At 67.6% G+C, this 56,732-nt stretch carries 52 protein-coding genes, 1 tRNA gene, 3 pseudogenes and 1 riboswitch (2 of these 57 cut by a window edge); of the genes and pseudogenes, 26 read left to right on the top strand and 30 right to left on the bottom strand.

Annotation, left to right across the window (positions count from 1 at the left end; translation table 11 throughout):
* The 3 genes from QSJ19_RS07645 to QSJ19_RS07635 form a co-directional block, all read left to right on the top strand.
* Positions 1-460, top strand: partial view of a GMC family oxidoreductase gene (locus tag QSJ19_RS07645; protein WP_286319472.1) — the 3' end only. The gene continues 1,109 nt to the left of window position 1, outside the view; 460 of the gene's 1,569 nt are visible here — the last part of the coding sequence; its start codon lies off the left edge, out of view; the stop codon is at positions 458-460.
* Positions 457-1,377, top strand: a complete 921-nt coding sequence (locus QSJ19_RS07640; protein ID WP_502876112.1) for a DUF5996 family protein — start codon at positions 457-459, stop codon at positions 1,375-1,377. The genes QSJ19_RS07645 and QSJ19_RS07640 overlap by 4 nt, the downstream gene beginning before the upstream one ends.
* A 9-nt stretch (positions 1,378-1,386) precedes the next feature.
* A riboswitch (cobalamin riboswitch) is annotated at positions 1,387-1,517 on the top strand.
* 55 nt (positions 1,518-1,572) lie between these two features.
* Complete coding sequence (locus tag QSJ19_RS07635) at positions 1,573-2,631, top strand: ABC transporter substrate-binding protein (protein ID WP_286319470.1); 1,059 nt, start codon at positions 1,573-1,575, stop codon at positions 2,629-2,631.
* Here the strand turns inward: QSJ19_RS07635 and QSJ19_RS07630 are convergent.
* From QSJ19_RS07630 to QSJ19_RS07615, 4 genes and pseudogenes are all read right to left on the bottom strand, one after another.
* Positions 2,625-3,419 (bottom strand): ABC transporter ATP-binding protein, encoded by a 795-nt coding sequence (locus QSJ19_RS07630; protein ID WP_286319469.1) that lies wholly within the window; start codon positions 3,417-3,419, stop codon positions 2,625-2,627. The genes QSJ19_RS07635 and QSJ19_RS07630 overlap by 7 nt on opposite strands.
* Before the next feature lie 25 nt (positions 3,420-3,444).
* Entirely contained in the window at positions 3,445-4,422 is a 978-nt protein-coding gene (locus tag QSJ19_RS07625) for a FecCD family ABC transporter permease (RefSeq protein WP_286319665.1), read from the bottom strand.
* A 110-nt stretch (positions 4,423-4,532) separates the two neighbouring features.
* Positions 4,533-5,587 (bottom strand): annotated as a pseudogene (locus QSJ19_RS07620) (ABC transporter substrate-binding protein).
* Positions 5,588-5,833: 246 nt separating this feature from the next.
* On the bottom strand, positions 5,834-6,436 hold the full coding sequence (locus QSJ19_RS07615) for a TetR/AcrR family transcriptional regulator (RefSeq protein ID WP_286319468.1): 603 nt from the start codon (positions 6,434-6,436) through the stop codon (positions 5,834-5,836).
* A 72-nt stretch (positions 6,437-6,508) separates the two neighbouring features.
* Between QSJ19_RS07615 and QSJ19_RS07610 the strand changes: the two genes are divergently transcribed.
* The 3 genes from QSJ19_RS07610 (at position 6,509) to QSJ19_RS07600 (ending at position 9,348) form a co-directional block, all read left to right on the top strand.
* Positions 6,509-7,363, top strand: coding sequence for an alpha/beta fold hydrolase (locus tag QSJ19_RS07610; RefSeq protein WP_286319467.1), 855 nt, complete (start codon positions 6,509-6,511; stop codon positions 7,361-7,363).
* 93 nt (positions 7,364-7,456) lie between these two features.
* Entirely contained in the window at positions 7,457-8,008 is a 552-nt protein-coding gene (locus QSJ19_RS07605) for an RNA polymerase sigma factor (RefSeq protein ID WP_286319464.1), read from the top strand.
* Positions 8,005-9,348: a VOC family protein gene (locus QSJ19_RS07600; RefSeq protein ID WP_286319463.1), complete on the top strand. Its 1,344-nt coding sequence runs from the start codon at positions 8,005-8,007 to the stop codon at positions 9,346-9,348. The genes QSJ19_RS07605 and QSJ19_RS07600 overlap by 4 nt, the downstream gene beginning before the upstream one ends.
* Here QSJ19_RS07600 and QSJ19_RS07595 read toward each other — a convergent pair.
* Positions 9,336-9,785, bottom strand: coding sequence for a winged helix-turn-helix transcriptional regulator (locus QSJ19_RS07595; protein WP_286319462.1), 450 nt, complete (start codon positions 9,783-9,785; stop codon positions 9,336-9,338). The genes QSJ19_RS07600 and QSJ19_RS07595 overlap by 13 nt on opposite strands.
* Before the next feature lie 124 nt (positions 9,786-9,909).
* On the opposite strand from QSJ19_RS07595, the gene QSJ19_RS07590 reads away from it, so the two are divergent.
* Entirely contained in the window at positions 9,910-10,776 is an 867-nt protein-coding gene (locus QSJ19_RS07590) for an SDR family oxidoreductase (protein ID WP_286319461.1), read from the top strand.
* Positions 10,777-10,866: 90 nt separating this feature from the next.
* Here QSJ19_RS07590 and QSJ19_RS07585 read toward each other — a convergent pair whose 3' ends face one another.
* Positions 10,867-11,346, bottom strand: a complete 480-nt coding sequence (locus QSJ19_RS07585; RefSeq protein WP_286319460.1) for an anthrone oxygenase family protein — start codon at positions 11,344-11,346, stop codon at positions 10,867-10,869.
* Positions 11,346-12,233 carry a Rossmann-fold NAD(P)-binding domain-containing protein gene (locus QSJ19_RS07580; protein ID WP_286319459.1) on the bottom strand — a complete coding sequence of 296 codons (888 nt, stop codon included), beginning with the start codon at positions 12,231-12,233 and terminating at the stop codon, positions 11,346-11,348. Before QSJ19_RS07580 ends, QSJ19_RS07585 begins: the two co-directional genes overlap by 1 nt.
* A 91-nt stretch (positions 12,234-12,324) precedes the next feature.
* Here QSJ19_RS07580 and QSJ19_RS07575 point away from each other — a divergent pair, with 91 nt between their 5' ends.
* Together QSJ19_RS07575 and QSJ19_RS07570 are read left to right on the top strand one after the other, a co-directional pair.
* Positions 12,325-13,275 (top strand): AraC family transcriptional regulator, encoded by a 951-nt coding sequence (locus QSJ19_RS07575; protein WP_286319458.1) that lies wholly within the window; start codon positions 12,325-12,327, stop codon positions 13,273-13,275.
* A gap of 5 nt (positions 13,276-13,280) precedes the next feature.
* Entirely contained in the window at positions 13,281-14,594 is a 1,314-nt protein-coding gene (locus tag QSJ19_RS07570) for a hypothetical protein (protein WP_286319456.1), read from the top strand.
* Positions 14,595-14,675: 81 nt separating this feature from the next.
* Here the strand turns inward: QSJ19_RS07570 and QSJ19_RS07565 are convergent, their stop codons facing one another.
* The 5 genes from QSJ19_RS07565 to QSJ19_RS07545 all read right to left on the bottom strand — a co-directional run bounded on the left by QSJ19_RS07565 (position 14,676) and on the right by QSJ19_RS07545 (position 18,204).
* A complete protein-coding gene (locus QSJ19_RS07565) occupies positions 14,676-15,938 on the bottom strand; it encodes a M18 family aminopeptidase (protein ID WP_286319455.1) in 1,263 nt (420 codons plus the stop codon).
* A 28-nt stretch (positions 15,939-15,966) separates the two neighbouring features.
* Positions 15,967-16,638: a hypothetical protein gene (locus tag QSJ19_RS07560; RefSeq protein ID WP_286319454.1), complete on the bottom strand. Its 672-nt coding sequence runs from the start codon at positions 16,636-16,638 to the stop codon at positions 15,967-15,969.
* Complete coding sequence (gene purQ / locus QSJ19_RS07555) at positions 16,638-17,318, bottom strand: phosphoribosylformylglycinamidine synthase subunit PurQ (RefSeq protein ID WP_286319453.1); 681 nt, start codon at positions 17,316-17,318, stop codon at positions 16,638-16,640. Before purQ ends, QSJ19_RS07560 begins: the two co-directional genes overlap by 1 nt.
* Positions 17,319-17,329: 11 nt before the next feature.
* A complete protein-coding gene (purS, locus tag QSJ19_RS07550; RefSeq protein WP_286319452.1) occupies positions 17,330-17,569 on the bottom strand; it encodes a phosphoribosylformylglycinamidine synthase subunit PurS in 240 nt (79 codons plus the stop codon).
* A 152-nt stretch (positions 17,570-17,721) separates the two neighbouring features.
* A complete protein-coding gene (locus tag QSJ19_RS07545; protein ID WP_286319451.1) occupies positions 17,722-18,204 on the bottom strand; it encodes a glutathione peroxidase in 483 nt (160 codons plus the stop codon).
* 153 nt (positions 18,205-18,357) lie between these two features.
* Here QSJ19_RS07545 and QSJ19_RS07540 point away from each other — a divergent pair, with 153 nt between their 5' ends.
* A complete protein-coding gene (locus tag QSJ19_RS07540) occupies positions 18,358-18,927 on the top strand; it encodes a MarR family winged helix-turn-helix transcriptional regulator (protein WP_286319664.1) in 570 nt (189 codons plus the stop codon).
* The gene (locus QSJ19_RS07535) at positions 18,924-20,480 is read left to right on the top strand and encodes a DHA2 family efflux MFS transporter permease subunit (RefSeq protein WP_286319450.1); all 1,557 of its coding nucleotides are present in this window, start codon (positions 18,924-18,926) and stop codon (positions 20,478-20,480) included. The genes QSJ19_RS07540 and QSJ19_RS07535 overlap by 4 nt, the downstream gene beginning before the upstream one ends.
* A gap of 147 nt (positions 20,481-20,627) precedes the next feature.
* Here the strand turns inward: QSJ19_RS07535 and QSJ19_RS07530 are convergent, their stop codons facing one another.
* Positions 20,628-22,784: a S9 family peptidase gene (locus QSJ19_RS07530; protein ID WP_286319448.1), complete on the bottom strand. Its 2,157-nt coding sequence runs from the start codon at positions 22,782-22,784 to the stop codon at positions 20,628-20,630.
* Between the two features lie 3 nt (positions 22,785-22,787).
* Positions 22,788-23,678 carry a phosphoribosylaminoimidazolesuccinocarboxamide synthase gene (locus tag QSJ19_RS07525; protein WP_286319447.1) on the bottom strand — a complete coding sequence of 297 codons (891 nt, stop codon included), beginning with the start codon at positions 23,676-23,678 and terminating at the stop codon, positions 22,788-22,790.
* A 35-nt stretch (positions 23,679-23,713) separates the two neighbouring features.
* On the opposite strand from QSJ19_RS07525, the gene QSJ19_RS07520 reads away from it, so the two are divergent.
* Positions 23,714-24,004, top strand: a complete 291-nt coding sequence (locus QSJ19_RS07520; RefSeq protein WP_286319446.1) for an Rdx family protein — start codon at positions 23,714-23,716, stop codon at positions 24,002-24,004.
* Positions 24,005-24,157: 153 nt separating this feature from the next.
* On the opposite strand, the gene purB is transcribed toward QSJ19_RS07520, so the two are convergent.
* The 3 genes from purB to QSJ19_RS07505 are packed head-to-tail and all read right to left on the bottom strand — an operon-like array spanning position 24,158 to position 26,697.
* On the bottom strand, positions 24,158-25,585 hold the full coding sequence (purB, locus tag QSJ19_RS07515; protein ID WP_286319445.1) for an adenylosuccinate lyase: 1,428 nt from the start codon (positions 25,583-25,585) through the stop codon (positions 24,158-24,160).
* Between the two features lie 55 nt (positions 25,586-25,640).
* On the bottom strand, positions 25,641-26,069 hold the full coding sequence (locus QSJ19_RS07510; RefSeq protein WP_286319444.1) for a hypothetical protein: 429 nt from the start codon (positions 26,067-26,069) through the stop codon (positions 25,641-25,643).
* A gap of 34 nt (positions 26,070-26,103) precedes the next feature.
* Complete coding sequence (locus QSJ19_RS07505; RefSeq protein ID WP_286319443.1) at positions 26,104-26,697, bottom strand: TetR/AcrR family transcriptional regulator; 594 nt, start codon at positions 26,695-26,697, stop codon at positions 26,104-26,106.
* Positions 26,698-26,831: 134 nt separating this feature from the next.
* Here QSJ19_RS07505 and QSJ19_RS07500 point away from each other — a divergent pair, with 134 nt between their 5' ends.
* From QSJ19_RS07500 to QSJ19_RS07490, 3 genes and pseudogenes are all read left to right on the top strand, one after another.
* Complete coding sequence (locus QSJ19_RS07500) at positions 26,832-27,302, top strand: nucleoside deaminase (protein WP_286319442.1); 471 nt, start codon at positions 26,832-26,834, stop codon at positions 27,300-27,302.
* A 140-nt stretch (positions 27,303-27,442) separates the two neighbouring features.
* Positions 27,443-27,693 (top strand): annotated as a pseudogene (locus tag QSJ19_RS07495) (metal-sensitive transcriptional regulator).
* Between the two features lie 30 nt (positions 27,694-27,723).
* Positions 27,724-28,130: pseudogene (locus tag QSJ19_RS07490) on the top strand (DUF302 domain-containing protein).
* A gap of 32 nt (positions 28,131-28,162) precedes the next feature.
* On the opposite strand, the gene QSJ19_RS07485 reads toward QSJ19_RS07490, so the two are convergent.
* Positions 28,163-29,068: an SDR family oxidoreductase gene (locus QSJ19_RS07485; protein WP_286319439.1), complete on the bottom strand. Its 906-nt coding sequence runs from the start codon at positions 29,066-29,068 to the stop codon at positions 28,163-28,165.
* A gap of 90 nt (positions 29,069-29,158) precedes the next feature.
* Here QSJ19_RS07485 and QSJ19_RS07480 point away from each other — a divergent pair, with 90 nt between their 5' ends.
* Both QSJ19_RS07480 and QSJ19_RS07475 read left to right on the top strand, forming a co-directional pair.
* Entirely contained in the window at positions 29,159-29,734 is a 576-nt protein-coding gene (locus QSJ19_RS07480; protein ID WP_286319437.1) for a TetR/AcrR family transcriptional regulator, read from the top strand.
* A gap of 230 nt (positions 29,735-29,964) precedes the next feature.
* The gene (locus QSJ19_RS07475; protein ID WP_286319436.1) at positions 29,965-30,921 is read left to right on the top strand and encodes an alpha/beta hydrolase; all 957 of its coding nucleotides are present in this window, start codon (positions 29,965-29,967) and stop codon (positions 30,919-30,921) included.
* A 24-nt stretch (positions 30,922-30,945) separates the two neighbouring features.
* Here the strand turns inward: QSJ19_RS07475 and purD are convergent, their stop codons facing one another.
* From purD to QSJ19_RS07460, 3 genes are all read right to left on the bottom strand, one after another.
* Complete coding sequence (purD, locus tag QSJ19_RS07470; RefSeq protein ID WP_286319434.1) at positions 30,946-32,199, bottom strand: phosphoribosylamine--glycine ligase; 1,254 nt, start codon at positions 32,197-32,199, stop codon at positions 30,946-30,948.
* A 257-nt stretch (positions 32,200-32,456) separates the two neighbouring features.
* Positions 32,457-34,550, bottom strand: a complete 2,094-nt coding sequence (locus QSJ19_RS07465; protein WP_286319432.1) for a glycosyltransferase family 39 protein — start codon at positions 34,548-34,550, stop codon at positions 32,457-32,459.
* Positions 34,547-35,848, bottom strand: coding sequence for a bifunctional glycosyltransferase family 2/GtrA family protein (locus tag QSJ19_RS07460; protein ID WP_286319430.1), 1,302 nt, complete (start codon positions 35,846-35,848; stop codon positions 34,547-34,549). Before QSJ19_RS07460 ends, QSJ19_RS07465 begins: the two co-directional genes overlap by 4 nt.
* A 144-nt stretch (positions 35,849-35,992) precedes the next feature.
* On the opposite strand from QSJ19_RS07460, the gene QSJ19_RS07455 reads away from it, so the two are divergent.
* Positions 35,993-38,239: a RecQ family ATP-dependent DNA helicase gene (locus QSJ19_RS07455; RefSeq protein WP_286319429.1), complete on the top strand. Its 2,247-nt coding sequence runs from the start codon at positions 35,993-35,995 to the stop codon at positions 38,237-38,239.
* 108 nt (positions 38,240-38,347) lie between these two features.
* Here the strand turns inward: QSJ19_RS07455 and QSJ19_RS07450 are convergent, their stop codons facing one another.
* Positions 38,348-38,776, bottom strand: a complete 429-nt coding sequence (locus QSJ19_RS07450; RefSeq protein ID WP_286319428.1) for an HIT family protein — start codon at positions 38,774-38,776, stop codon at positions 38,348-38,350.
* A 70-nt stretch (positions 38,777-38,846) separates the two neighbouring features.
* Between QSJ19_RS07450 and QSJ19_RS07445 the strand changes: the two genes are divergently transcribed.
* Positions 38,847-40,040 carry a DNA adenine methylase gene (locus tag QSJ19_RS07445; RefSeq protein ID WP_502876111.1) on the top strand — a complete coding sequence of 398 codons (1,194 nt, stop codon included), beginning with the start codon at positions 38,847-38,849 and terminating at the stop codon, positions 40,038-40,040.
* A gap of 4 nt (positions 40,041-40,044) precedes the next feature.
* The gene (locus tag QSJ19_RS07440) at positions 40,045-40,884 is read left to right on the top strand and encodes a hypothetical protein (RefSeq protein WP_286319427.1); all 840 of its coding nucleotides are present in this window, start codon (positions 40,045-40,047) and stop codon (positions 40,882-40,884) included.
* Between the two features lie 39 nt (positions 40,885-40,923).
* Here the strand turns inward: QSJ19_RS07440 and QSJ19_RS07435 are convergent, their stop codons facing one another.
* From QSJ19_RS07435 to QSJ19_RS07415, 5 genes are all read right to left on the bottom strand, one after another.
* Positions 40,924-41,601 (bottom strand): DUF899 domain-containing protein, encoded by a 678-nt coding sequence (locus tag QSJ19_RS07435; RefSeq protein WP_286319426.1) that lies wholly within the window; start codon positions 41,599-41,601, stop codon positions 40,924-40,926.
* A gap of 183 nt (positions 41,602-41,784) precedes the next feature.
* Positions 41,785-43,239 carry a sensor histidine kinase gene (locus QSJ19_RS07430; RefSeq protein ID WP_286319662.1) on the bottom strand — a complete coding sequence of 485 codons (1,455 nt, stop codon included), beginning with the start codon at positions 43,237-43,239 and terminating at the stop codon, positions 41,785-41,787.
* A 32-nt stretch (positions 43,240-43,271) separates the two neighbouring features.
* Complete coding sequence (locus tag QSJ19_RS07425) at positions 43,272-43,997, bottom strand: response regulator transcription factor (protein WP_286319424.1); 726 nt, start codon at positions 43,995-43,997, stop codon at positions 43,272-43,274.
* Between the two features lie 139 nt (positions 43,998-44,136).
* Positions 44,137-45,324, bottom strand: coding sequence for a winged helix DNA-binding domain-containing protein (locus QSJ19_RS07420; RefSeq protein ID WP_286319422.1), 1,188 nt, complete (start codon positions 45,322-45,324; stop codon positions 44,137-44,139).
* 37 nt (positions 45,325-45,361) lie between these two features.
* Positions 45,362-45,766 (bottom strand): RidA family protein, encoded by a 405-nt coding sequence (locus QSJ19_RS07415; protein WP_286319421.1) that lies wholly within the window; start codon positions 45,764-45,766, stop codon positions 45,362-45,364.
* Between the two features lie 394 nt (positions 45,767-46,160).
* Here QSJ19_RS07415 and QSJ19_RS07410 point away from each other — a divergent pair, with 394 nt between their 5' ends.
* Entirely contained in the window at positions 46,161-49,979 is a 3,819-nt protein-coding gene (locus tag QSJ19_RS07410; protein WP_286319420.1) for an nSTAND1 domain-containing NTPase, read from the top strand.
* Between the two features lie 136 nt (positions 49,980-50,115).
* Here the strand turns inward: QSJ19_RS07410 and QSJ19_RS07405 are convergent, their stop codons facing one another.
* Positions 50,116-50,394, bottom strand: coding sequence for a hypothetical protein (locus QSJ19_RS07405; protein WP_286319419.1), 279 nt, complete (start codon positions 50,392-50,394; stop codon positions 50,116-50,118).
* 176 nt (positions 50,395-50,570) lie between these two features.
* Positions 50,571-52,115 carry a carboxylesterase/lipase family protein gene (locus tag QSJ19_RS07400; protein WP_286319418.1) on the bottom strand — a complete coding sequence of 515 codons (1,545 nt, stop codon included), beginning with the start codon at positions 52,113-52,115 and terminating at the stop codon, positions 50,571-50,573.
* A gap of 141 nt (positions 52,116-52,256) precedes the next feature.
* Between QSJ19_RS07400 and QSJ19_RS07395 the strand changes: the two genes are divergently transcribed.
* On the top strand, positions 52,257-53,159 hold the full coding sequence (locus tag QSJ19_RS07395; protein WP_502876118.1) for a formylglycine-generating enzyme family protein: 903 nt from the start codon (positions 52,257-52,259) through the stop codon (positions 53,157-53,159).
* A gap of 42 nt (positions 53,160-53,201) precedes the next feature.
* On the opposite strand, the gene QSJ19_RS07390 is transcribed toward QSJ19_RS07395, so the two are convergent.
* A tRNA-Thr gene (locus tag QSJ19_RS07390) sits at positions 53,202-53,273 on the bottom strand.
* 4 nt (positions 53,274-53,277) lie between these two features.
* Between QSJ19_RS07390 and QSJ19_RS07385 the strand changes: the two genes are divergently transcribed.
* The 4 genes from QSJ19_RS07385 to otsB form a co-directional block, all read left to right on the top strand.
* On the top strand, positions 53,278-54,726 hold the full coding sequence (locus QSJ19_RS07385; protein WP_286319415.1) for a threonine/serine exporter family protein: 1,449 nt from the start codon (positions 53,278-53,280) through the stop codon (positions 54,724-54,726).
* A gap of 126 nt (positions 54,727-54,852) precedes the next feature.
* Positions 54,853-55,014, top strand: coding sequence for a hypothetical protein (locus QSJ19_RS07380; protein WP_286319413.1), 162 nt, complete (start codon positions 54,853-54,855; stop codon positions 55,012-55,014).
* Positions 55,015-55,017: 3 nt separating this feature from the next.
* Complete coding sequence (locus QSJ19_RS07375) at positions 55,018-56,559, top strand: alpha,alpha-trehalose-phosphate synthase (UDP-forming) (protein ID WP_286319412.1); 1,542 nt, start codon at positions 55,018-55,020, stop codon at positions 56,557-56,559.
* Positions 56,556-56,732 carry the start of a trehalose-phosphatase gene (gene otsB, locus QSJ19_RS07370; protein WP_286319411.1) on the top strand. The gene runs 615 nt beyond the window's last position, so the window shows 177 of its 792 coding nt (coding positions 1-177); it begins with the start codon at positions 56,556-56,558; its stop codon lies off the right edge, out of view. Before QSJ19_RS07375 ends, otsB begins: the two co-directional genes overlap by 4 nt.

The raw sequence follows: 56,732 nt of genomic DNA, 5'->3' as shown, positions 1-56,732 counted from the left end.
CACCCACGCCCGCTCGCGCGGGACGGTGCGACTGCGATCGCGCGATTTCCGCGACAAGCCGCGGGTCGATCCCCGCTACTTCACCGATCCGGACGGCCACGACATGCGCGTGATGATCGCGGGCATCCGCAAGGCCCGTGAGATCGCCGCGGCAGGTCCGCTCGCGGAATGGATTGCGCGCGAGCTGTATCCGGGTCCGAACGCCGCATCAGACGACGACCTCGCCGACTACATCCGCCGTACCCACAACACCGTCTACCACCCGGTCGGCACGGTCCGGATGGGTCCGGCGGACGACGCGATGTCGCCGCTCGATCCGGAACTCCGCGTGAAGGGCGTCGACGGACTGCGTGTCGCGGATGCCTCGGTGTTCCCGGCGCATACGACGGTGAACCCGAACATCACGGTCATGCTCGTCGGCGAGCGGTGCGCAGAACTCGTTGCGGCGGAAGGATCATGATGTCCCGGCCGGTATCGTCCACAGAGTCCGCGTGGCCGCGGATCCCCGTCGGCGACTGGTCGGCGACCCGCGACACGCTGCAGTTGATGACCCAGGTCGTCGGCAAGGTCCGGATGGCGAACACGCCCGTCATGAGTCACTGGTGGAACGTCGTCCTGTATGTGTCCAGCCGGGGTCTCACCACCGGCCTCGTCCCGTACGGCAGCCGGGGCTTCACCATGGAGTTCGACTTCATCAACCACCGCCTGGCCATCTCAACGACCACCGGCGAAGCTCGCTCGATCCCGTTGCGGGAACGTCCGATCGCCGAGTTCTATCGCGACGTGATGGACACGCTCGACGACCTGGATCTCCGCACGGACATCTGGACCATGCCGGTCGAGATACCCGACGCCATCCCGTTCGATGCCGACCGCGATCACACCGCCTACGACGCCGATGCCGCACATCGCTTCTGGCTCGCCCTGGTCCAGATGAACCGCGTCTTCGACGAGTTCCGATCCCGCTATGTCGGGAAGGTCAGTCCGTCCCACTTCTTCTGGGGCGCCTGCGATCTCGCCGTCACCCGTTTCTCGGGTCGATCCGCACCGAAGCATCCCGGTGGAGCGCCCAACTGCGGTCCGCACGTGATGTGGGAGGCGTACTCCCACGAGGTCAGCAGCGCCGGCTACTGGCCCGGCCCGGACGGTGAGGGCAGTTTCTACTCGTATGCGTATCCTGAACCCGACGGATTCCGTTCGGCCCGGGTCGGACCCGACGCTGCGTCGTTCGACGAGTCGCTCGGCGAATTCCTGCTGCCGTACACGGCGGTTCGTGAGGCCGCGGACCCCGATGCCCTGCTCCTCGAGTTCCTGCAGAGCACCTATGTGGCCGCCGCCGACGCCGGAGGCTGGGATCGGTCCGCGCTCGAGCGGTGAGGGCTGACGACGAAGCGGGCTTTGTCCGACTTGCTACAGTGAGCCGGTCTCTGGAGGGGAATCCGGTGAGAATCCGGAACTGACGCGCAACGGTGTGGGTATCCCCGAGTCCGAATGCCTCCGGGACGCGGCGTCTCGACGAGCCGAACCCTGTCCACGGGCCCCGCGCACGGGCCCCTGAAGAAGGCAACTGCCGTGCTCCGCTGGTCCAAGGTCGTCCCCGCCATCACCTGTTCGATGCTGTTGCTCCTGACCGGATGCGGCGCCTCGGACGACTCCACCGATACTTCGAACCCGTCCGAGATCGAGGCCTCCGGACCGACGACCTATCCGCTGACGATCGAGAACTGCGGAGAGAAGGTCACCTTCGACGGGCCGCCGCAACGGGCTGTGTCGCTGTATCAGAGTTCCACCGAGATTCTGTTGTCACTCGGCCTCCAGGACAGGATGGTCGGCACATCCACGTGGTTCGACCCGGTCCTTCCCTCGTTGGCTGCAGCCAACGCACAGGTGCCCAGGCTCGCCGACAATGACCCGTCACTGGAGTCGGTACTCGCCACCGATCCCGACCTCGTGACCTCGGCGAGTGCGCACACGTTCACCCCGGGTGTCGTCGCCGACCGTGCCCGCTTCGCTCAACTGGGCGTGCCGACGTATCAGTCGCCGTCAGTGTGTGTGGACGCCACAGTCGACGGGGAGACCGTCACCCGCACTGCGCCGCTGCGGATCGACACGCTGTATCGAGAGATCCGGGAGCTCGCCGCCATCTTCGATGTCCGTGATCGCGGTGCCGCATTGGTATCCGAATTGCAGGGTCGAATGGAGGCGGCGACAGCTCAGGCCGCAGCGGGGGTTCCCGATGGACAGTCGCCGACGATCGCGTTCTGGTTCTCGGGCATCGACACCCCGTACATGGCGGGTTGCTGTTCGGCGCCAAGGCTGTACGCCCACGAGACCGGTACCACCAATGTGTTCGCCGACGCCAAAGAGGACTGGCCCGAGGTGAACTGGGAATCGGTCGCCGACCGGAACCCGTATGTGCTCGTCCTCGGCGACCTCAGTCGCAAACGCATCGAGGGCGATTCGCTGGACACGAAAAAGGCGTTCCTGTCCTCGAATCCGTTGACCAGCCGACTCGACGCCGTCCGGAATCAGCGATACGTGGTGCTCACCGGTTCCGAACTCGACCCCGGTATCCGCGAGGTCGATGCCGTGGAGAAGCTCGCCGCAGGCCTGCAGTCGTTCCGTCAATGACGCGGTCGTGACCCGGCAATCCGCGTACTGACCGCACGTCGGTAGTTGATCTGCGGGATGCCATCGTCGACGGTGACCTGTGCCAGCACCTCATACACGTGTTCGACGAGCTCCTCGGTGATCACCTCGGCGGGAGTTCCCAGCGCGACAACCGATCCGCATGCCAATACGACCACGCGATCGCAGAACATCGCCGCGAGATTGAGATCGTGCAGTGCGACGTAACTGGTCATCGGCAACTCGGAGACCAGCGCCAGCAACTCGAGTTGATGAGAGATGTCGAGATGATTCGTCGGCTCGTCGAGAAGCAGTTCGTCGGGCTCCTGAGCCAGCGCGCGGGCGATCTGCACGCGTTGTCTCTCGCCGCCGGACAACGTGTGCCAGCGACGATGTCGATGCTCGAGCATGCCGGTGTGCCGCAGCGCCTGCTCGATGGCTGCGGCGTCGGCAGCGTCATCACCGCCGAATGTGCCCCGATGCGGAATCCGGCCCAGGCCGACGACATCGAAGACCGTGATGTCCACCTCGGTGTCGACCTGCTGCTCGACGGTCGCCACGCGACGAGCGATCTGACGCCGACGAAGTGAACCGATGTCGGTGTCATCCAAGAACACGCGGCCGGAATCCGGCCGGTGGACGCCGGCGAGGACACTGAGAAGCGAGGATTTTCCCGATCCGTTCGGACCGAGAAGCCCGATGGTCTCGCCGACACACGGCTCGACGGTCACCCCGTCGAGCACGAGGTGTCCGCCCCGGCTCCAGCCGATGTGCTTGGCATGCAGAGGCATCAGCGGAGCCTCCGACCACGGTCGATCACGGGGTACCCCGCATCCGAAACAGGATGAGGGCGAACGCTGGTACCCCGACCAGCGCTGTCACCACGCCGACCGGGATCTCCTGCGGGGCGAACAGCGTCCGGGCGACGGCGTCGACCCACACCATGAAGATCGCACCGATCAGTGCCGTCGCCGGCAGCAACCGCCCGTGTCGTGGGCCGACCAGAAATCGCGCGGCGTGCGGCAGGACCAGTCCGACGAATCCGATGGCGCCTGCCGCGCTCACCAGTGCAGCGGTGATCAGGGCGGTCACCGTCAGCAGGACGATCCGGATCTGACGAACCGACACACCCAGCGATGCCGCCGCGGAGTTGCCGAACGTGAACGCGTCCAGCGACGACGACACCGCCAGACACACCACGATCCCGAACAGGGTGACGGCCCCGCAGAGCACGACGTCGGACCAGTCGGCGCCGCTGAGTGAACCGAGCAACCAGAACAAGACACCGCGGGTCTGCTCGGCGTCGGCCGACGACATCACGATGAAGGAGGTGAGCGCGGAGAACAACTGTGTCCCCGCGACTCCCGCGAGGACGACCTTGGCGGTTCCGCCACCCGCGCCGGCGGCGAGCGCGACGACCGCGACGAAGGCGACCACCGCACCGATGAAGGCACCCGTGGACAACGACACCAGACCACCGCCGATACCGAGTACCGCCACCGACACCGCTCCGGTCGAGGCACCCGAGGAGATACCGAGGACGAAGGGATCTGCCAATGGATTGCGTAACAGAGACTGCATGATCGCACCACAGATGGCCAGTCCCGCACCGCACACGGCGGCCAGTAAGGTCCGAGGCAGTCGCAACTCCCAGACGATGCCGTCCTGCAGACGGGTCAGTCCGGAGTTCCCGATTCCCCAGTGCTCGAGGATCGCCGCATACACGTCGCGCACAGAGAGATTCGCGGGTCCGATCGTGACGGTCACCGCGATCGACAGCACGAGCACGACCATCCCGCCGGCGAGTGTCCCGGCGAACACCGTCGTCGACTCGCTCAGCGGCCTCCGACTGCGCGCCGGTCCCCCCGCTCCGGTCGAGGTATGGGCATCGGTCACCGGGGCATTCATGATTGCGGGGTGGCGAGATTCCACTTCTGCAGTGCGGCGGAGACCTTCTCCACGCCGTCGACGGTGCGGATGGTCGGGTTCATGTCCGCACCGTTGACGATGATGTAGCGCTTCTCGCGCACCGCCTGCATCTGGGAGGTGACCGGGTTGGACTCGAGGAAGGCGATCTTGCTCTCGAGTGCGTCTCCGTCGATGCTGCGCCGGCTGAGGTCGGCCAGCACAAGTGCCGTCGGATTGCGATCGGCGACCGTCTCCCACGTCACCTGCGGCCACTCATCGGTGGTGTCGGCGAAGACGTTCGTCGCGCCGACGGCCTTCGTGATCGCGCCGGACGAGCCGCAGCACCCGGCCATGTACGGGGTGTTGGTGTCGGCGAACCAGTACGCGAGCGATACACCCTGTGCATCCGTCGAGCCCGACGCCTTCGTGTACCGGTCCTGCAGTTCGCCGACGAACTGCTCGCCACGGTCGCGAACATCGAAGATCGCGGCGAGGTCGCGGATCTCCTGATAGACGCTGTCCATGCTGTAGGGCGTGGTGCGAGCGCCGTCGGCGTTGGACGCCGACGACACCTCGCCGGAGCATCCGTTGTCGGTGGGCGATAGGTAGGTCGGTAGACCGAGTTTCTCGTACTGATCACGCCCGGCGACTCCCCATCACCGATCGACGATCCGAACGATGCGGTGACGAAGTCCGGTTCGGCGTTGAGCACCGTCTCCAGCGACGGCTTCTTGTCGGCGAGGCGGGGCACCTTTTCATTGGCGGCGGCCAGATTCTCGCGGACCGGATCGGTCCAGGTCGCGGTCCCGACCATGCGGTCGGCGAGGCCGAGGGACAAGAGGATCTCGGTGGACGCCTGGTTGAGCGACACCACCCGCTTCGGCGGGCCATCGACCGTGACCGTCCGCCCACAGTTCTCGATACTCACCGGATAGCCGTCTGCCCGTTCATCGGACGACGAACCGTCACCGGAATCGGAACTGCCACAAGCCGAGAACACGAACGCAGAGGCGATGAGGACAACGGAACAGCGGATCGCTGACATACGCATGACTGCAGAACTTCCTGGTCATGAGCTCACTCGCGGAGCCCAGGTGAACCTGACCCGATCGATCCAGTCATCGGACTCGCGCCTACCCGGCGTCGGGCAGAACACTCACCGTTGCGCGTCAGTTCCGGATTCACACCGGATTCCCTCGACGATCGGTGCCGCAGAGCGGCCGGGGCCACCATACCGCGCGAACACCGCGTCCGGATTGTCCGGATGGCACCCGCCGTCCGGGCGTGGCCCACTCACTCAGCCGACGAACGAGTCGATGATGCGGTCGAGCACGACGAGCACCTCGGCGGTGGCAACGTCCTTGTCGTCCGCCGCCGACACATACAGTGCCGACTCGTCGAGCGCCCCGATGGCCACGTGTGCGATCGGGCGGACCGGCTGATTCTCGATCTGACCGACCGCGATCGCCGCCTGCAGAATGCCCTCGATGAGGGCGAATCCGAACTCCTCACCGCGTGCCCGCCACTCACTCCAACCGAGCACCGACGGTGCGTCGACCAACGAGATCTGGTGGACGGCCGGGTCGGTGACCCGTTCGAGAAAGACACGGACGCCGGCCTTCAGGGCCGCGACCGGATCGGCGAGTGCGAGCTCTCCGACCCGTTCGGCCACCTCGGCGGTGATGTCCTGCTCGACCTGGTCGTAGACAGCGGTGAAAAGGCCTTTCTTGTCATCGAATTGGTGATAGAGCGCGCCGCGCGTCACCCCGGCGGCGTCGACGATGGTCTGCGTCCCGACGGCGGCGTAGCCGTGCTCACCGAATAGGGTCCGGCCCGCACCGATGAGCGCGGAACGGGTCGCGGCGGTCCGTTCCGCCTGAGTACGACGATTGACTTTCATACAGGTTGCACGTAACTTTCATACCGAGTGCTCGTAAGTTCACGATGAGCCTAGTCGAAAGGCACCGAAACCATGACCGCGACGATCACGACCATCGACCTTCCCTCTGGAACCATCGAGTACGCGAGCTACGGACCGGAAGACTCCGCTCATCCACCGGTCGTGTTCGTCCACGGCGTCGCGGTCGACCATCGTTTGTGGCAACCGGTCGCCGAACTGTTGGCCGACGCCGGATTCCGTTGTCACGCACCGACACTGCCCTTGGGCTCACACCGGATCCCATGGGGGCCGCAGGCCGATCGCAGCCCGCGTGGCGCGGCGACACTCGTGCGAGAGTTCGTCGCGGAGCTGAACCTCTCGGACGCGACCCTGGTGACCAACGACACCGGCGGCGCCGTCACCCAGTTCGCCCTCGACGCCGACCCCGGGTTCGTCCGGGCGCTCGTCTTCACCAACTGCGACGCCTTCGACCTGTTCCCGCCGCAACCGTTCCGGCTCCTGTTCGCCCTGCTACGTCAGCGCGCCCTCCTCAAGCCGCTGATCGAATCCATGCGCTTGCGTGCACTGCGTCATTCACCGCTCGGCGTCGGCCTCCTGCTCGCCCATCCCGACCCCGATCTGACCTGGTCGGTATTCCAGCCGCTGCGCACCGACGCCCGGATCCGAGATGACCTCGTCGCCTTCCTGAAGAAGATCGATCGCACCGAACTCGCCGCGGTGACGCCCCGGATGTCACGGGTGACGCTCCCGGTGACGATGGTCTGGGGTTCGGACGACCGGTGCTTCACCCCCGAACACGGACGTCGCTTCGCCGCCGTCTTCGACGACGCGCGCTTCATCGACGTGCCCGGCGCACGCACCTTCGTCTCCCTCGACGAGCCGGCGGCGGTCGCCGACGCGATCGTGGCGGCGTCGACTCGGGTGTGACCCTGATCGGCCACCGCACCCGTCCGCAACTCTGCCGAAAGAAATTCTCCGATAGGGCGTCGGATTCCGGCCGCGGCGAACGACGATGAAGGTGTGAGCGGTGAACAACAGGATCCGCCCGGAGGCGGTGCGCCCGCGCTGCTGGCCGTGTACGACGTTGCACTGCCTGCGGTGTACGGGTATCTGCTGCGTCGGTGTTCGGATCGGCGGGTCGCCGAGGATCTCACCTCCGAGACCTTCCTGGCCGCGATGGACACCGTACGCCGCGATGGTGAGGCACGACCGACGACGCCCTGGTTGATCGGGGTGGCACGCCACAAGCTCGCCGACCACTGGCGGACGATGCAGCGCACCCCGGAGCCGGTCGAGGAGGTACCCGAATCGGCCGACGACGAGTGGGACGTCCACCTCGATCGGATGGTCGCCCATCACACGCTGGCGCAGCTGTCGCCGACGCATCGGGCGGTCCTGACCCTTCGCTACGTCGACGATCTGCCCGTCGGCCAGTGTGCGGCCGCCCTCGACCGCACCGTCGGGGCCACCGAGGCGCTGCTCACGCGGGCCAAGCGATCCTTTCGCGCGGCCTATCCGGACACCGACACCCGTTCCGGACACAGCGGTTCGAGGAGAGGGGGTCACGCATGAGCGAGCACAACAGCACCGAACGCGGCGCCGCACCGGCCGATCCGTTCGTCGCCCTGCGGGCCGCCGACACCCCAGGCTGGACCGATCCGATCGCCCCCGACGCCGAGTTCGCGCACAGGTTGCGGGACCGACTCGAGCGCGGCGCGACCCTGCCCACAGGAGTAGTCATGAGTACCGACATCAGCACCACCGACATCAGCAGCACGATCGACACCACCGACACCCCCACGGTCGAACGACCGGGCGCGTTGCCCTACCTCACCATCGACGGGGCACGCGCCGCCGTCGACTGGTATGTCGCCCATCTCGGCGCGACCCTGCGGGGTGAACCGATCGTCATGGACGACGGCCGCATCGGTCATGCCGAACTCGAGATCGGCGGCGGTGTCATCTACGTGGCCGATCAGTTCGAGGACATGGGCCTGCGCGGACCACAGCCCGGGCACGTCTCGGTCAGCCTCATGCTCCCCGTCGACGACACCGACGCGGCCGTCGCCGCAGCCCGGAACGCGGGCGCCTCGGTCACCCGTGAACCGTATGAGGGCTATGGCACGCGGACCGGCACCATCATCGATCCATTCGGGCATCGGTGGATGCTGACCGGGCCGTCGAAGGCCGGTGCGCCGCTGACCGGCCGCATCCACGTCGGCGACATCGTCTACATGTCGCTGCAGACGCCCGACGTCGACCGCGCCGTGCGGTTCTACGGCTCGGTGCTCGGCTGGGAGTACGATCCGTCCACCCGACAGGTCACCAATCTCGGTCACCGCCTGGGTATTTCGCAGGCCGGCGACTACGGATCGAACACTCTCTACTGTGTCTACGCCGTCGACGACTTCGAGACCGCGCGCGCCGCGATCGTCGCGGCGGGAGGGAGCGCGGGTGACGTCGGCGAGGTGTCCCGGGACGGCACGCGCGTGGTCGACGCGGTCGACGATCAGGGTGTGGCGTTCTCCGTCCACGTCCCCGCCTCCGACGAACGGCGTCCGGATCAGCATCCCCGCGGAGTGGGCGAGATGTCCTATCTGACGGTGCACACGGCCGACAGCGCTCGATTCCGCGCGTTCTACGGTGCCGCGCTGGGGTGGACGTTCCACGGCGGGCGGATCGACGACGGGTGGGAGGTCGACGATGTGCGGCCCCAGATCGGCATCGCCGGCGGCGCCGAGCGGTCGGCGGCCGTCCCGATGTGGAACGTCGACGACATGGACTCCGCCCTCGCACGGTTGCGGTCCGCCGGCGGTCGTGTCATCACCGAACCGGACACGCAGGCCTACGGGATGATGGCGCACTGCGCCGACGACCAGGGCACCGAGTTCTACCTGGGTCAGCTCTTCTGAGTGCGGTGGGCCCGGGGCGAGCCGTCGGAGTCGGAGACATCATGGCTCGCACGGGATTCCGCGACATCGGAGACGTGGTCCTCGACGAACTCGATCAGTCCGGTGAGTCGGGCGGCGACCTCGGCCCCCAGGTCGGTGAGTGAGTACTCCACGCGGGGCGGGATTGCTTGCAGGACGGAGCGATTCACGAAACCGTCCCGCTCGAGGGCCTGGAGGGTCACCGACAGCATCCGCTCGCTCACGCCATCGACCCGGCGGCGTAGCGCATTGAACCGCATGTCGCTCTCACCCAGTGCGACGAGCGCCAGGAGACCCCAGCGGCTCGTCACGTTCTGCAGGATGTCGCGTGAGGCGCAGTCGCGGGCGAAGACGTCCGCGACGAAGGCCTGATCGACCTCGTCTGACCCCGGCTCCGGTGCGGGCTGCGCTGCGGACATGCCGCCCATCATACGCAAACTCCTGTGCATGTGGTTACCGTCACGGTTGCACCATACGAATAGTAAGTGCACCATGGCCGGGAAGCACCGCTCATCCGGTGACAACGACGCAGAGGAGAGACCCATGACCGTGTATGCAGTGACCGGAGCCACCGGCGGACTCGGCGGCGACGCCGTCCGTGCCCTCATCGGGCGCTCGGTCGCACCCGCCGACATCGTCGCGGTGGTACGCGACATCGACAAGGCGAGCGAGCTCACCGACGCCGGCGTCGCGGTACGCGTGGCCGACTACGCCGACCGCGATGCGCTCGAGGCCGCGTTCGCCGGTGTCGACCGTCTGTTGTTCGTCTCGGGCTCCGAGGTCGGCCAACGCCTGCCGCAGCACACGAATGTGATCGACGCAGCCGTCTCGGCCGGCGTCGGCCTGGTCGCCTACACCAGCATCCTGCGGGCGGACACATCACCGCTGCAGCTGGCAGGCGAGCATCTCGCGACCGAGAAACTGTTGGCTGACAGCGGACTTCCCGTCGTGCTGCTGCGCAACGGTTGGTATTCCGAGAACTACCTCGCATCGGCGCCGGCTGCGATCGAGAGCGGCGTGTTCTACGGAAGCGCGGGCGAGGGGGAGATCGCGCCGGCGTCGCGGGCGGACTACGCCGAGGCGGCGGCTGCCGCATTGATCTCCGCCGACGCCGGCCAGGTCTTCGAACTGGCGGGCCCGCAGCATCTCTCCTACGCAGATATCGCGGCCACCTTCACCGAGGTCAGCGGCACGCCGGTGCGGTACGAGGATCTGCCCGAGTCCGACTACGCCGCCGCCCTCGTCGGCGCCGGAGTCCCCGCTCCGTTCGCCGACGTCCTGGCGAACTCCGATGCAGGTGTCGCGGTCGGCGCCCTCGACTCCGACTCGACCGACCTCGTCGATCTCCTCGGTCGGCCCGCAACCGGGTTCCGGGATGTGGTGCGGCACGGGATCGTCGCCACACCCTGAGTCGGTTCACACCGAGCGAAGACATGGCCGCACGCGGGGTTGCCGTGTGGTCCGGATTCCGGACCACACGGCAACCTGTGTCGAACAAGGTCAGGCGCGGGTCTGCAGCAAGCCGATGGCCACGACCACGAATCCCGCAGTGGATACGACGGCGCGCACGATGTTCCACTGCACCCACGGTCGGACGAACTCCGCCCAGACCGCCGGGGCATCGGCCGCCGACACCGTTCCGGCCGCATCCAGCCGGTTGTTCAGCGGCATATTGATTCCCATCGTGATGAGCACCGCGAGAACCGCCAGGACCGTGGCCGCGACGAGCCACCACCGCATCGGGTCACCCCACCACAGCGCCACCCCGACGGCACCGAAGACGATGGCGCCGGCGAAGACCAACGCGAACACGGGGTTGATGATCGCCACGTTGATGCGCTGCATCGAGGCGACTGCCGTCGGCGCGCCTGCGCGCTGCAGTCCGGGCATCACCGAGTAGGCGAACGCCGCGAACAGGCCTGCGGTCAGCCCCATCGTGGTGATCGCCAAGACCAGGACGGTGTCACGGAGCTGACTCATCACGACACCGGTTCCGGCGCGACAGCACAAGCCCCGGCCGCTGCGACGTCGGCGATGTCGTGCGGCGCCCGGCCGAGTACCCGCTGCACGTCATCGGAGACGTGCGCGTTGCGACCGTCGAACAGCGTCCCGAAGAGCTCAAGCAACAGTTCGATCTCCGCCGCGGGTACGTCGAACTGCCGCAACAGGTCCCGATAGTCCGCGGGCGACACCTCGGTGAAGGCGACGGCCGCACCGCGGGCCCGCCCGAAGGCGTCCGCGGCCTCGGCGAACGTGAGCAGGCGAGGTCCGGTGAGATCGTACGTGCGGCCGGCGTGCGGGTTGTCGCCGTCGGACGTGACGTCGAGCAGTGCCGCGACTGCGACCTCGGCGATGTCGTCGGCGTCGATGAAGGGTTCGCCGACATCTCCGACGGGCAGGGTCAAGGAGCCTGCGGTGACCTCCGGCGCGAATCCACCCTCGGTGAAGTTCTGATCGAACCACGCGCACGACAACACGGTCGACTCCGCTCGTGCCGCGTGTACGAGACGCGCGGCCGCGTCGGCCTCGGACTCGCCGCGCCCGGCCAGCAGAACCAGTCGCGGGATGCCGGCGTCGTCGGTGAGACGGACGAACTCGGCGATGTCGTCGGTCGCCCCGGGCACGATGAGGTCGGGCTGATAGGTGAGGTAGACGGGTCCGGCGCCGACGAGGGCCGGGGCCCAGGTCGATCGGTCCGTCCAGTCGACGACGGTGTCACTCGACCGGCTGGCCCGGCGGATGTCGTGGCCGCGGCTTTCGAGGAGTCTCGCGACCCTCGAGCCGGTCTTGCCGGTCGCGCCGACGACGAGGACAGGGCCCGCTGCGGTGAGGCTCTCGGTGGGGGTGGTGGGGATAGTGTGTGTCATGACCTCAGTCCACCGTGAGATGACGAGACGATCCATGGTTGATCAACTCGATTCCATACGTGATCGTCTCGCTCGACGGTAGGGTCACGGAGTGGACGCTCTCGGAAGCCTTCTCAACGGTCCCCGCGCGCAGACCCCGATGATGTTGCGGATGGTGATGCGGTCGCCCTGGTCGGTCCGTATCGAGGACACCGCACCGCTCACCGTCGTCGCCGTCACGCGCGGCTCGTCGACCGTGACCTACGACGACGGCACCCGCCACCGGGTCGCCTCCGGTGATGTCGCACTCATCCGCGGCACGCACCCGTACACCATCGGCGATCAGCCCGGAACCGACCCGGTGGCGCGGATCGACGCCAACGGGGACTGCTTCGACCCCACCGGGATTCACAGCGTGGCCGACGACATGTGCTTCGGTGTGCGCTCGTGGGGCAACTGCGCCGACGACCGGGACGCTGCGGCGATCATGCTGATCGGCACCTACTCGAGCGGCGAGGTCAGCGGGCGGTTGCTCGATGCGCTCGACCGGATCACCCTCGTACACCTGAGCGATCACCCGCTCGTCGGCCTGATGGAGGACGAGATCGTGCGCGACTCCCCCGCACAGGAAGCCGTGCTGAACCGCCTGCTCGATCTCTTGCTCATCACCGGGCTGCGGCAGTCCATGGAGTCCGGTGCGGTACGGGCCTCCCAGTGGTATCGCGCTCACTCCGATCCCGTCGTGGGACAGGTACTTCGGCTGATGCACAACGACATCGCGGAACCGTGGACCGTCGCGTCCCTGGCTGCGGCGACGGGCGTGTCGCGGGCGGTGTTGGCGCGGCGTTTCACCGACCTCGTCGGAGAGCCCCCGATGACCTACCTGACCACCTGGCGGTTGTCGACGGGCGCCGACCTCCTGGCCGACGGTGGTCGCTCTCTCGGATCGATCGCACACGAGGTCGGCTACGGCAGCGCATTCGCCTTCAGTGCCGCGTTCAAACGCAGCCGGGGCGTCAGTCCGGCCGCATACCGTGCACGGGCCGCCCGCGTGATTCACTGATGGCCATGTCCGCCCGTTCCTCGCTCGCCCGCGTCGTGCAGCGCCTTCCATTCGGCATCGGCACCGTCACGATGGTGCTCATCGCGGCGATGATCGCCGCGATCGGGATCGTGCTCGCCACCGGCACCCCTGAGGGGACGTCGACCGAACACGCGAACGGGCAGCTGCGCGGCTACGCCGACGAACCCGACGTCGCCTGGACCCAGTCCAGCGACACCCTCCCCGGCTATCGCGCCGACGCGGGTGTCGACGTGGTCGACACATGGCAGGACCGCTGGCTGTTGAGCTACCCGTCGGGTCTCGGACGGGCCTTCCTCCTGGTGAACGAGGAGAGCGGAACACCGTTGTGGGACAAGCCGGTCGTGGCGGGCTTGGGTGGTTGCGGACTCGACGACGAGGGACAGGTCGGGTGCGCGATCAAGGTCGGTGGCGTTCCCGACGGCTTCTACCTCATCGACGGTGAGGGAACCCCGTCGTCGGCGTCCGATCTGGACGACACGAAACAGGTAGTCGGCGTGGGTTCCGATTTCCTCCGCATCGATCAGGCGGGCTACCGCGTCACGCTGCGCAACCCGATGGGACGGGAGGTGTGGTCCCGCACGTTCGCGACCGCCGCCACGGCGTCCGCCCGCGACGACGGGGTGCTGACCGTCTCGACAGCCGACGGGACCCGGTTCGTGCTCGACCCGGCCACCGGCGCGGATCTGCTCTCCTGCAGCCAGTGCACCATCGCCTCGTACCCGACCGGTATCACCGTGCAGTACAATGAGTTCGGCAAAGAGCGCGTCGCCACCCACGCCGTCGACGACGGGGTGCCGGGCACATCACCGGTCTCGGTGTCCGCGGGATTGCGGGTCCTCGACGGCGCCTCGGTCCTCCCGGTTCTGACCGGTACCGGGGACAGCCAGGTCCAGGTGACGCAGGGGCGCTACGAGATCCGTGACCCGGCCCGACAGGGTGCGCTGTGGCAGATCACCGATCCGGAGCTGTCCAAGTCCAACACCAAACCCTGCGGTGACATGGTCGCCCTCGCGCTCAAGGACCGATCGCGGATCTTCTACACCCTCGCCGACGGCACCCGGGTCGGCGCGATGGGGCCGCCCGCGCTCGATGCCCCCGATTCGAACATCGATCAGCTGCAGTGCGTCGGATCGTCGGAGTCGACACTGGTGTTCGCCGACACCAATCAGATCACCGGGATCGACGCCGCCGCGGGTCGCATTGCGTGGACACGGTCGGTCATCGGTTCGACCGAGGCGGTCGACGGGTACATCGTCGTCCACGAGGGCACGTCGATCACGGTGCTGCGGCCGAACTGAGGCGTGCACCATCCGATCCCTGAGGAGCCGCGCGAGAACCGAGCGCTGCGTCCGGGAGCAGCACATCCCCGGGATCGAGATCTACCCGCCACCCAAGAACGCCTGCAGCGCAGCCGAATACATCGGGATGTCGTCGGCGCCCATCAGTTCTCGGGCACTGTGCATCGCAAGCTGCGGTGCGCCGACGTCGATCGTCGACAGCCCGGTCCGGGCCGCCGTGATCGGTCCGATGGTCGATCCGCACGGTAGGTCCGCGCGATGTGTGTAGCGCTGCATGGGAACCCCCGCGGTGTCGCAGGCGACCGCGAACACCGCCTCGCCGATCGCATCCGAGGCGTACCGCAGGTTCTGGTTGACCTTGAGCACCGGCCCGCCGTTGATCGTGATGCGGTGTGACGGCTCGTGCCGGTCCGGATAGTTGGGGTGGGTGGCATGCGCCATGTCACCGGACAGACACACACTCGCCGCCATGGCCTGCAGGAAGTCGGCACGAGAACCGCCGCGCGCCAGCACGATCCGCTCGATCACCGTGGACAGGAAATCAGAGGCGGCGCCACGTTCCGAGCCGCTGCCCACCTCCTCGTGGTCGAACAGGGCGAGCACCCGCGTGTCGACCGACGGTGCGCCGTCGAGAAGCGCACGCAGGCCCGCGTAGCAGGTTCCCTGATTGTCCAGCCGTGGCGCGCTGAGCAGGTCGTCGTCGGCACCGATGAGCCGACTCGGGGCGACGTCGTGGGTCATCAGTTCCCAGCCCAGCAGTGCGTCGGGAACGATCCCCGCATACGAGGCAACCCACTCGAGAACTCCGGGGCCCGAATCGCGCACCGACCACAGGCCGTCGACGTGCCGTTGCGGGTCGAGGCTGACCCCCTTGCGGTCCTCGGAGAGGTGAATGGCCAACTGTGGCACCCGGATCACCGGTTCGGTGACGTGGACGAGCACATGCTCGACGCCGGCGCCCATCCGATGGGCAAGGCGTCCGGAAAGGCCGAGGTCGCGGTCCAGCCATGAGTTGAGCCACGCACCCCCGTACGGTTCGAGTGCGACCATGCCGATGCCGGCCGAGGTACGGTCCGGGTGCTGCTTGAGCCGCAGGTTCGGGCTGTCGGTGTGGCCGCCGACGATCCGGAACGCGTTGCCGTCACCGGCATCCCACGCGATGATCGACCCGCCGCGGATCACGTAGGTGCGCCCCGTCGCCGACGCCCACTCGTGGTTCTCATACAGCCGCGTGTACCCGGCGGACTCGAGGTGCCCGGCCACGGTCGCGCACACGTGGAACGGCGACGGCGATGCGTCGATGAAGGTGCCGAGTTCTTCGGCGGTCGCGCTGGTCTCGATCATTGCCACCCTCTCAGTGGGGGATCTCGGTTCAAGTCTGCCGGACCGGACGCGCCGCGGAAATGTGCGCCCCAGCGACCGCGGCCATGGTCACGACAACGGAACTCATCAGCACCAACTCGCCGAGGTTCCCGACCCAGAGGACCGACGAGCCCGCTGCGGCGGCCACCAACATCACCAATGCTCCGACGAAGAGCCACGGGAATCCCGCATAGCGCCAGGCCACCACGCCGAGCACGAGCACCGCGAGCACGGTGATGATGGCGGGCAACGGCGGGCCCGAAACGGCGTCGTTCACGTATCGCAGTGCGTCACCGGCATCTTCAGGGACCAGGCGGGCGCGCACCCCCTCGTCGACGACACCGATGGTGATCAACATGGCGACCAGCACCCAGCCGCCGATCGCGACGTTGCGGGTCCGCGCCTGCTCCGCGCCCAGCCGCCCGACCAACACACCGGTGACGATGATCAACAGCGGGGTGAAGACGGCGTGAATCCAGAACCGCGGCATGTTGATCGCCAGTAGGGCGTCGCCGTAGCCGACGAAGCGGCCGATCGCGACGGCGATGTTGTCGTAGGCGAGGCCGGCGAGGATCACCGCCACTGCGGCGGCGCTCCAGCCGACCCTGGGCATGAGTCGAAGCGAGAGGACGCAGAGGCAGAGCATGGCGGCACCGATGGCCGCCATGATCAGCGAGACCATCAGGCAGCGGCCAGCACGGAGTCGATGACGGAGTAGAAGAGTCCGAGACCGTCGTCGCTCGGGCCGGTGAGCGGCTCGGTCGCATGCTCGGGATGCGGCATGAGCCCGACTATTCGGCCGTCGGCACTGGAGATGCCGGCGATGTCGAGCGCGGAACCGTTGGGATTGCCGCCCGCATAGGTGAACACGATCTGGCCCTCGCCCTCGAGTTCCTCGAGTTTGCGTTCCGGGGCGACGTACCGCCCTTCCCCTGACTTGAGCGGGATGAGGATCTCGGCGCCCAACTCGAACCGACTGGTCCACGCCGTCGTGTTCGACTCGACCTTCAGCCACTGGTCGCGGCAGAGGAAATGCAGACCTTCGTTGCGGGTCAACGCCCCCGGCAGCAGGCCGGCCTCACACAGCACCTGAAAACCGTTGCAGATCCCCAGGACCGGCATGCCCTTGGCCGCCGCCTCGAGGACCGATCCCATCACCGGCGCGAATCGCGCGATCGCCCCGGCCCGCAGGTAGTCACCGTAGGAGAAGCCGCCGGGCACGACCACCGCGTCGACCTTCTTCAGATCGGCGTCGCCGTGCCACAGCTCCACCGGTTCGGCGCCCGCGATCCGCGCGGCGCGCACCGCATCGACGTCGTCGAGGGTTCCCGGGAACGTGATCACCCCGATACGAGCACTCATGATCGACCGCCCTAGTCCGCGACGCGGGAGACGTTGAAGTTCTCGATCACCGTGTTGGTGAGGAGTTCTTCGGCGATCCGCTCGAGCGTGACATCGTCGACGGAGTCGTCGACCTCGAGCTCGAAACGCTTGCCCTGCCGGACGTCGGCGACACCGGCGAAGCCGAGGCGTCCCAGCGCCCCGACGATCGCCTGGCCCTGAGGGTCGAGGATCTCGGCCTTCGGCATCACGTCGACCACCACTCGCGCCATGGGCTGCTGCTCCGTTCTCGCTGGTCCGTGTTCAGCGAACACCTTACCGGGTGGTGGGGGCCCCTCGTGACGCGCGCTCGTTCCTTGCGGGCCCCCTCAGGGACCAGCTGGTGATCCCAGCCGATTCCTGAGGAGCGAAGCGTCTCGAAGGGTCAGAGAGCGGCCTCGATCGCGGAGATGACCGCCGGATCGTTCGGCTCGGTACGCGGCCGGAAGCGGTTGACCACGGTGCCGTCGGCACCGACGAGGAACTTCTCGAAGTTCCATTGCACATCACCTGCCTCACCGTCGGCATCGGCGGCCTTGGTCAGCTCGGCGTACAGCGGATGTTGCTCATCACCCTTGACGTCGGCCTTCTCGAGCAGCGGGAAGGTCACGCCGTAGCTGGTCGAGCAGAAGGTCGCGATCTCCTCGGCGGTCCCCGGCTCCTGACCCATGAACTGGTTGCACGGCATTCCGACAACAGTCAGCCCGCGGTCGACATAGGTCGTGGCGATCTCCTCGAGTCCGGTGTACTGCGGGGTCAGCCCGCATCTGCTGGCGACGTTGACCACCAGGAGCGGACCGGTGAAACCAGAGAGATCGAGTGCGCTGCCGTCGAGTGCTTTCACAGGGATGTCCTTGACATTGCTCATGCCATCGACGCTAGCGCAGCGAATCCAGGGGAGCCCGCGTTCACCTGAGCTATGACCTGGGTCACTGCAGGTGACACGGTATGTCCGAACTCACCATTGATTGCGTGTACGAAATAGTTGCGTCTGCGTTAGCTTTGTCGAGTGTCTCCATCCATGTTGCCCACCGGCGCGTCGACCTGCAGCGCAGGTGCGTCGATCGAACGCGCCTACGAGTCGTTGATGGGCTTCCTGGACCGGCTCGCCTGCGTGGGCAAGTCCCAGACCATGGATTCGATGGCCGCCACGGACCTGACGTTCTCGCAGTTGCGAGTCCTGTTCGCGCTCGGTGCACATGGCGACGGCGCCGAGTGCATGTCCGTGAACGAGATCGCCCAGCAGGTGAACCTCTCCCTCGCCGCCGCAGGACGTATCGTCGACAAGCTCGTCGGTATCGGCCTCGTGGATCGGCGCGAGGACACCGCCGACCGCCGGGTCAAGCGGGTCTCCCTCACCGCCGAGGGGACACAGATCGTCGACTCGCAGCTGAGCTTCAAGCAGGACATCATCCGCGGTTTCGTGGCGGGTCTTCCCGACTCTCTGCGCACGAACCTGTGTCGCGCACTCGATCCCATTGTCGACAACGACGTCGACTACTTCTCCGGCATCGCCGGATCAGAACAGACCGTCACCGCGACCACCACACCGTCACCGAGTTCCTCTCAGAAACAGAAAGTCGGCTCATGACCTCCTCGTCAACACCGGCCCACGCGCACGCGGGGCCACCGGACACCAAGCTCGATCGGCATGTGCTGATGGTGGCCGGCGTCGTCGTGCTCGGCGCGATCATGTCCATCCTCGATGTCACCGTCGTCGCCGTCGCGCAGAACACCTTCCAGCAAGAGTTCAGCACCGACGCGGCCGGCGCTGCCTGGACCGCCACCGGTTACACCCTTGCCCTTGCCGCGGTCATCCCGCTGTCCAGCTGGGCCGCTTCACGATTCGGCACCAAGAAGGTCTACCTGACCTCGCTGGTCCTGTTCACCCTCGGCTCCATCCTGTGCGCGCTTGCGTGGAACATCGGTTCGCTGGTCGCGTTCCGCGTGATCCAGGGTCTCGGCGGCGGACTGCTCATGCCCATCGGCATGATGATCCTCACCAAGGCAGCCGGCCCGGAACGGGTCGGTTCGGTCATGGCAGTGCTGGGAATCCCGATGCTGCTCGGCCCGATCGGCGGCCCGATACTCGGCGGCCTGCTCATCGAGAAGGCGAGCTGGCACTGGGTCTTCCTGATCAACGTCCCGATCGGGATCGTTGCGTTCATCTACTCCTGGTTCGTTCTGCGCAACGATGAGGCGACGTCGAAGCCCAGGATCGATATCGTCGGATTGCTGCTGCTCTCACCGGGTCTCGCATTGTTCCTGTTCGGCATCTCATCGAGCGCCGAGCATCGCACCTTCATGACCGGCAGTGTGCTGATCCCCGCGATCATCGGCGCGGTCCTCATCGCGGCGTTCATCTGGCACGCCTTCCACTCCGACAAGCCGTTGCTGGATCTGCGCCTGTTCCGTAATCGCACCCTCGCCGTCGCGGTGATCACCATGACGCTGTTCATGATCGCATTCTTCGGTGCCGCACTACTATTCCCGCAGTACTTCATCGGTGTCCGCGGTGAGACGACACTCGCCGCCGGCCTCCTGCTGGCCCCGCAGGGCCTGGGCGCCATGATCACGATGCCAATCGCCGGCCGGATGACCGACAAGATGGGCCCCGGCAAGTTCGTACTCGGCGGCATCGTGCTGATCCTCGTCGGCATGGGAGTGTTCGTCTTCCTCGGTGCCGAAACCTCCTACTGGCTTCTCGGCGGTGCGCTGTTCGTCCAAGGTCTCGGTATGGGCATGACGATGATGCCGATCATGTCGGCCGCGCTCGCCACGCTCAACAACTCGCAGGTGCCCGACGGTTCGACCCTGATGAACGTGGTGCAGCAGACCGCGTCGTCGATCGGCACCGCGGTCATCTCCGTGGTGCTGGCCAGCAACCTGGCGGGCAACCTGCAGGCAGGTGTCGCGATCACGTCGAACACCAACCCGGACGCGCTGCCACCCGAGTTGCGGGACGTCCCGGTCCCGGCGTCGTTTTTCGACTCCGCCGCCGACATCTTCGGATCGACGTTCATGGTCTCGGTGGTGCTCATCGCGCTCACCCTGATCCCGGCGTTCTTCCTGCCCCGCAAGAAGATCGCATCGTCGCTGGTCGAAGAGGACATGGACCGCCCAGCCCCGGCGATCATGCACTGACACACCCGAGGACTACTCGACGACGACAGCACCCGGATCTGCGGATCGGGGTGCTGTCGTCGTCTCCGGGTGACCTGCGTTCAGTGGAGCCCTTCGATTCATGGCGATAGTCCGCGCCCGGCGCGGACTATTGCGATGACGCGCAGATCAGTCGCCCGACGGCGGCTCGTAGGCACCCGTCTGCTGCAGAATCCACGCCAGCTCGAAGGCGACTTCTTCCCACTGCTTGTAGCGGCCGCTGACGCCGCCGTGGCCCGCCGACATCTCCGTCTTGAGCAGGACCGCGTTGTCCGAGGTGGTCTTGTCCTGCAGACTCGCCACCCATTTGGCCGCCTCGGTGAACAGCACACGGGTGTCGTTCAGAGAGGTGAGCGCCAGGATCGGCGGATACGGCTTCGCGTCGACGTTCTCGTACGGCGAGTACGACCGCATGTAGGCGTAGACGTCGGGATCGTGCAGCGGGTCTCCCCACTCATCCCACTCGATGACCGTGAGCGGCAACGACGGATCGAGGATCGACGTCAGCGCGTCCACGAACGGGACCGAGGCCAGGATGCCGTTGAAGAGTTCCGGCGCCAGATTGGCCACCGCGCCCATCAGCAGACCGCCGGCCGAGCCGCCCTCGGCGACCATCTGGTTCGGAGTGGTCCACCCGGTGTCGACGAGATACCGTGCGGAGTCTACGAAGTCGGTGAAGGTGTTCTTCTTGGTGAGGGTCTTGCCGTTGTCGTACCAGTACCGGCCCATCTCTCCGCCGCCGCGGATATGGGCGAGCACGAACACCACGCCGCGGTCCAGCATGGACAGACGCGACACCGAGAACGACGGATCGATGCTCATCTCGTACGAGCCGTAGCCGTAGAGCAACAGCGGAGCAGGCCGGTTCGCATCGACCCCCTTGCGCCGGACGATCGACAGCGGGATCTCGGTTCCGTCTGCGGCCGTGGCCCATTCGCGCGACTGCACATAGTCGGCGGGGTCATATCCACCGAGCACCGGCTGACGTTTCAGCAGCGTCCGCTCGCCGGTCGCGACATCGAGATCGAGGACCTCGGTCGGCTCGACGAAGCTCGTGTAGCCCAGACGCAGTCGCGGCGTCGACCATTCGGGGTTGCCGCCCAGACCGACCGAGAAGAGCTCCTGATCGAAGTCGACCTCACCGAAATCTGCTGCAGTCGGAATCCCGTCGATCCGTCGGAGATCGGCGATCGCGATCTTCGGCAGCGCGGACCGCCGGTAGGACAGCACGAGGTAGTCCTCGAAGGCGTCGAGATCCTCGATGCGGCGGTCCGGATCGTGGGCGAGGAACTCAGTGCGGTTGCTCGGATCGGTGACCGGCGCGATGTCGATGGCGAAGTTCTCGGCCTTCGCACCGTCCCGGATGTCGTTGTGCACGATGACGAAATAGTCGTCACCGCCGATGACCGCGTGCTCGACGTTGTACTCCACACCTTCCACTCGCGGTGCGACACTGCGGAACTCACCGGTCGGGTCGTCGGCGGGCAGGACGTACACCTCGGAGGTGATCTTGGAGCCGACACCGATCATCAGATACTTGTCGCTGCGGGTGGAACCCATGCCCACCCAGTATTTCTCGTCGGGCTCGTGGAAGACGGAGACGTCGTCGGCACCGGCACCGATGTCGTGGCGCCACACCGTGTCCGGCCGCCACGCGTCGTCGACGGTCTGATAGAAGACGTGCCGCGCGTCGGCCGACCAGACCGCACCGCCCGCGGTGTCCCGGATCTCGTCGTCGAGGAGTTTGCCCGTCCGAAGGTTTTTGAACCGCAACGTGTATCGTTCGTCGCCGACGACATCGGTGCTGTAGGCGAGCCAGTCGCCGTCGTCGCTGACGGTCAACGCCCCGAGGCTGAAGAAGTCGTGTCCCTCGGCCTCGACGTTGGCGTCGAGCAGGATCTCCTCGCCGGGCAGAGCCGCGCCGGCGTCGAGGACCGGTGGGGTCCAGTCGTCGTCGCCGGCGATCGGGCAGCGGCAGCGGATGCCGTACTGCTTCCCGGCTTCGGTGCGGCCGTAGTACCAGTACCGGCCGCGACGGCTGGGCACCGACATGTCGGTTTCCTGCGTGCGGCTCTTGATCTCGCCGAAGATCTCCTTACGCAGCCCGTCGAGTTGCCCGGTGTGATTCTCGGTGAACTCGTTCTGCGCCTCCAGATAGGCGATGACCTCGGGATCGTCCTTGTCGCGCAACCATTCGTACTGGTCGACGAACGTATCGCCGTGATGCGTCCGGTCGCTGGGGACCTTCTTGGCCACCGGCGCGGTGACGTCGGAACTCACAACCATCTCCTACTCGTGGTTCGGCCAGTCTGCGAAGGACTTCTGCGAAATCCATTCGTAGGCCTCGATGTATCGGGCGCGGGTGCGGGACACCACCGGCTCGGGCAGCTCGGGCGGTGGCTGATCGGCCACCCTGTCCCATCCGGAATCGTCTCCCGTGAGCCAGTTCCGGACGATCTGCTTGTCGAAGCTCGGCTGCACCTCGCCGGCCCGGTAGGACGCCGCCTCCCAGTACCGCGACGAGTCCGGCGTGAGGACCTCGTCGGCGAGGACGAGTTCGCCGTCGTTGCCGATGCCGAATTCGAACTTGGTGTCGGCGAGGATGATTCCACGATCGGCGGCAAGCGCTGCGCCCCGTCCGTAGATGTCGAGGGTGGCGGTGCGCAACTGGTCGGCACGGTCGGCGCCCTCCTGCTCGACGACCCTGGAGAAGCTGATGTTCTCGTCATGGTCGCCCTGCGCCGCCTTCGTGGCGGGGGTGAAGATGGGCTCGGGCAGTCGGCTCGCCTCGTCGAGCCCAGCCGGCAACTCGACCCCGCACACCGCCCCTGTGGCGCGATAGTCGAGCAGCCCCGACCCGGTGAGGTAGCCCCGCGCCACGCACTCGACCTGCACCATCGGGAGCTTTCGGACGACCATGGACCGGCCGACGACCTCGGCCGGGATCCGCGCATCCGTGGGTCCGCCGGCGAGGTGATTCGGCACGCCGAGCACGTCGAACCAGAAGAAGCTCATCGCGGTCAGGATGCGCCCTTTGTCGGGGATCGCGGGACTGAGGACGTGGTCATAAGCCGAGATCCGGTCCGAGGCCACCAGCAGCAGGGTCTCCGGGTCGATCTCGTAGATCTCCCGGACCTTTCCCGAAGCCAGGTGGGTGTACGTATTCAGTTCCGGACGCATGGCTTCGACCTTAGAGGTATGACATCCTGCATCGCATGACCGGTCCGCAGATCACCATCACCTACTGCACCCAGTGCAACTGGCTGCTCCGGGCATCGTGGATGGCGGGCGAGCTGCTCAACACATTCGGCACCGAGCTGGGCTCGGTCACCCTCGTGCCCGGCACCGGCGGGGTCTTCCACATCGATGTCGACGGCGAGCAGGTGTGGGAACGCAAGCGCGACGGCGGGTTCCCCGACGCGGTCGCCCTCAAGCGTGTGGTGCGTGACGTCGCTCTGCCCGACTGGAACCTCGGGCACGCGGACCGGGCGGTTGACCCTTCGTGACACTCCGCTATCGCTCCGTTCCTCAGGGATCGAGGTGACAGCCGGATCGCTTCCGTTCCTCAGGGATCGATGCTGACCCCGATCCCTGAGGTGCGAGCGGAGCGAGCCTCCGTCCGCGGTCCCTGATATGCGAGCGGAGCGAGCCTCGAAGGGTCAGAGAATCGGCGCCGGACTGTAGGAAGCGGCGTCGGGGTAGTCGGCGATGATCTTCTCCGCCGCGGCGATGACGTCGGCGACCTGTTGCTCGGCGGCACCGACGAACGCGGTCTTGTCGGTGAGCAGTTCCTCGAGCTGTGCACGATCGAGCGGGATGCGGTCGTCCGCGGCGAGACGGTCGAGCAGATCGGGTTCCCGTCCCTCCTCGCGCATGGCCAGCGCCACGGCGACCGCGTTCTCCTTGATGGCCTCATGGGCGGCCTCGCGCCCGACGCCCGCCCGGACCGATGCCATCAGGACCTTCGTCGTCGCGAGGAACGGGAGATAGCGGTCGAGCTCATTCGCGATGACCGCGGGGTACGCGCCGAACTCGGCGAGCACGGTCAGGAACGTCTCCATCAGTCCGTCGAGGGCGAAGAACGCGTCCGGCAGCGCGACCCGGCGCACCACCGAGCAGAAAACGTCGCCCTCGTTCCACTGCGCGCCGGCGAGCTCAGCGGCCATCGATCCGTACCCGCGGAGCACGACCTGCAGGCCGTTGACACGTTCACAACTGCGCGTGTTCATCTTGTGCGGCATCGCCGAGCTGCCCACCTGACCCGGCTGGAATCCCTCGGTGACCAGCTCGTGGCCGGCCATCAGCCGGATGGTGTGGGCCAGCGACGACGGTCCGGCCGCCAGCTGGACGAGCGCCGACACGACGTCGTGATCGAGCGACCGCGGATAGATCTGGCCGACCGAGGTCAGCGACCGGGAGAACCCGAGGTGATCGGCGACGCGCGACTCGAGGTCGGCGAGTTTCACCGCGTCACCGCCGAGCAGGTCGAGCATGTCCTGCGAGGTCCCCATCGGTCCCTTGATCCCGCGCAGCGGGTACCGGTCGAGCAGTTCACGCACCCGGGTCAGCGCGATCATCACCTCGTCGGCGGCGCTCGCGAACCGCTTGCCCAGCGTCGTGGCCTGCGCCGCGACGTTGTGGCTGCGGCCTGCCATCACGACTGACGAATACTGGGCAGCCCGTTCGACGATCCGTGCGAGCACCGCGACGCCGTGGGCGTGGACGTACCCGAGGGAGCGCAAGATCTGCAGTTGCTCGACGTTCTCGGTCAGGTCACGGCTGGTCATCCCCTTGTGGATCTGCTCGTGTCCGGCCAGCGCGTTGAACTCCTCGATACGTGCCTTGACGTCATGGCGGGTGACGCGTTCACGATCGGCGATCGAGGCGAGGTCGATCTGGTCGACGACGCGTTCGTAATCGGCGATCGCGCCGTCGGGCACGTCGATCCCCAAATCGCGCTGCGCCTTGAGGACCGCGATCCACAGCTGCCGTTCGAGGGCGATCTTGTGGCGCGGCGACCAGATCTCCGCGAGGTCGGCGGAGGCATAACGACTGGCCAGGACGTTGGCGATGACGGGCTTCGACACGGGCACAGTCTAGTCACGCGACGCCATGGGCCCGAATCCGACGGCGGATCTCAGTTCAGAGCGCGAAACACGCCCACCCCGACCCGTAGCCCTGGTGCACGCGATAGAGGGTCTTCGGGCCGGTGACACCGCCCTGCTGGGCATAGAGCTGACGATCGCCGGGCCGGCGCGGCACCCATCGGATGGTCGCGATCGCACCGTCGGCGACCGCGGCCCCGAGGAAGCGAGGCGCCTGCCCGCGTTGCTGTTCCCAGAAGGTCACCCTGCCGGTGGCGTTGACCGGCACGGTCAGGTCGTAGAGGCAGCCCGACCCGTAGACCACCGACGAGAACGGCACACCCGCGTCCACCTTTCCGACCGGTGCCGCCGAGGCGGTTCCCGGTGCCAGGAGGACACCGGTCGCTGCCGCCGTCGCGATACCGGCACCGAGCAACGCCCGGATCCGCCGGCGTCCCGTCGGCCGGGCCTTTGTCGATCGCTTCATGTCGTCGTCTCCCCCTCTAGGATTCGATCCTCGATCATTCGCGTGGCGCGAGAACATCGATGACCTCGTGCAGGGCATCGCGTGCCGCCACATACGGGTTGCCATGTCGCATGCCGAGCGCGCCTACCACGGCGCCGTCCTCCACCGCGATCAAGTGCCCCACGTGAACCGGGTCCGCGACCCGATAGGACTTCTGCAGTACATCCGAGTGCATCTCCGCGAGCAACTTACGGCGGTCGACGACCACATCGCGCAGTCGAGGGTACCGGGCGGCCAGCGCAATCGTCTCGTAGCGGGCCGCGAGGGTCTGGATCGTGGTGTCGGGTCCGATGAAGACCTCGGCGAGCGCGTCGGCGGTCGCCTGCCCTCCCCGACGCCGCTTGGGCAGCGCGTCACGACGCTCGGCAATGCACTCCTCGTCGTGCCGGCACACATTGGCGGCGGCCTCGGCCATCAGATCCTCGAGCGAACCGAAGTAGTAGGTCGTCGACGCCAGGGGCAGTTGCGCGCGTTCGGCGACGGCACGATGACGCACCGCGTCGAACCCGCCCTCGAGCAGCAACGCACCGGCGGCCTCGATGAGTCGGGACCGACGTCGCAGCCCCTTCGGGGTGGCCGCCGAAGTCATGGAATCATGCTGCCAAAGGCGTTGCCTGCCTGGGATTACTTTGGCAAAAGCCGTGACGCGGTCGGGCATTTCGGCTATGCCGCACGTGTGGCGCACCGCGGGCGTGGCCACCGCGAAGGTGGGAGGATCGGGCGATGGACGACGAGACATTTCTGCGTCAGGCGATCGACCTCGCGGCGCAGGCACGTGCCCGTGGCGATCATCCGTTCGGGGCACTGCTGGTCTCCCCCGGCGGCGAGTTCGTTGCGAGCGCCCGCAATTCGGTCTCCACGGACAGCGATCCCACCGGACACGCGGAGACGAACCTGGTGCGGGAGGCGGGGCGTCTCATCGATGCCGGCACGCGCCGGACGCTCACCCTCTACACCAGCACCGAACCGTGCGCGATGTGCGCCGGCGCGATCTATTGGGCGGGCATCCCCACGGTGGTCTACGCCCTCAGCGAGGTCGACCTGGCATCGATGACCGGCGACGACCCGGCCAATCCGTCGATGTCACTGCCGTGCCGGGAGGTGTTCGCCCGCGGCGCGCATCCGACGACCGTCCGCGGACCGTACGACATCCCAGAAGCCCGCGGGGTGCACGCGGGCTTCTGGCGCGGCTGAGGCGATCGGTAGCGAGGTCGGCATTCCGGCACTGAGCGGCTCTCCACCGGCGCTCCACCACGGACCCGACAATACCCCCGAGGGTATAGGTGGCGTAGTCCCAGGAAAGCAGGTGCCTCACGGTCGGCGACCACGAGTCGATCACCATCGTGCTCAATCGTCTGCGGCGCGCCCACGGACAACTCGCGGGCGTCATCTCGATGATCGAGCAAGGACGCGACTGCACAGACGTGGTCACCCAACTCGCCGCCGTGTCGCGAGCCCTCGATCGCGCAGGATTCAAGATCGTCGCCACCGGACTACGGCAGTGCCGGACCGGCGAGGACGCCGACGACAGCGAACCGATGACCGAGGAACACAACTCGAGAAACTGTTCCTGACGCTCGCCTGAGCGTCGCACCACACCCAGAAAGTCCCGGCCATGCAACTCGGCCTCACCGCAACCCTGACCACCACCTTCGACGATGCTGTCCTGCGCACACGAGAAGCGCTCTCGCAGCACGGGTTCGGCGTCCTCACCGAGATCGACGTGACGGCCACGCTCAAGCAGAAACTCGATGAGGACATGGAGAACTACCTCATCCTGGGCGCCTGCAATCCATCTCTGCCGCACCGCGCGCTCGGCGTCGACCGTCAGATCGGCCGTCGCTGCCGTGCAACGTCGCCGTCCGCGACGACAGAGAACATGCGGACACTGTGATCGTGGAGGCGATGAACCCGGACATCATGGTGCAAGTCACCGACGCCCACGGTCTTCGCGACGTCGCTGCAGACGCGGCCACCAGACTGCAGGCCGCCATGCGGTCACTGGCCACTCGAGACACGTGAGGGAGGCGATTCCGGTCGGCCTCCCCGCCTGACTACCGGAAGTAGTGCCCGGCGTCGATGTCCTCGATCAGGCCTACCTCCTCGGGTTTCCAGCCCATGAGTTCACGAGTGGCCGCCGACGATGTCGGGTTGTCGACCCCCGCGAACGCGGCCAGATACCCAAATCGTTCCGCCGCATCGTCGGGTTCGACTGCAGCCGTATCGATTCCGAGTCCACGACCGATGGCGGCGGCGATGTCGCGGAATGCGACACCGTCGTCGTCGACTGCGTGAAGACGTGTTCCCGCCGGAGCCGCCTCGACGGCGAGCCGGTAGAGACGTGCCGCGTCGCGGGTGTGCACGGCCGGCCAGCGGTTCGCGCCGTCGCCGAGGTAACCCGCGAAACCGTTCTGCCGGGCGAAGCCGATGAGGCCGGGCACGAATCCGTGACGGTCGAGATCGCTGTGCACCGACGGTGGCAGACGCACGACGGACGAACGGATGTCCCGGTCGGCGGCCGCGACAATGGCGTTCTCGGTGCTGATCCGATATCCCTCCTCGAACGCGTCGTCCTCCGTGCCGTGCCGTCCGGCGATCCCCATCATCGCGATCAACGCGGTTCCGGACGTCCCGACGAACGGCTTGCCGGACCCGGTCATGGCGTCGAGCATCGCGTTCACGGCGACGAGATCGGACTCTGCGGCCGAGGCGAGATCGCCGGTCACCATCAGGTCGTGCTTGAAGGCGAGATGGATCACGCCGTCCGCGCGCCGCGATGCGTCGGCGAGGACGTCGAGGTCATCGAGATCCCCACGGAGGACCTCCGCGCCGCGGCCGGCGACCGCCGCCGCAGCGGCATCCGATCGTGCGAGACCGACGACGGTGTGACCTGCGGAGACGAGTTCGGGAATGACCGCCGCGCCGACATGACCGGAGGCCCCGGTGATGAATATCTGCATGAGAGTGATCCTCGATTCAGTAATGACAGTTTCTGACATCACTGACTGTACTCCCGATGTCAGAACCTGTCATCACCTATCATGGGCGTCATGGGACGATGGCCGACCGGATCGCGCGACCGCCTGAGGGAGGCGGCGATGAGCCTGTTCGCCGAGCGCGGCTACGAGGGCACCTCCGTCGCCGACATCGCCGAACGCGCCGGCGTCACCGAACGCACGTTCTATCGGCAGTTCGGGGACAAACGTGAGGTGCTCTTCGACAGTGAACACACCCTCGAACACGCGATCGTCGAACAGCTGGCCGCCTGCCCGCCCGGCATGGCCCCCCTCGACGCCGTCGGCAGGGCGCTCGACGAAGCAGTGGGCTCCTTCTTCGTCGACCGACTGCCGTCGTCCCGCCTACGCCAGACGATCATCGATGCGAACCCCGATCTCCAGGAGCGCGAGGCGCTCAAGATGGTCTCGCTGACCGACGCGGTGACGAAAGCGTTTGTCTCCCAAGGCCTCGACGAGACGTCGGCGTCCTTGACCGCGGAAATGGGCATCGCGGTGTTCAAGATCGCGTTCGCGAACTGGGTGGGCCCCGGCAACACCGAGCCACTCGCCGCCCTCTTGCGCGTCGCGATGGAGCGGCTGCGCGGAGTTGCGGCGCCGGGTTCGGGCTGAGTCGCCCGGCCCGCGGTCGATGACACCAGAATCACCGATCCCGCACCAGTGAGCGGACAATCCAGTCGTCGGTGCGGCAACGGTGACGCCGATGTCGAGTATCCCGAGTCTCGGGCACTGCGAGCCCGCGAGCCTGCGAGCCTGCGAGCCTGCGAGCACCATCACACCGGCGGCGTGCCGGATCGGTGTCTGTCGATGTGGTCGGCGCGCACCAGTAATCTGTGGAGTCGATGACTGCCGAACACGACTCGCCGACGACACCCACCGGCCCGACCGAGGATCGCCTCGGCCGGGTCAGTCGTCGTTCGGTCCTCGCGGGCGGCCTGGGAGCGACTCTGATCGGCGCACTCGCCGCGTGCTCGAACGACCAGCCGACGAAGGTCGAGCCACGCAAACTCGAGACGCGTGCCGCCGACGACGAACTGCCGTCGGAGACGAGCCCGCCGCAGATCGCGGGCGGCCCCCCACTGGTCACGGGCAGTTTCGTCTCGGCGAAGATGGCCGGTCGCGAGACCCGCTGGGCGGTCGCCCGGCCGAGCGGGGTGTCGGGTCGGTTGCCCGTCGTCGTCGTCCTGCATGCGCTGAACACCAATGAGAAGTCGATCTTCTCGTCGAAGCTGGAGATGCAGAACGTCCTGCAGCGCTATGTCGACGCGGGCAATGCGCCGTTCGCGCTGGCCGCGGCCGACGCAGCACGCAACTACTACCACCCGCGCGCCGACGGCACCGACGGTGGCGCGATGATCTTGGACGAGTTCCTGCCGATGCTGGCGTCGAACGCCGACCTCAATCTCTCGACTGAGCGGATCGGTCTGTTCGGCTGGTCGATGGGCGGCTACGGGGCGTTGCGCCTGGGGGCGCTACTCGGCGCGCCGCGGGTCTCGGCGATCGCGGTCAGTTCACCCGCGATGTGGGCCGACCCGCGCAACTTCCCGCCCCGCGCATTCGACTCGTACGAGGACTACCAGGCGAATTCATTGTTCGGCCAGCAGCAGGCCTTCGCGAAGATCCCGCTGCTCATCTCGATCGGGTCGTCGGACCAGTTCTTCACCTACACCCGGCAGTGGGCGGCGGGCCTGCATCCACCGGCCGCATTCGGCACGACGGCCGGTGGGCACACCAACCGCTATTGGCGCAGCGTGCTGCCCGAGCAGGTCGAGTTCCTCGGGCGCAACCTCGCCCGCTGAGCCGGTTCGTCGGCCCCGACGAGGTCAGAGGTTGATGTCACCGTCGAGCGCGGCCTTGCCGATGTCGGTGCGGAAATGCGAGCCGGGCAGCTTGATCCCGGCGATCCGGTCGTACGCCTGTGCGCGGGCCTCGGCGAGGTCGGCACCGGTCCCGACGACGGCGAGCACCCGACCGCCGGAGGACACGACGGCACCGTCGTCGTTGCGGGCGGTACCGGCATGGAGGACTCCCTCGCCGTCGGCGCCGGTGATCACGTCTCCGGTCCGCGGTTTGCCCGGGTAGTTCTCCGCGGCGACGACGACGGTCACGGCGGCGCCGTCGGACCACTGCAGAGGTGGAAGCTGATCGAGTGTGCCGGTCGCGGTGGCGTTGAGCGCTGCACCCAGCGGCGAGGTCAGCAGCGCGAGAACCGCCTGCGTCTCCGGATCGCCGAAGCGGCAATTGAATTCGACGACGGCGGGTCCGTCCTTGCCGATGGCTAGTCCTGCGTAGAGGAGACCGGAGAACGGGGTGCCCCGCTTGGCGAGTTCGGCCGCGACCGGCTCGACCACGTCGTCGACGATCTGCCGGGTGACCTCATCGGGCAGCCACGGCAGCGGAGTGTAGGCGCCCATTCCGCCCGTGTTGGGTCCGGAGTCGTTGTCACCCACGCGCTTGTGATCCTGTGCCGGGATGAGCGGTACCACCGTCTCGCCGTCGACCAGCGAGAACAGCGACACCTCGGGGCCGTCGAGGAAACTCTCCAGCAGGACCGGGTGCCCGTTCTCCAGCAGTTCGGCGGCGTGATCGCGGGCGGCCAGACGGTCGTCGGTCACCACCACGCCCTTGCCGGCGGCGAGGCCGTCGTCCTTGACCACCCACGTCGGACCGAATCGGTCGAGCGCGGCGTCGAGCTTGCCCGGGTTGTCGACGATCTCGCTGTGCGCGGTACGTACTCCGGCGGCGGCCATCACGTCTTTGGCGAACGCCTTCGACCCCTCGATCTGGGCGGCGGCGGCACCAGGACCGAAGGTGGCGAAGCCGGCCTCACGCAGAGCATCGGCGACGCCCAGCACCAGCGGCACCTCCGGACCGATGACCACGAGGTCGGCGGCGATGCTCGTCGCCAGGGCTACGACCGCCTCGGCCGAGGCGACATCGATCGGGTGGTTGGTCGCGATCGACGACGTCCCGGCGTTGCCGGGGGCGACATGCAACCCGGTGACCGAGGGATCCGCAGACAGTCCGAGGAGCAGGGCATGTTCGCGGCCGCCCGAGCCGATCACGAGTACGCGCACGGTGACGACTCTAGTGGGCCGATCGGCGCAGCGATGCCCGCCCCGTCGGGCGGGGTTGGGGTCGCGGGGCAGCCGCGGGGGCAGGCGTCGCGGGCCGTCCCGGAAAAGTGCCCGGGAATCCGCCCCTTGCAGAGCTGCCATCGTCATGGTGTCGACGGCTGCGCTCGGTCGGGCGGATCACCGGGGCGCTGTGCCGGGCCGGATTTCCGGGGTGGACTTTCCTGGGCGCTTGGCCCCGAGTGGATTCGCGGACCGGGTCAGCTGCTCGTCGGCGCCGTCAGGTCGTACACCGTGGTGCCGCCGACCGTGGTCGCGGTGAAGTTGTCCTGCACCCACTGGGCGATCTGTGCCGACGGACGTGTCGTGTCCGACGACCCGAATCCGCGTCCGCCTCCCAGGAAGTAGTGAACCTTCTTCTGCGACACCAGCTTCTGGAACTGCTGCAGCGTCGGCGACGGATCGGTGCCGTTGAAACCGCCGATCGGCATCACCGAATGACCCGATTCGATCTGGTAGCCCGAGGCCTCGTTGGAGCCGACGGCGGCCGCGACCCACGTGTACTGGTCGGCGTCGGACCGGAGCATGGCGACGAGTTCGGCACTCGGCCGCGAGCCCATGAGCAGTCCCCCGGCACCTCCGGGGCCGCCCTCGACGCCGCCCAACTGACCGCCGCCGCCCGACAGTCCGATGCCGCCGGGCATCCCGGCGCCACCAGGCATTCCCATACCGCCGGCGCCTGGTCCGCCTCGCATCCCTCCGCGCATGCCGCCGAATCTGCCGTCCCCGCCGGGTCCGCCACCGGGTCCGAACTCGCCCTCGACGCGCGGACCCGCACTGATGATCGAGCCCTGCTTGGCGGTCGAGACGGTATCGATCGTGTACGCGGCGGGACCGGCGAGCGCGGCAGTGACTGCGGTGACGAGCGCCAGTGCCGAGAGGTACGGACGATGCGCGACGAGCATGACGAGTCCGCCGAGAACGCCGACGACGAGGACCAGCCACCGCAGCCACGGCACGAAGTCGGGCGACCGGCCGAGTAGTGCGAAGCCCCAGACGGCGGCGATCCAGACACCGGCCGCGAGCACGATCCGCACCCACAGTCGGTCGCGCGATCTCCAGCACACCGCAGCACCGCCGGCGGCGACGGCGGCCACGGCCGGCGCCAAGGCTGCCGTGTAGTAGCTGTGGAAGATCCCTGCCATGAAGCTGAACACGGCCATGGTCACCACGAGCCACAGTCCCCAGACCGCCAGGTAGGCACGGCGCAGGTCGGTGCGGGATGACCGTCCGATCAGCACGAGCGCCGCGATCCCGACCACCAGCGCGGTGGGGATGAGCCAAGCGATCTGGCCGCCCTGCGCCGGCTCGAACATGCGCAGGATTCCGGTGTCTCCCCACATACCGCCACCGCGGCCACCGCCGGGTCCACCCGTGCCGCCGGGACCGCCGCCCATCGCGCCGGCCGGACCGCCTCCGGGACCTCCCGGCGTCACGCTGCCCGTCTCGTTCCCGTTGAGGCGTCCGAAACCGTTGTAGCCCAGCGTGAGTTCGAGGATCGAGTTGTTCTGAGAACCGCCGATCCACGGCCGCGACGACGCGGGCCACAACTCGACCGCGAGAATCCACCATCCGGCGCTGACGATCAGCGCGCCGAGCGCCGCGACGAGGTGGCCCAGACGCGTGAGCCACGTGCGTTGTCCGAAGGCGAGGTAGGTGATCGCCAGTGGCGGCACGATCAGCATCACCTGGAGTTGTTTGGTGAGGAAGCCGAAGCCGACGAACACGCCGGCGAGGATCATCCACCGGAGACGTCCGTCCTCGACGGCCTTCAGCGTCGCCCACACCGCCGCGATCATCAGCAGGATGAGGAGGGCCTCCGGGTTGTCGAACCGGAACATCATGGCGGCGACCGGGGTGAGCGCGAGCACGGTGCCGGCGAGGATGCCCGCCCAGTGACCGAAGTACTTCTTGCTGATGAGGTAGAGCACGGCGACCGAGGCGACCCCCATGAGCGCCTGCGGCACCAGTACCGACCACGGGTTCAGACCGAAGATCCGGACTGACAGGCCCGGAATCCAGAGGGCGGCAGGCGGTTTGTCGACGGTGATGGAGTTGGCCATGTCGGAGGAGCCGAAGAACCACGCCTTCCACGACTGCGATCCGGCCTGGATCGCGGCGGTGTAGAACGAGTTGGCCCAGCCGTTCGCCGACAGGTTGACCAGGTTGACGACGCCGGTGCCGATGATCAGCAGCGCCAGCGAGACATGTTGCCACACATGGGCGTTCCGCCCGGAGGCGGAGGCCTCGGGCGGAACGGGGGTGGATGCGGGACGGTCGAGAACGGTGCTCATTCGGCGGTTCCTTCGGCGAGCCCGGCGCCGGGCTTCGGTACGGTTGCGGTCGCGCCGGCGAGGTGGCCACGGAAGACCCACCGTAGACCGACGAATCGGGTGAGGGTGGCGACCAGGTTCGCGATCACCAGGACCAGGAGTTCGACGTGTTTGGTCGCCTCCGGCGCGAAGGCGTGCAGCGCGACCAGAGATCCGGATGTGACGAGCCAGCCGAACACGAACACGCCCAGCCCGAACAGTTGGTGTCGGACGGCTCCTTCGCGGCCGGAGATGCCGAAGCTGAACCGACGGTTGGCGGCGGTGTTGAGCACGGCGGTCACAGCGAGCGCGACGAAGTTGGAGACCTGCGCACCGAGGAACGAGTGGAGCAGCAGGTAGAGGACAGCGTAGGCGATGGTCGACGCCACGCCGATCACGCAGAACCGGGCGAGCTGACCGACCAGCCCGAACGGCACCCCGTCGATCTGTGGTCCGGGTGCGCGGTCGCGGCCGATGGTGGAGCGGAGTTCGGCGATCGGCAGCCGTCCGGTGGTGAGCGCGTAGCCTACACGGGCGCACCCCTTCAGATCCGCGACGGCGGTCGAGACGATGTCGACGGTGCTGTCGGGGTCGTCGACCCAGTCGACCGGCACCTCGGCGATGCGCAGCCCGATGCGTTCGGCGAGGACGAGCAGTTCGGTGTCGAAGAACCAGCCGGTGTCCTCGACGTAGGGCAGCACCTGGCGCGCGATGTCGGTGCGCATGGCCTTGAACCCGCACTGGGCGTCGGAGAACTTGGCGCGCATCGTCGTCCGGAGGATCAGGTTGTAGGAGCGTGAGATGAACTCCCGCTTCGGCCCCCGGACGACCCTCGACGACCGGGACAGCCGGGTGCCGATCGCGATGTCGGAGTGTCCGGAGATCAGCGGGGCGATCAGCGGCATGAGTGCGTTGAGGTCGGTGGAGAGGTCGACGTCGCAGTAGGCGACGATCTGGGCGTCGCTGGCGCGCCACACCGCGTTGAGTGCGCGGCCGCGGCCCTTCTTGTCGAGATGCACGACCCTCACGCCGTCGAGTTCTCCGGCGAGTTCGGCGGCGATGGCCAGCGTGGAGTCGGTGCTGGCGTTGTCGGCGACGGTGATGCGGGCCGGATACGGGACGTGGGCGCGGAGGTGGTCGGCGAGGCGGCGGACGGAACCGGCGACGTCTGCCGCCTCGTTGTAGACGGGAACGACGATGTCGAGGACCGGGGTATGCGTCGAACTGTCTGCAACGATCACCGCGCGCTCTCCGGTCGTCGGGAGGGCTTCTGCTGTCATGTCACATAGCTTCGGGCGCCAAACTTCGCCCACTCTGCGCCGACGCTGTCAGGTTCCTGTGAGCGGTTGACGCCTGTGCGGCCGCTTGTGGAGAACCGGACCGTGGGTCCCTCCGGTGTCCGTCGCGACCGATAGGTTGGCGTCATGTCCTCCCCAGCCGCAGCAACCCTGACCGCCGATCAGCAGTCCGCCGCCGACCGGGTGATCGAGAGTCTCGCCGGGCCGGGGTCACGCCTGCGCGACGACCAGCTCACCGCCGTCGCGGCACTGCTGCGGCCATCGGCACGTGTTCTGGTCGTGCAGGCCACGGGGTGGGGGAAGTCGGCGGTGTACTGGACCGCGACGGCGATCATCCGGGCTGCCGGCGCCGGGAGCGCAGCGAGCGGGCCGACTCTGCCCGGCGCCGGGAGCGCAGCGAGCGGGCCGACTTTGATCGTGTCTCCTCTGTTGTCGTTGATGCGGGATCAGGTGAGTGCGGCGGAGCGGGCGGGGCTGCGTGCGGCGACGTTGAATTCGTCGAATGTCGACGAGTGGTCGATGATCGAGGCGCAGTTGCGCGGCGGCGATCTCGATGTGCTGCTGGTGTCGCCGGAGCGGTTGGCGAATCCTGGTTTCGGTCGGCGGGTTCTGGATGCGCTGGCGGGTCGGCTCGGGTTGTTGGTGATCGACGAGGCGCATGCGATCTCGGATTGGGGGCATGATTTCCGGCCGGATTATCGTCGTGTGTCGGACGTGCTGCAGCGCCTGAATCCGCAGACCCCGGTGCTGGCGACGACGGCGACCGCGAACGCGCGGGTGACCGAGGATGTCGCGGCGCAGCTGGGCGCCGGGAGCTCAGCGAGCGGGCCCGATCAACCGAGCGCCGGGAGCTCAGCGAGCGGGCCCGATCAGACGGGCGCCGGGAGCGCAGCGAGCGGGCCGGGTCAGACGCTCGTGCTCCGCGGTTCGTTGGCGCGGAAATCATTGCATCTCAATGTGATCGATGGTTTGTCGCCGATCCAGCGGTACGGGTGGGTGGCGCAGTACCTTCCGTCACTGCCGGGCTCGGGCATCGTCTATGTGCTGACGGTCGCCGATGCGCATCGTCTGGTTGATGCGATCACTGCGGTGCACGGGTCCGAGATCCGGGTCGCGGCGTACACGGGCCAACTCGACGGTGATCGTCGGCATCAGCTCGAGGATGCCTTGTTGCGCAACGAGGTCAAGGCGCTGATCGCGACGTCGGCGCTCGGGATGGGTTATGACAAGCCGGATCTCGGGTTCGTCGTGCATGTGGGGTCGCCGCCGTCGCCGGTCTCCTACTATCAGCAGGTCGGTCGTGCGGGTCGAGCGCTGGACGAGGCGGTGGTGATGCTCTTGGCGTCGCGCGCCGACGACGCCATCTGGGATCATTTCGCGACGGCCACGATCCCCGATCCCGATCGGATGCGTGTGCTGCTCGACACGCTCGATGCGGCGGACGGTCCGATGTCGGTGCCGCAGTTGGAGTCGTCCACCGGATTCCGCAGGGGCAAGGTCGAGTTGATGCTGAAGCAGCTGGCGGTCGACGGTGCTACGGATCGCGAGTCCGACGGCTGGACGTCGACCGGCGTGGGGTGGACTTACGACGAGCAGCATTACGACGGAGTGATCGAGGTGCGACGTCGCGAGGCCGACATCATGCGCGACTACATCCATGGGCATCAGTGCCTGATGCAGTTGCTCACGTCGTCGCTCGACGATCCGGCTGCCGAGCCGTGTGGTCGGTGTTCGGTGTGTCGTGGGCGGCTGACCGAGCCGTTGTCGTCGGACGTGCCCGACGACACGGTGCGACTGATCACCGGTGCGCTCCGGCGGTCGGCGCTGATCCTGGAGCCGCGCAAGATGTGGCCGGGCGGTGAGTTCGGTACGCGTGGTCGCATTGCGGGCGAGTTCGCGGCGGAGCCGGGCCGGGTGCTGGCACATGCCGATTCACCGGAGTGGGTGGAGTTGCTCGCGGATGCGCGGCGCGGCGACGAGCAGGCACTCACCGATCTCGGTGACGCGGCGGTGACCACGTTGTCGTCGTGGGTGCGGGATGCGGGCATCCGGCCGGATTCGATCGGGTCGTTACGGCTGACCGGGGCGGTGCTCGCGGACAAGGTCGCCGATCATCTGTGCGAGGTCGGTAAACGGCCCCGGGTGAGTGTGCCGGTGCGGTCGGGAGAGAGGCCGGGTCGGGATGCGACGGGCGCCACCGAGGCGGTGTATTGGCGCGATCATCTCGGCGAGATGCCGGAGGTCGTGGGCCAGAACGTGCTGCTCGTCGTCGACGAGACGGCGTCGGGCTGGCCGATCACGCTGGCCGCGGCCGAGTTGCGGCGGGCGGGGGCGTCGGCGGTGATGCCGTTGCTGATCCACCGATCGGTCTGAGGGTCCGGCTCGTGATCAGATGACGGCGAACGTATCGCTGACCGTTACGTTCTCCGTCATCTGCGTGCTGCCGATGGACTGTGCGGGTGCCACCGGATCGATCGCGGCTCAGGCGTCGGCGACGTACTCCGCGTATCCGGTGCTGCGCAGGGCGGCACGGATCTTCTCGGCGGCGTCGTCGAGTTCCGCCGGGTCCGGGTCCTTCTGTGCGTTGCCGAGGTCGAACGCGTCCATGCTCTCGAGCGGGAAGACGTGCAGGTGGACGTGCGGCACCTCGAGACCCGCGATCATCGTGCCGACCCGCGAGACCCCGAACGCCTCTTTGACGGCGCGGCCGATCTTCTGCGAGACATCGGCCAGATGGGTGTAGGAGGCGGTGTCCATCTGCTCCCAGTGGTCGACCTCCTTGCGCGGCACGACGAGGACGTGACCGGGGGTGACCGGGTTGATGGTGAGGAAGGCGACCGCCTGGCCGTCCTTCCACACGAATCGACCGGGCAGTTCTCCGTTGATGATCATGGTGAAGACGGAAGCCATACGGTCAGTCTAGGACCCGGCTCTCGACGTGTTGCCGGGCGCTGTCGGCGGTCCATGACATTCTTTCCCTGTGAGTCGATCAGAGTTCACCGGCGCCGGGAGCGCAGCGAGCGGGCCGAATCGCGCCGGCGCCGGGAGCGCAGCGAGCGGGCCGAAGGGCACCGGCGCCGGGAACGCAGCGAGCGGGCCGAAGGCCCTGGGTCGTGTCCTCGGATCGGCGGATGTCATCGCGAAGGCGCAGAGCTTTCCGCGTCTGCGGTACATGGGGTCGAAGTATCGGCTACTGCCCCACCTCGAGCGGACCTTCGCCGAGATCGGGGGCAGCACTGCGGTGGACGCGTTCTCCGGATCGGGCGTGGTGTCCTACCTGTTGAAGGCTCAGGGCTTCCAGGTGGTGAGCAATGATTTCCTGACGTTCCCGCACATCATCACGCGCGCGACGGTCGCCAATTCGAGTGTGCGGCTCGACGACGATCTGATCGAGGAGATCTGCGGTCCCCCGGCCGATGACCGCGACTTCATCTCCTCGACGTTCGACGGCCTGTACTTCACGGCGGAGGACCGTGCGTTTCTGGACTCGGCGTGGTCGCACATCGACCGGCTGCGCGGGTATCGACGCGATCTGGCGATCTCGGCGCTGGTGTTGTCGGCGGCGCGCAAGCAGCCGCGCGGCGTGTTCACGTTCACCGATTCGACTCGGTACGCCGACGGCAGGCGTGACCTGCGGATGTCGCTGCGCGATCATTTCCGCCTGCGGTCGGCCGCCGAGTACAACGCGACGGTGTTCAGCAACGGGGCGTCCAACAGGAGTGTGAGCGGCGATATCTTCGATCTCGACCTGTCCGGCCTCGACGGCCCACCGGACCTGGTGTATCTCGATCCGCCGTATGCGCCCCCGACCGACGACAACGACTACATCAAGCGTTATCACTTCCTCGAGGGGCTGTCGGCCTACTGGCGTGGCATGACGATCATGGAGCACACGAAGACCAAGAAGCTGACCAAGCGCTACACGCCGTTCGCCTACAAGCACAGCATCGAGGATGCGTTGGCCCGGACGTTCGAGCACTTCCAGGATTCCGGTGCGATCGTGCTGTCCTATTCGTCGAACGCGTTGCCCGGCGCCGACCGGATCGTCGATCTCCTCGGGAAGGTGAAGCCGTCGGTGGAGGTGATCGCGATCGATCACAAGTACAGCTTCGGCACACATGTCGCCGCCACCCGTCGCGATGTGAGCGAGTACCTGTTCATCGGTCGCGATTGATCTCATGAGCGATGCCGGAGAGTTCGACGAGTACCTGACAACGTTGGGACGGTTGACTTCTCACGTCGATCCGACGGCGTCCACGCCCGAGGCCGAACGGATCGTGCAGGCCACCGGGAGTCTGGGTGAGCTTCTTGACACCGACATCGCGGGGCTCGCGGCCTGGGTTCGGGATCATCCGGGCGAGGTACCCGTCCTCGGCCTGGCGGTGGGGTTGTCACAGGAGAAACTGAAGAACGTGTTGCGCGACCGGTTCGGCACCACCGGCTGGCATGGCGTGGCGCGCTCTGCCCCGGTCGATCTCGTCACGTGGTTGGACACCGAGTTCGACCTCGTCCGCATGCTGCGCGCCCAACTGGGCAAGACATACACCTTCGCCGACATCCTCGTCGCTCGTGCGGGTAGCCGCGTCACCGCGACGCGGGCGGGCGCGTCCGGACGTCGCATCGAGGACGAGATCGAGGCCATCGCGCACGACCTCGGTCTGGACTATGTCACGCGCTCCCGGTTCACCGGCCGCAACGGCCGCACAGCCCCCGCCGACCTCATCATCGGCGATCCGGACACCGCCGACATCGTCGTCGCCGCAAAGGGATTCGATTCCACCGGCAGCAAACTGACCGACGCGGTCCGCGAGATCGAGGAGATGGCAGAGGTCCGGCTGCCACGTCAGCTCGTCCTGGCCGTCATCGACGGAATCGGCTGGAAGTCACGACAATCCGATCTGCGCCGCATCCATCAGCTGTGGGCGGACCGTCGGATCGACGGAATGTACACGCTGGTGAGTCTCGACCGTTTCCGCGACGATGTCCGCGAGTTCGCCGGGCTGCGACGCCTGATCTGAGCGGCACCGGCGCCTTGGGCTTCGTGACGCGTTGGGGAGCTATTCCCCGTAGAGCCGTGCGACGTCGGGCGAGTCGAGCCAGCCCGAGTACGTCGGCCCCTGGGGCCAGCCGTCCGGCGAGTCCTGCCACTCCTCCTGACGCCCCCACGGGAGCACGTCCATGAGCGGGAACGTATAACTCAGTTGCTCGGTGCCGCGTCCGTTGGTATGCCAGGTGCGGTAGACGGTGTCGCCGTCGCGTAGGAAGACGTTCACGCCGAATCCTTCGCCGGGACCGGCGTCGACGTCGGCGCCGAACGAGCTCTCCGACGACGAGTACCAGCCCATCATGTTGCCGACCTTCGCCTTGTAGGCCAGCGCCTCGTCGATCGGGCCGTTGGTGACGATGACGAACCGGGCGTCGTAGTTGGCGAGGAAGTCCAGCCGGGTGTACTGGGTGGTCAGGCTGGTGCAGCCACCGCACTGGAACTCGGCGCCGTCGGACCACATGTGGTTGTAGACGACCAGTTGCGACCGGCCGTCGAAGATGTCGACCAGCCGGATCGGGCCGTCCGGACCGATCAGTGTGTAGTCGGGCAGTTCGACCATCGGCAGTCGTCGTCGCTGTGCCGCGATGGCGTCGAGTTCGCGTGTGGCGGCTTTCTCCCGCACGCGCAGCTCATCGAGTGCGGCGCGCCAGGTCGGTTCGTCGGTCACCGGGGGCAGGGCATCAGACATGGAGATCTCCCTTCGTCGTCTCTTCATGCTGACTGCCGCCGCGACCGGAACTCATCGGTTCGCGGGGCCGATCGACGGAATTCTGGACACGGTCGGCGAATTCCAGGGCACGGTCGGCGAATTCCAGGGCACGGTCGGCGAGGGCTGCGAGGCGGCGCGAGGATCGACGCGGGCGGTGGGGCCTCAGTCCGCGAGGCGGGGCAGTCGGACCCAGAAGGTCGAGCCGTGCCCGGGAGCGGAGTCGACGCCGACGGTTCCGCCGTGCGCGTCGACCAGGGCGGCGACGATCGAGAGCCCCAATCCGCTACCTCCGCCGCCGTCGCCGCGATGCCGCGACGAGTCGCCCCGGTAGAACCGTTCGAACACGTGCGACGCCTCGTCGGGGGTGAGGCCCTGGCCGGTGTCGGTCACCCGAAGGACGACATCGTCGCGGCCGGCACCCCGGTCGACGGCGACGCCGATCGTGATGATCGCCTCGGCGGGGGTGTGGGCGATGGCGTTGTTGATGAGGTTGCGCAGCACCTGCAGCAGGCGCGGTGCGTCGCCGGAGACCATCGGCGGCTCGTCGGTCGCCCCGATCTCGATACCGATCTCGCGTTGAGGCGCAGCGGCTTTCGCACTGTGCACCGCATCGGTTGCGAGCGCGAGAACGTCGACCGGCTGATGGGCGATCGGGCGGTGGGCGTCGAGTCGGGCGAGCATGAGGAGATCTTCGACGAGCAAACCCATGCGTCCGGCCTCGGCGTCGATGCGCGACATGGCGTCGGTGGCGTCGGGCACGGCCCCTTGTTTGTACAGCTCGGCGAAACCCTTGATCGACGTGAGCGGTGTACGCAGCTCGTGGCTGGCGTCGGCGATGAAGCGGCGCATCTTCTCCTCCGATGCCCGCGCCTGCTGCTCGGACGCCGCGGTCCGGGCGAAGGCCCGCTGGATCTGGCCGAGCATCGTGTTGAGCGACCCCGAGAGGCTGCCGACCTCGGTGTTCGGCGGAGCCTCGGCCACGCGCATGTTGAGGTTGCCGGCGGCGATGGCGTGGGCGGTCTCCTCGACCCGACGCAGTGGTCGCAGGCTCGATCGGACCAGCAGATAACTCAGCACGCCGATCGCGACGACAACGAGTGCACCGATCGCGAACTGCAGCCACATGAGGCGGGACAGGGTCGCGCGGACGTCGCTGAGCGGTGTCGCGACGACCGACTCGCCGAACGGTGTCGACGCCTTCACCACGCGCCATTCGGGTCCGTCACCGTCGGCGGATTTCACCGTGGTCGGCCGGACGTTCCCCGACGACAGCGACGACAGGTCGGGTTCGTCGCTGAAGTCGTTGTTGACGATGGTGTCGCCGGTGCCGATGGTGATCATCGAGTAGTACTGCGACGGCGGCCTGCGCGGACCGGGAGCCGGGCCCTCGACCGGCGCCGATGCCGGGTCACGCGGGCGTGCCCAGGTCTGCACGGCCCCCGCGAGACCGTCGTCGGTCCGCGAGATCAGATCGGCCTTCATCGCCGACGTCACCGCGACGCCGGAGGCGAGCAGCCCGAGTACCACCAGGACCAAGGTCAGTCCGACGAGTGACAACCTCAGGGGAACACCACGTTTCGTACGTGTTCGCTCAGGTGCGGGGCGCGCGGTCAGCAGATGGTGGCGCCGGGGCGGGGCGGGCGCGTCGGTCACCCGCGCGGCTCCCGCATCACGTAGCCGACACCGCGCAGCGTGTGGATCAGGCGTTTGTCGCCGGTGTCGAGCTTGCGGCGCAGGTAGGAGACATAGGATTCGACGACGTTGACCTCGCCACCGAAGTCATAGTTCCAGACGTGATCGAGGATCCGCGGTTTGGACAGCACGGTTCCGGCGTTGACCATGAAGTAGCGCAGCAGCGTGAACTCCGTCGGCGAGAGCGCGACGAGTTCACCGGCCTTCCACACCTCGTGGGTCTCGTCGTCGAGCTCGATGTCGGCGAACCGGAGCCGTGTCGTCTCTTTCGTCTGCTCGTCGAAGCCGCTGCGCCGCAACAACACCTGCAGTCGCGCGACGACCTCCTCCAGCGAGAACGGTTTGGTGACGTAGTCGTCACCGCCGATGGTGAGGCCGTTGATCTTGTCCTCGACCGAGTCCCGGGCGGACAGGAACAGGGCGGGGGCGGCGATGCCGTCGGCGCGCAGTCGGCGCAGCAGGCCGAAACCGTCCATCCCGGGCATCATGACGTCGAGGACGAGGACGTCGGGTTTGAAGGTGCGGCACCGGTCGATCGCCGACGGACCGTTCTCCGCCGTGGCAACGTCGTAGCCCTGGAATTTGAGCGAGACCGACAGGAGTTCGCGGATGTTCTCCTCGTCGTCGACGACGAGGACCTTCGCGCCCTGCCCGGTGCCCTGATTCTTCGCGGATTCGCTCATGCCATCACCCTCTCCCACCAGGCTGCCACGAGTCTGCGTTCTTGCTGAGAGATTTCTGTGAGACCTCACCTGGGGAAACAAGTTGCCGTGGGCGCGACGCTGGTTGCCGTCGGCGCACGGTGGAGACCCTCGGTGCGGGTCAGGACCGCATGAACGGCGCCGGGTATCCCGGGGCGGGCCGGACCTCGCCGAGCCAGGCGGCAAGTTCCTCGGCGCGGTCGGCGAACTCCCGTGTCGCGACCTTCGGCAGTTCCTCGAAGGTGTGGACCTCGATCCGGCCGTCGTCGCGGTGCTGTCGCCACCCGCCGACGATGCGTCCGTCCCACCAGGCGGTCTGCCCACCGTTGCCGTTGCGGTCGAACACGTGGGAGCCGTGGGCGCCGAGGTAGAAGTCGCGCTGCTTCCACCCCATCGTCGTCGGGTCGAGTTCGGGCAGCAGCAACGCCCGCGGCTCGACCTCGTCGTCGGCGTCCGACGGGAGATCGTCGGCGAGTACGTAGCCGGTCTCACCGCCGTCGAGATCGACCTCGACGACATCGAGGCCGGCCAACGCGGTGCGCACCGTCCGTTTCGTCGAGCCCAGCCACCACACGATGTCGGTCTCGGTTCCCGGCCCGAAGGCGCGCAGCCAGCGACGCACCATCGCGCGATGACCGTCGTCGACGGTCACGGCGTCCAGTGGGTGACCCAGCCATGCCGACATCGCCACCCACGACGGACGCGCCAGATGCCACCCCAGCGCATTGGGTCCGCGCACGATCTCGCCGGCGGCGCTCATCATGTTCAGCACTCGCGGTCCCATCGGCGCGCGAGCCTCCCACGTGGTGCCCACTCCGTGGGTCACGTACCCGTCGAGGGCGGGAAGTCGGCGACGAAGTTCGGTCGAGGACCGCGCCTCACCGTCGGCGACGTCGTCGAGGACGGCGGCGCGAGCGCGATCGATCCACTCGTCGGGGTCCGGGAATCCCGGACTTCGGCGCAGATCGCGCAGCATGTTGGTGCGTTCGGAGGCCGCCACGCGTGGGCCGACGGCGCCCACCGCGTCGGCGAGCACGTCCCGGGTGACGACGAACAAGGTGCGACGCATCGCGAGCTGCTTGATCAGGTCCCGATTGCGGTACAGCGCGGCATCCATCGCGACGGGGGTGAAGTCGGGGATGCGGGCCCACGCCGAGAGGTAGACCGTCGACGGCGTGGTCGCGTGATAGCCGACGAGGGCGTCGGCGAGTTGGGTGACCGTCGCCGCGTGATCCGATTGCGCCAGCCGGTGGCGACGCATCAGGCGGGCGCGTCGTCGGGCGTTGCCGATCCGGGGTCGCGCACTCACGACAGATCGAGCGGATCGACGCCGGGTCGTCGTGTGGTCATGAGGTCCCGGCCGGAGCCGCGATCGCCTCGATCTCGACGAGCTGGTCGTCGTAGGCGAGGACGGTTACGCCCATCATCATCGCGGGCGGGACGGGCGGATCGACGGTGGCGACGATCTCCTGCCAGGCGACGACGAGGTCGGCCTGGAGTCGCTCGGCGACATAGATCGTCAACTTGGCGATGTCGGCGAACGTCACACCCTGTTCGGCGAGGACGGTGTGGAGGATCTCCAGGCACCGGCGGGTCTGGCCGACGACATCCCCGGGGGCGACGATGCCGCCCTCGGCATCCAGCGGACTGATCCCCGCGGTGACGATGAGCGGACCGGGCGCGACTGTCGCGCTGTAGGCAAACCCGCTGTCGTGCAGGCCGGCCGAACCGTTCAGGCGAACTCGCGACATGGCGCCGATCCTACGTCCGGCGACCGCTGCAGCCGTTGCGCGACCCGCACCCCCGACACCGATGGCTCCGATCACGCCACCCACGCGTCGTGCAACGGCTGCAGCCACGCGCTCGATGGCGGTCGAGCGCGTTGCCACGAGTTCACTGCACCGGCGCGGCGCGGTCCACACGAGGCCGCGTTTCGGTGGAGAAATCGCTGTTCAGCGGCGGATCGAACATTCCGGACCGGACACCGGAGGCGCTCGGAGAACGGACCGGATACGACGGCGTGCTCGCGCATCTGACCACAGACGTGTCCGTGCTCACGTTGATTGGCGGAGGCGTCGTCGGTGGGAGCATCATTGACCCGCATCGTTGATGCGGTATGTCGGTCGGGGATCTCGGTGATGGTGAGTGGACTTCGGTGAATCGTTGGCCCGGTTGTTCGTGCAGGCCGGGCGACCCACGCTGCGCGCGGCGGCGGCCCGCTCGACGGTGTCGGCGCAGAGGATCAGCGACTGGCGCAACGGTCGTCATCTGCCGCGTGACTTCGCCACCGTCGAACCCCTGTTGCTGTGGCTCACGGCCCGCGCCGTCGCCGCGGGCGAGGCCGACACGTTGTCTCTGCCACAGTGGCGGGATCTCTGGCACGCACACCTGACCGGCGACGACGACCGGCAGGCCGACGGCCGTCAACCCGATGCGGGCGCGACCGACGTCGTGCCGTCGCCGACGACGGTGACGCGCCCCTACGCGGGACTCGCGTCGCTCACGGCCGCCGACAGCGCCCTGTTCTTCGGCCGCGACGATCTCGTCGCGACGCTGGTCTCGGAGATCCTCGCGGCGGCGGGGACCGCGTCAGGCCCACGCCTCGTCATCGTCGCCGGTGTCTCCGGTTCCGGGAAGTCCTCTCTGCTCGACGCCGGCCTGGCACGGGACACACGGCTCGGCGTCCCGCGGCGCGCCACGATCACACCGGCCGGTGTCCGCATCGACGACACCGACCTGTCCGCCACCGCCACCGCACCGACCGACATCACCGACGGCCGGCCCGACGTCATCGTGCTCGATCAGTTCGAGGACGTGTTCGCCCTGCCCGACGACGGTGTGGTCGACACGATCCGCGAGGTCGAGGAGCTCGCGACCGACGCGGTCGTGGTCCTCGGCGTGCGCGCCGACTTCTTCGGGCAGTGTGTCGAGTTCCCGGTGCTCGCCCAGGCGTGGCAGTCGCGATGCGTCATCGTCTCGGAGATGACCGGCGCACAGTTGCGCGAGGTCATCATGGGTCCGATCAGGCTTGCCGGCGGACGCATCGAATCCGGACTCGCCGACGTGATGATCGGCGACCTGCACGCCGCGTCACCGGTCGGCGACCGTGCCGGACGACTGCCGCTGCTCGCGCACGTCCTGGCCGCGACCTGGTCGCGACGGTCGGGGAACAGGATGACCATCTCGGGCTATCGCGCGACGGGCGGGATCGCCCGCGCCGTCGCCGACACCGCCGAGGATGCGTGGTCGGCGGTCGATCCGGACGATCACAATCTGGCCCGCGCGCTGCTGCTGGCCCTGGTCCACGTGGGACCCGCAGGCGTGGCGTTGCGCGTGCCGTTGCACACCGAGACCATCGCCGACAGGTTCCCCGACCGGATCTCGTCGGTGATCGACGTCTTCGCGCAGGCGCGGCTGCTCATCGTGTCGTCGGATTCGGTGATGCTGGTCCACGATGTCGTGTTGACGTCATGGCCGCGCCTGGCCGAGTGGATCGCGGCCGACTCCGGCATCCACCTGTGGCGTCAGCGCCTGGACACCGATACCACCTCATGGGTGGAGACGGGACGCAGCCGGTCGTTCCTCTACACCGGTTCGCGCCTGGACGTCGCCCGCCAACATCGGGCCGCCCTGCGCCGCAATTATCAGCACCTGCTGTCCGCGGAGAACGAGGCGTTCATCGACGCAGCCGTCGTGCAGCAACGCCGGCGACGGATGATCCGATTCGGGTCGATCACTCTCGTCGTGGTGCTCGCCATCGTGTCGACGATCACCGCCGCCATCGGGTTCCGCCAGGCCCACGACCTGACCCAGCAGCGCAACAACGCCGAGCGGGCGGCACTGCTGTCGCACATCGACAGTCTCCAGCAGAGCAATCCGTCGCTCGCCGCGCGACTGCTGCTGGTGGCCGCGAGCCTCTACCCCGACGACGCGACGGTCAGCCAACGGGTACTCGGTGCCGCGACCACTCCCCTGTCCCGTCCGCTGGTCGGGCACACCGGCCCCGTCTACGACGTGAGCGTCGCACCCGACGGACGTTTCTTCGCGTCGGCCAGCGGCGACCGGACCGCACGGCTCTGGCAGCGCACCGCCGACGGCTCGTTCCGATCGGTCGCCACACTGACGGGCTATCGGAACTATCTGACATCGGTGGCCTTTCATCCCACCCGGCCGCTGCTCGCGACCGGAAGCGGAGACGGGACCGTCCGCGTCTGGGACATCTCCTCGCCGTCCGCGCCGCGGCAACACACGTCGGTGAGCCCCGGGCACGGCACTGTCTACATGGTGCGATTCGCCCCGGACGGCCGCCATCTGGCGGCGTCGTCCGACGACGGGACGGTCACCGTGTACGCCGTCGACGACGACGGCGGACTGCGTGAGACCGCGGTCCTCGCCGCACATGTCCGGGCCGCGCGGACCGTCGCCTACAGCAACGACGGCCGCCTGCTCGCCACCGGCGGCGACGACCGCGTGGTCCGCCTCTTCGACACCCGCAACCCCGACGACCCGGTGCCGGCCGGACCCCCGCTCACCGGATTCCCGACCATCACCCACTCGGTGGCGTTCAGTCCGGACGGTCGCACCCTGGCGGTGACCGGCGACAGCCCGAACGCCCAGCTGTGGAACGTCGTCGACCCGGGCCGGCCGGTCCCGATCACGACATCCCTGCCCAACACGACCGCCGGATCATGGTCGATCGTGTTCGCCCCGAGTGGAGACCAGGTCGCCTCCGCGCGCGCCGACGGTGCGGTCACGGTCTGGAACACCGTCAACCCGGCCGAACCGGTCACGCTCTGGTCGCTGCAGTCGTCGACCACGCACGGTGCACCTGAGCAGGGATCGGTCCGCGCGTTCTCCACGGTCTTCGGCCCCGACGGGAACTCCCTCATCGTCGGTCGCTCCGACGGCGCCATCGACCTCTGGCATCTGCCGTCGGGCGTGATCCCGGACCGTGGCGGCACCATCACCGACATCGGCAACAGCGCCGACGGCGGCATCCTCACCACCGTCGGCACCGACACCACGCTCAACGTGTGGACGCAGGGTCCCGGCGGCTGGACTCGACGCGCCCGCATCCCGGTGGAACGACGCGTGAACGATCACCCGTCGGTCACCATGAACGCCATGGGCACCCAGGCGGCGACGGCCAACAACAACGGCGGCCGAATCCAGCTGTGGGACATCACCGAACCCACCGCACCCCGGTCGACCGCCGACATCACCTCGGCCACCCGTTACACCAATGCCACCGCGTTCGCACCGCACGCCGATCTCCTCGCGACCGGCGCCGACGACACCACAGTCCAACTCTGGGACACCGCCGATCCTCGCCGGCCGACACCGGTCGGCGCTCCGCTCTCCGGCCCCCGCGACCTGATCCGCAGCATCGCGTTCAGTCCCGACGGACGACACCTCGCGGTGACCTCCGACGACAAGCGGACCTACCTGTACGACATCGGATCCGGACAGAGCACGCCCAGCGAGGTCATCGACGACACCAGCCCGGCGACGAGCGTGGTGTTCGGACGCGACGGCGGCACCGTCGTCCTCGGTGCGGCGGACCTGTCCACCTGGGACATCCGGCGTGGCCGGCCCGCCCTGATCGACCGGCAACCGAACGTCCATGCCGCCACGCTCGCACTCATGCCGACCCGGCTCGCCGTCGGGACGTCGACCCATCATCTGACCACGTATGTCCTGACCGACGACGGCCGGCTGCACGATCCGCAGTCGATCACCCCGCTGCTGCCGACAACCGACACCACCACGAAATGGCAACTGCCGCAGCATCTCCTGACCGAATCCACCATCATCACCGGCGGCGACACCACCGGCAGCCTGCATCTGCAGACGACCGATGAGGACACCGCGCGGCGCTGGATCTGCACGACGACGCCGCCACTGACCGACAGCCAGCGATCGTCGTATCTGCCCCACACCGACATCCCCGCCGACTGCGGGTGACCACCCGACGGACGGACACACGACGACACCCGCCGGATCTCGCCCGGCGGGTGTCGTCGACGGATGTCAGTACTGGGTGCTCAGTACTTGGTGCTCAGTACTTGGTGCTCAGTACTTGGTGCTCAGTACTTGGTGCTCAGTACTTGGGGAACAGGGACAGGGCGATCTCCCCGATCGGTCCCAGTTCCGGATTGGTGGCGACCGCACGATCGATCCCCAGCTTGATGTTGTCGAGCGTCGGTGCCGCGTTCTCGACCGTCGGCTCGACCTTCGGCAGCGGTTCCGCGCTCGCGGGCGCCGCCGCGAACGCCAACGCACCGGCCATCGCGGCACCCGCGAATCCGGCGCCGATCACTCGACGACCGATCGTCCGCCCCGAACGACGTGCGCTTGTCTCGTTGATTCCCCGGCCCATGGTGTCGACCGCCTTTCCCCCGCACGACGCGAGAGTCGTGATTGATGACTGCAGTGACCTAATGTATGCGGTGAAAGCCGACAGCGGACAACGGACATGGTCGAGTTCACAATCGTTACGCAGGAGCGACCATTACCCACGGACAGTGCGGATTCGAGATCGAGAATTCAGGTCGATCACCGGAAGCTGAGCACCTCGTCACCCCATGCCCGGCGGATGTCCGCGTCGAGGTCGTCGACCACGCGATCGTCGTCGTCGATCACCAGCGTGGTGCGCGTGCGCTCGTCGAACGCCGGCCACAACGGTCCGTCGACCGCCGGGTCGCCGTACCGGGCGAACGAGACCCATCGGCGCTGCATCCGGTCCGACAACGCCTCACCGGTTCGACGGCCGCCCAGCGTGAACGTGATGTCCTTGGGCCCGGCCACGAGATTGCCCCACAGATACGGCAACTCGGTGGCATGGGTGGCGCCCACACGCAGGGCTCGCAACATCCGGGTCGCCCAGTCGAACCGGTAGAGGAAGACGGGTGCGTGTTGGCTGTGTGACTCGGCGAGCCATAGTGTCGGCATCCGGAAGGCGATGTCGCGGGCCACGCCCAGACCGGCCACCTTGGGTCTCATACCGGAGTACGCGGAGGTGATCTGCGCCCGCGCCGGCAGCGTGACGTCGGGGTATTCGGCCGTCATCGCGGCGAACATGCGCTCGATGTCGGTGGGGGTGATCGGCATCAGCGGCGACTTCATCCATTTGAAGAGCGCCGCCTCGTCCTTGTTGGTCCCGATCAGCAACGGCACCGACAACGACTCTCCGGCGCGGAACACGTCCATCGGATGTCGGGGCACCAGATCTCCGTCGATGACCGGCGCGAACGCGATGGTTCCCGGGTTCTCCGCGGGGACGTCGGTGAACGCGGCCATGGTGCCGGACACGATCGCGTCCATCCCCAGTGCATCGAGGGCGGCGAGGTCGTCGCGGGCCACGCCCGCCGCCCGCAGGAAACGGTCGGCGACCGTCGCCGACCGCGCATGGTCGTACATCGAGGTCGCCGGCGAACTCTCCGCGATGGCCCGGTGGAACAGGCCGTCGGCCACCGGCATCGTCAGCAGGGTCGTGACCAGGCCAGCGCCCGCCGACTCGCCGAACACGGTGACAGTGGTGGGGTCCCCGCCGAAGGCCTCGATGTTGTCGCGCACCCATTCGAGGGCGAGCAGGATGTCACTGAGTGCGGCATTGGATTCGAATCGCGGGTCGTCCGCGGCGTTGAGCGATGTGAGGTCGGCGAACCCGAGTGCCCCCAGCCGATAATTGAGAGTGACCACCACGACGTCACCGCCGGCGACCAGATCGGCGGCGTCGTAGAGGGGCTGGCTTCCGCAGCCGAAGACGTAGGCGCCTCCGTGCAGCCACACCATCACCGGCAGTGGCGCCGAGGGTGTCTCCGCGCCCGCCGGTCGCCACACATTGAGGAACAGGCAGTCCTCGTCCATCACGGCGTCCTTGCCGAGTGCGATCGCCGGGTTGCGCTCCTGTGGGCAGACCGGTCCGAACTCGACGGCGTCGACGACGTCGGTGTGCGACTCCGGCCGGCGTGCGCGACGCCAACGGAGATCGCCGACGGGCGCGGCGGCGTATCGGATTCCCTTCCACGAGTCGGCCCCTGCGGTGCTGCTGCCCCGGACGGGACCGGATGTGGTGGTGACGACGAGACCATCGGACATGCGTCCATGGTGTCCGCTGGGACGGGTCTTGTCCCTGAGACGTGCGACACCGGCACGACGGCCGCGACATCACGGTCGGCCCACTAGGGTCGACGTGTGGCACTCACGGATCTGATCGCGGTGCCCGGCGGACGATTCCGGATGGGCTCGGATCGGCACTATCCCGAGGAGCGACCCGCGCACGAACGGGTCGTCGAACCGTTCGCCATCGAACGTCATCCGGTGACGAACGCCCAGTTCGCGGCCTTCGTCGAGGACACCGGGTATGTCACCGTCGCCGAGGAGGACATCGACCCCGCCGACTTCCCCGAGGCGGACCCCGCAGAGCTTGTCGCGGGATCACTGGTGTTCGCTCCGACGTCGGGACCGGTGGATCTGCGCGACTGGCGGCAATGGTGGCGATGGCAGCCCGGCGCCTCGTGGCGGCGACCGCTCGGCCCCGGGTCCGACGTCGACGAGCGCCCCGATCACCCGGTGGTGCACGTCGCCTACCGCGATGCCGCGGCCTATGCCGGGTGGGCCGGCCGGCGATTGCCCACGGAGTCGGAATGGGAGTACGCCGCCCGCGGTGGCGCCGACGGCCGCGATTACGCGTGGGGTGACGAGATGCGGCCGGACGGGGTCGACATGGCGAACACCTGGCGTGGCGACTTCCCGTACCGCAACGACGGCTGGGGCTCGACGTCGCCGGTCGGTTCGTTCCCCGTGAACGGCTTCGGTCTCGTCGACATGATCGGCAACGTCTGGGAGCGCTGCACCGACGTGTACGTGCCCCGTCACGTCGTGCCGGGGACGACCCCGGTCGAGGCCGACGGTCGACCCGATCTGCTGGCGCCCACGACGTCGCCCCAGGTCATGCGGGTGACCAAGGGCGGATCGTTCCTGTGTGCACCGGAGTACTGCCGCCGGTATCGCCCGGCCGCGAGGTCGGCGCAGTCCGACGATTCGGCGACGGCCAACCTCGGTTTCCGGTGCGTGATCAGCACCCCGATCCGACATCGGGATGAGTCCCGTCACACGCCGGAACCTGGTGAACCACAATGACCGTTGTCGTCTGGGCCCGATGACGCCGGAGAACTTCTTCGGAGCCCCCTGTCGGGATTGAACCGACGACCGCTCGCTTACAAGGCGAGTGCTCTACCACTGAGCTAAGGAGGCATGCGTGCGCGAGTATATCGGCCGGGCACTGGGGTTCCTGAACCCCGTCCGCCTGATCGGTGACAGCCAGGCGACGATCGACACGATCGAGCCGGGCAGCATCATGGTGTCGCCGCGCAAGCCGATCGACCGGTTCGACGTCGCGGCCATCACCGAGGTCCTCGACCTCGCCACCAAGATCGGTGCGGTGCTGCTGGATTCGGGCACCGCCGCGATCGACACCCAGCAGCAGATCACGTTCGTCTGCGGTGTCTACGGTCTCGAAGACGTCGACGTCGACGTCACGTACAACACCATCGTGGTCAGTGCCCGCCGCGGTGCCACGCTGCCGCCGATCACCACGATGGAGCAGGTCTACTACCGCTCGATGGACTTCACCCGGCTCGCGCAGATCGACCGGCTCGTGCGTCGCATCCGCGACATGGCACTGACGCCGTCGACGGCCCACCGGATGGTCGACGAGATCATCACCGCGCCACACCCGTACCCGTATCTCGTCGCGACCGGCGCGTGGGGTCTGATGGCCTGCGGTATCGCCGTGCTGCTCGGCGGTGGTCTGGTCGGCGCGTTGGTCGCACTCGTCAGTACGTCGGTCATCGTGAGCGTCAACCGGCGACTGAACCGATGGGGGTTGCCCACCTTCTTCCAACAGACGATCGGCGGCTTCATCGCCGTCGTACCTGCAGCACTGCTGTACGGGGCGTCCGAGACCCTGCGAATCCAGATCGAACCGACACTGGTCATCGCCGCCGGGGTCACTGTCCTGTTGTCCGGGCTGTCGCTGGTCGGTTCCGTCGAGGACGCGATCACGGGTGCACCCATCACCGGTGTGGCCCGATTCTTCGAGGTCTTGCTGATGACCGGCGGCATCATCGCCGGCGTCGGCATCGCCATCCAGCTCCTCGAGGGCATCGGCATCATCCTGCCCGCGATCGACACGTCGACGAGTTTCGCCGCCGTCGACGTCGGTCCCCGCATCGTCGCGGGCGCCGTCGCGGCGCTCGCCTACGCACTGGCCAGCTACGCCGAGAAGCGCGCACTGCCGGTCGCGTTCATGGGCGGCTTCATCGGTGCAGCGATCGTCGCGGGCTCGACCTTCCTCCCCATCGGTGACGTCGTCGCCAACGGCATCGCCGCGTCGTCGGTCGGCCTCGTCGGCGGTCTCCTCGCCCGTCGCGCGCTGACGCCTCCGCTGGTCGTCGCGGTCGCCGGCATCACGCCACTACTGCCGGGTCTCGCGATCTACCGCGGGCTGTACGGCATCCTCAACGACCAGACCCTCGATGGCTTCACCTGGGTCGCGAGCGCGCTCGCCATCGGGTGCTCACTCGCCGCCGGCGTGACATTGGGCGAGTTCATCGCCCGATCGCTGCGTCGTCCGCAGCTGGCCGTGCGGCCCGCCTGGATGTCGATGCTGCGCCGCAACCGGTTGCAGGGATATCGGCGGCGCTGACCGGGGCCGGGTCTGCACCGAGCGTGACCGGCACGAGCAGGTAGAATCGGTGTTCGCGCGCACTGACCGCGCGATCGCCTCCGGCTGCCGCCGTTGCGCACACCGATGTGAAGCACGAGGACCTGAATGCCTGCGAAGACCACCGACATCGCCGACGACGAGTTGGAGCCGGTAGCCGACGAGACCGCCATCTCGGCGCGTCGCGTCGTCGCCGCCTACGCGACCGACGCCGACGAGTGCCGGATGCTCCTGTCCATGTTGGGGATCGCGCCGGGCGAGAACGCCTGACGCATGGCGGAGTCCGGGCACGTTTCGAACGGCGGGGCCCCTGACGGCCACGATGCCGACCACCACCGAGGCGACGCCGAGTTCGTCGTCGTCGCCAACCGCCTGCCCGTCGACAAGGAAGTGCTCCCCGACGGGACGGTCAACTGGAAGCGGAGTCCCGGCGGTCTGGTGACCGCACTCGAACCCATCCTGCGGTCGCAGACCGGGGCCTGGGTCGGGTGGTCGGGAATCGCCGACTCCGACGACAACCCGGACATCGAAGGCGTCGACATCCGCGCGGTGCCGCTGTCGACGCAGGAGATCGCCGAGTACTACGAGGGATTCTCCAACGCCACGCTCTGGCCGCTCTATCACGATGTCATCGTGAAGCCGGAGTACCACCGCGAATGGTGGAACACCTACGTGGAGGTCAACCGACGATTCGCCGAGAAGGCCGCCGAGGCGGCCGCCGAGGGCGCGATCGTCTGGATCCAGGACTATCAACTCCAGCTGGTACCGAAGATGCTGCGGATGCTGCGCCCCGACCTGAAGATCGGTTTCTTCCTGCACATCCCGTTCCCGCCGGTGGAGCTCTTCATGCAACTCCCGTGGCGCACCGAGATCGTCGAAGGTCTGCTCGGCGCCGACCTCATCGGGTTCCACCTGCCCGGTGGTGCCCAGAACTTCCTGTTCCTCGCCCGGCGTCTCGCCGGACAGGCCACCAGCAAGGGCACTGTCGGTGTCCGGTCGCGGTTCGGTGTCGTCCAGGTCGGCTTCCGGACCGTGCGGGTGGGCGCGTTCCCCATCTCGATCGATTCCGGCGACCTCGACACCAAGTCGAAGTCGAAGGAGATCCGCTCGCGTGCCGCCGACCTCCGCAAGGAACTCGGCAATCCCACGACGATCATGCTCGGCGTCGATCGCCTCGACTACACCAAGGGCATCGATGTCCGACTGCGGGCGTTGTCGGAGTTGTTGTCCGAGAAACGGATCGATCCCGCCGACACGGTGATGATCCAGCTGGCCACACCCAGCCGCGAGCGCGTCGACAGCTACGTGCGGATGCGTGCCGGCATCGAGCAACTCGTCGGCAACATCAACGGCGCCTACGGCAGCGTCGGGAAGCCCGTCATCCAGTATCTGCATCGGCCGGTGCCCCGCGAGGAGCTCATCGCCTACTTCGTCGCCGCCGACGTCATGCTGGTGACTCCCCTGCGTGACGGCATGAACCTCGTCGCCAAGGAGTACGTCGCCTGCCGCAGCGACCTGGGCGGCGCACTCGTGCTCAGCGAATTCACCGGCGCCGCTGCGGAGTTGCGGTCGGCCTATCAGGCCAACCCGTACGACCTCGACGGTGTGAAGGATGCGATCGAGGCCGCTGCCGAGCAGACGATGCACGAGGGTCGTCGGCGGATGCGGGCCCTGCGACGGCAGGTGCTCACCCATGACGTCGCCAAATGGGCGGAGAGTTTCCTCGGCGCGCTGGCGTCGACCACGCAGACGGAAGCCGACGCCAACCGTGGCGTGCATCTCGTGACCGGCAGCGAGTCCGGCATCGATTCATGAGCGCCACCGGAATCCCGGCCGACCTGCGGGAGGCCCTGATCGGCGCGGCCGAGTCACCTCGACTACTCGTCGCCTCCGACTACGACGGCTGCGTGTCCCCGCTGGTGTCCCGCCCCGAGGACGCCGTCCCGAACCCGGCGTCGATCGCGGCGATCGAAGCGGCCGGTCAGCTC

Source organism: Gordonia sp. ABSL11-1 (assembly GCF_030315685.1).
Taxonomy (GTDB): Bacteria; Actinomycetota; Actinomycetes; order Mycobacteriales; family Mycobacteriaceae; genus Gordonia.
Note: the sequence above shows the minus strand (reverse complement) of the source record. Positions and strands in the feature narration are given on the sequence as shown.

Bases quoted from the DNA above. Each gene is read 5' to 3' on its own strand.
- QSJ19_RS07545 (WP_286319451.1), bottom strand. From the start codon at position 18,204: ATGAGCAATGTCAAGGACATCCCTGTGAAAGCACTCGACGGCAGCGCA.
- purQ (WP_286319453.1), bottom strand. From the start codon at position 17,318: ATGAGTGCTCGTATCGGGGTGATCACGTTCCCGGGAACCCTCGACGAC.
- QSJ19_RS07625 (WP_286319665.1), bottom strand. From the start codon at position 4,422: ATGGTCGTGCTCGTGCTGTCGATCGCGGTGACCGTCACGATCGGACCC.
- QSJ19_RS07510 (WP_286319444.1), bottom strand. From the start codon at position 26,069: ATGAAGCGATCGACAAAGGCCCGGCCGACGGGACGCCGGCGGATCCGG.
- QSJ19_RS07375 (WP_286319412.1), top strand. From the start codon at position 55,018: ATGGCGGAGTCCGGGCACGTTTCGAACGGCGGGGCCCCTGACGGCCAC.
- QSJ19_RS07520 (WP_286319446.1), top strand. From the start codon at position 23,714: ATGACCGGTCCGCAGATCACCATCACCTACTGCACCCAGTGCAACTGG.
- QSJ19_RS07630 (WP_286319469.1), bottom strand. From the start codon at position 3,419: ATGCCTCTGCATGCCAAGCACATCGGCTGGAGCCGGGGCGGACACCTC.
- QSJ19_RS07450 (WP_286319428.1), bottom strand. From the start codon at position 38,776: ATGGCTTCCGTCTTCACCATGATCATCAACGGAGAACTGCCCGGTCGA.
- QSJ19_RS07535 (WP_286319450.1), top strand. From the start codon at position 18,924: ATGACCTCCTCGTCAACACCGGCCCACGCGCACGCGGGGCCACCGGAC.
- QSJ19_RS07610 (WP_286319467.1), top strand. From the start codon at position 6,509: ATGACCGCGACGATCACGACCATCGACCTTCCCTCTGGAACCATCGAG.
- QSJ19_RS07405 (WP_286319419.1), bottom strand. From the start codon at position 50,394: ATGGGCCGGGGAATCAACGAGACAAGCGCACGTCGTTCGGGGCGGACG.
- QSJ19_RS07440 (WP_286319427.1), top strand. From the start codon at position 40,045: ATGAGCGATGCCGGAGAGTTCGACGAGTACCTGACAACGTTGGGACGG.
- QSJ19_RS07615 (WP_286319468.1), bottom strand. From the start codon at position 6,436: ATGAAAGTCAATCGTCGTACTCAGGCGGAACGGACCGCCGCGACCCGT.
- QSJ19_RS07435 (WP_286319426.1), bottom strand. From the start codon at position 41,601: ATGTCTGATGCCCTGCCCCCGGTGACCGACGAACCGACCTGGCGCGCC.
- QSJ19_RS07465 (WP_286319432.1), bottom strand. From the start codon at position 34,550: ATGAGCACCGTTCTCGACCGTCCCGCATCCACCCCCGTTCCGCCCGAG.
- QSJ19_RS07525 (WP_286319447.1), bottom strand. From the start codon at position 23,678: ATGCGTCCGGAACTGAATACGTACACCCACCTGGCTTCGGGAAAGGTC.
- QSJ19_RS07485 (WP_286319439.1), bottom strand. From the start codon at position 29,068: ATGCAGATATTCATCACCGGGGCCTCCGGTCATGTCGGCGCGGCGGTC.
- QSJ19_RS07415 (WP_286319421.1), bottom strand. From the start codon at position 45,766: ATGTCGCGAGTTCGCCTGAACGGTTCGGCCGGCCTGCACGACAGCGGG.
- QSJ19_RS07590 (WP_286319461.1), top strand. From the start codon at position 9,910: ATGACCGTGTATGCAGTGACCGGAGCCACCGGCGGACTCGGCGGCGAC.
- QSJ19_RS07595 (WP_286319462.1), bottom strand. From the start codon at position 9,785: ATGTCCGCAGCGCAGCCCGCACCGGAGCCGGGGTCAGACGAGGTCGAT.
- QSJ19_RS07460 (WP_286319430.1), bottom strand. From the start codon at position 35,848: ATGACAGCAGAAGCCCTCCCGACGACCGGAGAGCGCGCGGTGATCGTT.
- QSJ19_RS07425 (WP_286319424.1), bottom strand. From the start codon at position 43,997: ATGAGCGAATCCGCGAAGAATCAGGGCACCGGGCAGGGCGCGAAGGTC.
- QSJ19_RS07540 (WP_286319664.1), top strand. From the start codon at position 18,358: ATGTTGCCCACCGGCGCGTCGACCTGCAGCGCAGGTGCGTCGATCGAA.
- QSJ19_RS07380 (WP_286319413.1), top strand. From the start codon at position 54,853: ATGCCTGCGAAGACCACCGACATCGCCGACGACGAGTTGGAGCCGGTA.
- purS (WP_286319452.1), bottom strand. From the start codon at position 17,569: ATGGCGCGAGTGGTGGTCGACGTGATGCCGAAGGCCGAGATCCTCGAC.
- QSJ19_RS07480 (WP_286319437.1), top strand. From the start codon at position 29,159: ATGGGACGATGGCCGACCGGATCGCGCGACCGCCTGAGGGAGGCGGCG.
- QSJ19_RS07505 (WP_286319443.1), bottom strand. From the start codon at position 26,697: ATGACTTCGGCGGCCACCCCGAAGGGGCTGCGACGTCGGTCCCGACTC.
- QSJ19_RS07640 (WP_502876112.1), top strand. From the start codon at position 457: ATGATGTCCCGGCCGGTATCGTCCACAGAGTCCGCGTGGCCGCGGATC.
- QSJ19_RS07585 (WP_286319460.1), bottom strand. From the start codon at position 11,346: ATGAGTCAGCTCCGTGACACCGTCCTGGTCTTGGCGATCACCACGATG.
- QSJ19_RS07395 (WP_502876118.1), top strand. From the start codon at position 52,257: ATGGGCTCGGATCGGCACTATCCCGAGGAGCGACCCGCGCACGAACGG.
- QSJ19_RS07580 (WP_286319459.1), bottom strand. From the start codon at position 12,233: ATGACACACACTATCCCCACCACCCCCACCGAGAGCCTCACCGCAGCG.
- QSJ19_RS07475 (WP_286319436.1), top strand. From the start codon at position 29,965: ATGACTGCCGAACACGACTCGCCGACGACACCCACCGGCCCGACCGAG.
- QSJ19_RS07560 (WP_286319454.1), bottom strand. From the start codon at position 16,638: ATGGTCTCGCTGATCATGGCGGCCATCGGTGCCGCCATGCTCTGCCTC.
- QSJ19_RS07565 (WP_286319455.1), bottom strand. From the start codon at position 15,938: ATGATCGAGACCAGCGCGACCGCCGAAGAACTCGGCACCTTCATCGAC.
- QSJ19_RS07500 (WP_286319442.1), top strand. From the start codon at position 26,832: ATGGACGACGAGACATTTCTGCGTCAGGCGATCGACCTCGCGGCGCAG.
- QSJ19_RS07600 (WP_286319463.1), top strand. From the start codon at position 8,005: ATGAGCGAGCACAACAGCACCGAACGCGGCGCCGCACCGGCCGATCCG.
- QSJ19_RS07455 (WP_286319429.1), top strand. From the start codon at position 35,993: ATGTCCTCCCCAGCCGCAGCAACCCTGACCGCCGATCAGCAGTCCGCC.
- QSJ19_RS07400 (WP_286319418.1), bottom strand. From the start codon at position 52,115: ATGTCCGATGGTCTCGTCGTCACCACCACATCCGGTCCCGTCCGGGGC.
- QSJ19_RS07530 (WP_286319448.1), bottom strand. From the start codon at position 22,784: ATGGTTGTGAGTTCCGACGTCACCGCGCCGGTGGCCAAGAAGGTCCCC.
- QSJ19_RS07570 (WP_286319456.1), top strand. From the start codon at position 13,281: ATGTCCGCCCGTTCCTCGCTCGCCCGCGTCGTGCAGCGCCTTCCATTC.